We start from the raw sequence: 54,737 nt of genomic DNA, 5'->3' as shown, positions 1-54,737 counted from the left end.
TTGCGGCGAGCGTGATCTGATCAACGCCAAGTTCGGCGATATCTGCGAATTTTATACGATGGGCGAGGGCTTTACCTGGGAAACACAGGACCGCACCCGCGACATCGAAATGGCGCAGGCCGCGTGGGAGAAGTCGAAAGAGCTGATCCGCGATCCGTCAAACACCATGGTCCTGCTGGACGAGATCAACATCGCCATTCGCTATGACTATGTGGATGTGAATGAAGTGGTCAAATTCCTTGTGGAAGAAAAACCCGAGATGACCCACGTGGTTCTGACCGGGCGCAATGCTGCAGACGAACTGATCGAAATCGCCGATCTGGTGACCGAGATGGAGCTGGTCAAACACCCGTTCCGGTCGGGCATCAAGGCACAGCAAGGGGTCGAATTCTAGACCTCTGAGGAGGACAGATGCCCAAGTTCTACATCGCTTATCACGAGCCGCGCGACGTGCCCGATGATAAGAAGGCTGATATGCAGGCTGCATACAAAGCCTGGATTGCCAAATATGCGGATGCATTCGTCATGCCGGAAACGCCGCTCAAGGCGCAATGGACTGTCGATGGGGATGGCGCGCGCGAAGGGTTTAAGCAGCCCATGATGGGGTTTTGCATCATCGAAGCGGCTGATGCAGATGCTGCACTGGCAATTGCCAGTGAAAACTCGTTCCTACAGATGGGCACCATTCATCTGGCAGAAATGATGGAGATGCCGGGCGGCTGACCGCCGGCGTCAACTTTTCCGCCCCATTTCGCGTAAGTCGTCCAGCGTCAGGCTGGGTGTGGAAACCTGAGGATCAAGCACCAGCTCGATCACCGCCAACCTGTCGGCGGCTTTGGCGCGGGCGAAGGCATCCGCGAAATCTGCGCCATTGGTGACGGTTTCGCCATGTCCGCCGTAAGCGCGTGCAAGGGCCGCGAAATCGGGGTTCGCCATGTCGGTGCCAGACACCCGCCCCGGATAAGTGCGTTCCTGATGCATCCGGATGGTGCCGTATCGCCCGTTATTGGCAATGATCGCGATGGGTTTCGCGCCGTGCTGCGCGGCGGTCGACAATTCGTTCAGGGTCATCTGAAACTCACCATCCCCCAACCATGCAACGACGGTGCGGTCGGGATGTTCAAGGCTGGCCGCGACGGCAGCGGGAAAGCCATATCCCATCGACCCGGATGTCGGGGCCAACTGGGTGCCGTGCTGTTTGAAGCTGAAATACCGGTGCAGCCAGGTGGCATAGTTTCCGGCCCCATTGGTGACAATGGCATCTTCCGGCAGGTGTTCAGAGAGCCACAGCATCACCTGTTCCATCTTCACGTCGCCCGGTGTGGCGACGGGTTCCTGAAACGCCTCGTAATCGTGGCGCGCGGATTGGGTCCAGCCGGACCAGACCGGGGCATCCGTTCCATTGGTCTGTACAAGCGCCGCAAGCGCCTCGGGTCCAGTGGCGACCAGCGTCAGATCGGCGTGATAAACGCGCCCCAACTCATCCGGGTCGGGATAGACATGCACGATCCGCTTGGCCGTCGCGGCGGGATCCAGCAGCTCGTATCCACCCGTCACGCTGTCGCCCAAACGCGAACCAAGCACGATCAGCGTATCGGCATCGCGCAGACGCGTGCCCAGCTTCGGGTTCATCCCTACGCCAAGGTCGCCGATATAGTTCGGGTGGCGGTTGTCCATGAAATCCTGCCGCCGGAAGGCGCAGGCGACGGGCAGGTCATGGGCCTTCACGAACCGGGCAAGATCATCGGCAGCCTCTTGTGACCAGCCCGGTCCACCCGCGATCACCAATGGCGCCTTCGCGTCTGCCAGCATCGCGGTGATGGCTTGCGCATCCCCAGCGGTGACATGTCCGTTCGAGCGGGCCATCGCCGGGCGATCGGGCACATCGGCATGGGCGCTCAACATATCCTCGGGCAAGGCAACGACCACCGGGCCGGGGCGGCCCGACCGGGCCATGTGAAAGGCGCGGGCCAGGTATTCGGGCAGGCGTTCGGTCTGATCCACCTCGCAGGCCCATTTGGCAAGCGTGCCGAAAACCGCCCGATAGTCGACTTCTTGAAACGCTTCGCGGTCGCGATGACCACGTGCGATCTGGCCGACAAAAACAACCATCGGTGTGCTGTCCTGCTGGGCCACGTGAATGCCCGATGCTGCGTTGGTCGCCCCGGGTCCGCGTGTGACAAACAACACCCCCGGTTCTCCGGTCAGCTTGCCATGCGCCTCGGCCATCATGGCTGCCCCGCCTTCCTGACGGCAGACGATGTTTTCAATTCCGCTGTCATGCAGCCCGTCCAGCGCCGCCAGAAAGCTTTCACCGGGAACCGAGAACACGCGCCGCACGCCTTCGGTTTTCAGGTGATCAACCAATATCTGTCCGCCATGCCGCATCGTCGCGCCCCTTATTGCCCATTCAACCGTTGACGTAGCCCGACGCGCACCGCACCTTGGCGTGACGCATGAGGAGGTTGATTTGTCTAAACATCGTTTGCTTGGCATGTCCGGGTCATTGCGTAAAGACGCAACGAACCGGTTTCTGATCCGAAACGCCGCACGCCTTTTTGGCGATGCTGAGTTTACCGAGGCTGATTTAGACCTGCCCCTGTTCAATGCCGATGACGAGGACGCGCAGGGTGCCCCCGACAGCGTGATCCGTCTGGCGGGGCAAATTGCGGTGGCCGATGCCGTCATCATCTCGACACCCGAATATAACAGCATGTTGTCGGGCGTATTGAAGAACGCCCTTGATTGGGTCAGTCGCGTGAAACCGTTGCCGTGGACCGACAAGCCGGTCGCCGTGATGTCTGCTGCGGCCGGGCGTGCAGGTGGCGTGCGCGCCCAAAGTTCACTTGTGCTGGCGATGATGCCGTTCCAGCCGCGATTGATCACGGGTCCAGCCGTGGCCGTCGCGGGCAGCCGTCAGGAGTTTGACGAGGATGGGCGCTTGAAAAGTGAACGCTACGAAGCCACGCTGTCGAAACTGATGAACAACCTGCGTGCAGAGGTCGACCGCGGACAGGTCGCGCGCTAAAGGCTGGCCGCGACCCTGAAATCTTCGGGGATTGTCCTGCGCCCTTCCAAGATCAGATCGGCCATCACTTCACCGACCTTCGGACCCATGCCGAAGCCGATTTTGAAACCACCATTGGCGATGAAATGACCGGGCCTGCCGGGATAGGCACCCAGCATCGGCGCGCGGGATTTGGCGCGCGGTCGCACCCCGGCCCAGCGTTCGATCACAGGCGCATCCGCAATGGCCGGACAGGCGGCGCGCGCACGGGCAATGACGTCATCCAGCGCAGCGTCACAGCTTGTCGGGTCGTCGAATTCACGTTCGCTGGTCGACCCGATGGCCACCGTGCCATTGGCATGGGGGATGATGTGCAACGAGTCCGCGAAAAGTTGCGGCATGTCAGCGGCCGCATGTTGCAGCAGCGCACTTTGCCCCTTTACCCCGTTGCCCACCGGCTTGCCCAGTTCCTGCGACAGGGTCAGAAGCCCCTGCCAACCGGTTGCCCAGACCACATGACCTTCCTCATCGCCGTCGCTTACGACCGCGCCCCCTTTGGCCTGCAACGCCCCGGCCAGCGCCTGTGCGGCCAGCCGTGGGTTCATCCGCGCCGTCAGCGTGTCGTGGATCAGGTATCCGGTCGGGCTGTCCGGTGCCCAGTCCGGAAAATCCGAGACGGGGCGAACCTCCCACATGGCCTTCCCCTGCCACAGGGTTGCGGCCTCGGTCTTGCGGTCGTGGGCAAGGGCCAGAAGGCGCTCGTCCGCGATGGGTTGCAAGCGACCCGTGCGGCCATATCCCGAGGGCAGACCAGACACTGCCTCAACCTCGGCCCAATACTCTTCTGCCATGATCAAGCTGTCGAACTGAAAGGCTTTCTTGGCGTTCCAGCGTTCGGGCACATGCGGGGCCAATGCACCAACAAGACCGCCTGAAGACCCGGCCCCAACGCCACCTGGGTCAATGACCCGCACCTTTGCGCCGCGCTTCACGCAGCTCCATGCCACTGACAGGCCGAATATGCCCGCGCCATAAATGGTCACATCCACGATTGCCAAAGCATCGGTCCTTCTTCATGGTCACGCACGTTGGGCCGAGTTCTAGGGCAAGACATGACAAAGAGCCAGATCGCAGACATCACGTGGAAAGACAGCGGCGTGCCGGTGGCAGCGCGGTTTGATGACCCGTATTTTTCGCTGGAAGATGGGCTGGCCGAGACGCGTCACGTGTTCCTAGTGGGCAACCATCTGCCTGCCCGGTTCGTGCCGGGGTTTCATGTCGCCGAACTGGGTTTTGGCACCGGGTTGAACATGTTGGCGACGTTCCTCGCGTGGCGCGCGGAGGGCGCGCCTGCGAATGTCCGATATACTTCGTTCGAGGCGTTTCCGATGACGGCACAAGACATCGCCAAAGCGTTGGACACCTTCCCCGAGGCGAAAACGGTATCCGCACCGTTCCTGTCCGCATGGGCCGAGGGTGCGCGCAGGTTCGATCTGGACGGTTTTTCCGTCGCGGTGGTCGAAGGCGATGCCCGCCAGACACTGACCAATTGGCAAGGCAGGGCTGACGCATGGTTTCTGGATGGTTTCTCGCCTGCGAAAAACCCTGAACTGTGGGGTGAAGAGTTGATGAAACAGGTCGGCGCGCATACCGCCCCCGGAGGCACGTTTGCGACCTACACCGCCGCTGGCTTCGTGCGCAGGGCGCTGTACGCGGCGGGCTTTGACGTGGAACGCACGCCGGGTTTCGGGCGCAAGCGGCATATGAGCCGCGGCACATTGCGCGACTAGGAGCCACGGGATGGAGCAAAACACCCGCGCCGGTATCCTCTTGATGGTGGCAGCCACATTTGTCTTCGCGTTGCAAGACGGGATCTCGCGCCACCTTGCCGACGCCTACAGCGTCTGGATGGTGGTGATGATCCGTTACTGGTTCTTTGCCGCCTTTGTCATCTGGCTGACCCGTCGCAACGGTGGTCTGAGGCAGGCATTGCGACCCGCGCGCCCCTATCTGCAAGTCTTTCGCGGCGCGCTTCTTGCGCTGGAGATTTGCGTGACGGTGTTGTCCTTCGTTTTACTGGGACTGGTGGAAAGCCATGCGATTTTCGCCTGCTACCCGTTGCTGGTGGCGGCGTTCTCGGGCCCGGTTTTGGGGGAAACGGTCGGCTGGCGGCGCTGGGTGGCAATTGGCATCGGTTTCATCGGTATTCTGGTGATCCTTCAGCCGGGCGTCGGAGTGTTCGCGCCCGAAGCGATCGTGCCCCTGATCGGGGCGCTGATGTTCGCACTCTATGGCCTTCTGACCCGGCTGGCTGCGAAAACCGACAGCACTCAGACCAGCTTTTTCTGGACTGGCATCGTCGGCGCGGTCGTCATGACCGCCATTGGCGCGACGTTCTGGGAACCGATGATCGCGCGGGATTGGGGATGGATGGCCCTGCTTTGTGTCACTGGCGTTTTGGGGCACTGGCTGCTGATCAAATGCTACGAGTTTGCCGAAGCCAGCACCGTGCAGCCCTTTGCCTATCTTCAGCTCGTCTTCGTTTCGATCCTTGGCGTGTCCCTTTTTGGCGAAGAGCTTCGAACCAACGTGGTGATCGGTGCGGTCATCGTGGTCGGCGCGGGGATTTTCACCCTGATCCGCAGCCGACGCGCGACCTGACCTATTGCTTAAGCTCTTTCGACAGGGACAGCGGTTCTGTTTTGCCGGTCAGCCGCGCGCGATAGACAGGCAGGCTTTCAGCCACCCGCATCACGTAATTTCGGGTCTCGCGAAACGGAATATGCTCGATCCAGTCGATGATGTCGGTCGAACTGGCCCGCACATCGCCCAGCTGCTCGGACCAGCGCGACGCGCGGGTCGGTCCGGCGTTATAGGCCACGGATACCAGCACCGGATTCATGCCGAAATCCTCAATCAGCTTGGCAAGATATTCAGACCCCAACCTCGTGTTGTATTCCGGATCGGTGATCAGGCGTGATTTCGAATAGGGCATGTCCAACCGCTTCGCCATATCAGACGCCGTGCCGGGCATAAGCTGCATCAACCCGCGTGCGCCCACACCGGACATGACGCCTGGGTCGAATTCGCTTTCGCGCCGCGCGATGGCCAGTTCAAGTGCGCGGGGCACCGTTCTGTTGCCGCGTCCGATATCCGGCGTCGGATAATAGGGGCGCGGGATTGTCAGGCCGACGCGGGCGGCCTGCTTCGCGATCATCACCTGCAAATGCGGTTCATCCACACTTTCAGCCCACGCGCCAAGCTGGCCGATTTCTTCCCGGCTCAGGCTCTCTGCCAAATGCACGGTAAAGCGTTCCGCCCAATACCGTTCGCCCGCAGCTTGCAGCAGGCGCGCGGCCTCCATCACAGATCCGCCCCAAAACCTTGCTTGTTTGAACGGCGGGAAAGGTTCGTTCCCGGTCAAGGTCGGATCCATTGGTATCCCGGCCTTCTCGGCGGCCAGCAGGCCATAGAAGCTGGTCTGATATTCGCCACCCAACTCATAAGCGGCCTTGGCCGCAACGGCGTCGCCCGACGCCTCGTAAGCGCGCCCCAGCCAATATCCCGCACGCCCCAAGCTGATCGGTGTATCCACGGCAACCCGGAAGGCTTGGAAGTGCTCCAGCGCCGTAACGGGGTCGTTCAGTTTGCGCAGGGCCACATAGCCTGCGATCCACTCAAGGTCATTCTGATCCGACCCGCCGCTCAGATGATGAAACGACGCCAGCCGATAGGCTTGCTGCGCCTTGCCTTCGCGCATCGACCAGCGGGCCAGAACGCGGCGCCAACTGGCCCAGCGTTGGGGTTGACCCAAAGACGCCACGCTGTTCGAGCGGGCAAGGATCAGGTCGATCGCGTCCTGATTGCGCCCTTTCGACGCCCGCCACAGAAAACGCTCATAGGCAAGCCCCGGATCGTCCGCCAGCGCAGATGGGACAGCGGCGATCAACGCATCGACACCATCGCTTTTTTTGCGCAGTGCCAGTCGGGCCTTGGCCAATGTCTGCTGGTCCTTGCTGACCAAAGGCAGCATCCGGGTCGCTTCCGTGACGTCCCCACGCCATAAAAGCGTATCGAGCCTGTCCCAATGATAGGGCTTCAGTGTATCGCCAAAGCGCGAAACAAACGCATTATGTTCGTCTTCGTCCAGCGACAGAGTGGTCCATGCCAGAATGATCTGGGCGCCTGCCTCTTCGGCCGCCCCGGTTGCGGTCAGGGCTTCGGCAAGCCGCAAGGCCCCGCGCCCGGTCTGCGGTGGTTCCGGCTTGAAAAAGGCCAGCACCTTCTGGGGATCATAGCGATGCGGGATCGTTTCCTCGGACTGTTCGCGCAGGTATTTCAACCCCGGCCAGTCGGGATGTTTCTCCAGAAAGGCGCGGGTGTCCTCGAAACTGCCTTCGCCACGGCGCAACCGGTGCCATTCGACGATATCGCGCACCAGCGGACCGCCCGAATGCGCGGTGGACAGCGCCGATGACCAATCATCGGATCGCGCGTGTTTAACAGCCTGTTTCAACGCGCTGACCACGTTTGATTCTTGCGCTGACGCACCGGTTTGCATTGCAAACAAGGGCAATAACGACAGGGATATGGCCCCGATTGTGTGTTTTAAGAACCTGCTCATGTGGAAAAACTAGTAATGGCGACCGGATACGCAACACACAAACTTGGCATTTGTGTTGAACCCGGCTAGTTTCCGCCGCGTTTGCGGTCGCGAGTCACTCTGCACCGCCAGAAACCTGAAACAACTAATTTGGAGCGTGTCATGTTCAAAGGATCTCTTCCTGCCCTGGTCACGCCGTTCAAGGACGGCGCAGTGGATTTTGACGCGCTTAAACGCTTGGTCGAATGGCATATCTCCGAAGGCTCGCATGGCTTGGTGCCGGTGGGAACAACCGGGGAAAGCCCAACCTTGAGCCATAAGGAGCACGAGCAGGTCGTCGAGGCCGTCGTGACCGCCGTTGCAGGCCGTGTGCCCGTGATCGCGGGTGCCGGGTCGAACAGCACGGCGGAAAGCCTGCGTCTGGTGAAACATGCCAAGGCGGTCGGGGCGGATGCTGCGCTGGTCGTGACGCCCTATTACAACAAACCGACGCAGGCCGGGATGATCGCGCATTACTCGGTGCTTGCCGAGGTTGGCGTGCCGATCATCATCTACAACATCCCGCCACGTTCGGTGGTCGATATGTCGCCTGCCACCATGGGTGAGCTGGCAAAGCTGGACATGATTGTCGGCGTCAAGGATTCTTCCGCCGATCCGGGCCGGGTTGCCATGCAGCGCATGAGCTGTGGCAAAGATTTCATCCAGCTATGTGCCGAAGACCCGGCGGCGGTTGGTTACAACGCCATGGGCGGGGTCGGTTGTATTTCCGTCACCGCGAATGTGGCACCGAAGCTGTGCAGCCAGGTGCAAGAGGCAACGCTGGCGGGTGATTATGCCAAGGCGCTTGAATTGTCCGACGAACTGATGCCACTGCACCGCGCGATTTTCCTTGAGCCGGGTGTGGCTGGGGCAAAATACGCCATGTCGCGGCTGGGTCTGTGTGACGGAGAATTGCGCCTGCCGATGGTTGAAGTGAGCGATGGCACGAAAGAACAGATTGATGCGGCCCTGCGCCACGCCGGTCTTCTGAACTGATCAAATCAGCCGGGGCGTCCGCGAATTGCGGACGGCCGGGCTGGACAGTGCCCGGACGAACGCCTACATCCGCGTCATGGCCAAGACGAAAGACGACCCCAACTACAAGGTGATCGCCGAAAATCGGCGCGCGCGTTACGACTACGCGATTGAAGAAGATATCGAATGCGGCATCGTTTTGATGGGGTCCGAAGTCAAATCCCTTCGGGAAGGCAGCGCCAACATCGCAGAAAGTTATGCGGCGGTTGAAGACGGCGAGCTTTACCTGACCAACGCCTATATCGCGCCATACAAACAGGCCGTGACCTGGGGGCATCTTGAGCGTCGCAAGCGCAAGTTGTTGGCCTCAAAGCGCGAGATTTCGAAGATGTGGAATGCGACCCAGCGCAAGGGCATGACGCTTGTCCCGTTGGTTATGTATTTCAATCACAAGGGTTTGGTGAAGATCAAGATCGGTATCGCCAAGGGTAAGAAAGCGCATGACAAACGGGCGACCGAGGCCAAGCGTGACTGGGGCCGTCAGAAGCAACGGTTGTTGCGGCACGGGGATTAAGGGGCCTTGCCCCTCTGCGCGCTGCGCATTCACCCCAGGATATTTTTGGCCAGAAGAAGCCCGGATCAGGTTAGACCGAAACCCGAGTAAGGCAAGTAACGTACCGGGGTTCCCGGTTTGATGTCTGCAGCACCGTCCGGCAGTTCGACGAGGCCCGTGGCCCAGCTGAGGCCTGAGATGCGGCCAGAGCCTTCGGACTGAAAAACCTCGACATGATCATCGTCATTGAGACGTGCGCGCAGGTACTCGCGGCGACCGGGCTTTTTCGACTTCGCAAACGCGGCGGGCAGGTTGAAGGCTTGCGGTGTCAGCCAGTTTCCTCCGGCCAGCACCGAAAGGGCGGGGCGCGCGAAAACGAGCGTTGTGACAAGGGCTGCGACTGGGTTGCCGGGCAGGCCGAAGACAGGCGTGTCGTTCCATTGGGCAAGTGCCAGCGGGCGACCCGGTTTGATCGCGATACGCCAGTGGTGCAGCGATCCGGTTTGGTCCAGCAGGGCGGAGACATGATCTTCATCACCCGCAGAGGCCCCGCCGGATGTTAGGATGACATCGGCGCGTGATGCCGCGTCGTCAAAGGCCTGGCGCAACTCGTCCCGATCATCTTTGACGTGGCCAAGGTCCACGGGCGTGTAGCCCCAGTTTTCGACCAGTGACAGCAGCATTGGGCGATTGGCGTCATAGGTGCGGGCAGGGTCCAGCGTGGTGCCGGGCGCGGCTAGCTCGTCGCCCGTGGAAAGGACGCCGACGCGCAGGCGGCAATGCACCTGAGCGTCCGAAAGCCCAAGCGCGGACAAAAGTGCCACATCGGGGGCGCGCATTTTGTGGCCCGCCGGCAGGGCGAGCTTGCCGGCTTTCACGTCTTCTCCGGCGGCACGGGCGTTGGCGCCCGGTTTGATCCCAGCCGGGAAGCTGAGAGTATTGTCGTCGATCTGCACGTCTTCCTGCATGACCACGGTGTCAACGCCGTCTGGCAGCAGTGCGCCTGTCAGGATCCGGATGGCATGGCCCATTGGCACGGTGCCGTTGAACGGTGCCCCGGCGGCGGCGCGGTCATCGACTAGGGGCATCTGGATCACGTCGCCCGCTGGAAGCCCCGCATAGGCAAAACCATAGCCATCAACCGCCGCATTTGCGCCCGGAGGGTTCGCGCGCACCGCAACGTGATCGGTGGCCAGAATGCGGTCGTGCGCCTTGGCCACCGGGACGCGTTCGGTCCCCGTCACCGGGTGCAGTCGATCCCGAAGCGTGGTGAGGGCATCGTCGACCGGTGTCCAGTTCACACCGGGGGGCAGCGCGAAACAGTCATTTGCCAGCCTGGGCGCGTCACGCCGGGTCAGCCCGGTTGCAACTTCGATGAATGCCGCGATCGCCTTCGTGTCATCAAGGTCAAACACCGGCAGATCGAGCGCGGGTAGCGGGGTGTCGCTGGCGACCGCACGGATGGTTTGGTTCTTCGGGGCCAAGAGCGCCTCGCCGGTTGCCGCGCGGTGGGCTTCGATCTTCGGATGGGGCGCGGATTTGAACCCTTCGACCAGCACCAGATCACAGGGCGTCAGACGGGCGATCAGGTCGGTAAGGCGCGGCTCATCCGTCTCCCGCAGCTCGTGCAGGATCGACACCCGCGCGGATGAGGCCAACACCACCTCTTGTCCACCCGCCTCTCGATGCCGATGCGTGTCAGTGCCCGGGCGTTCCAGATCGACGCCGTGATGTGTGTGCTTCAGGGTCGAGACCCGCAGGCCCTTGGCGGTAAAATGCGCCACCAACCGTTCCATTAACCCTGTTTTGCCGGAGTTTTTCCAGCCGGTGATGCCAAAGACTCTCATGGCGCGGTCTCCAGCATATTTTGCGCATGGGCAAGATCTTCGGGCGTGTTCACGTTGAAAAACGGATCATGTGGGTTCGGGTCGAAGATGGCCATTGCGGCCCCATGTTTGTCGGTCCACTGAACGACCTTGCGCAACCCGCCCTGCAGCGCGTTGCGCAAATCGTCGCGCAACGAAACGTCCCACAGCCCGAAGGTCGGTTGTCGCATCGGGCCGCGGTCCGGATCGCGGGTGGCGGCCAGAGCGATCGGGGCTTGTGCGTCGTCGGCAGCTTTCGACAACCGATCAACCAGATCGCGTGGAAAAAAAGGCGTATCTGCTGCGACGGACACCACCTGCTTCGCGCCGTGGCTGGCTGCCCAGTCAAGACCGGCCAACACGCCTGCAAGCGGCCCTGCGAAACCGTCGATGCTGTCTGGCAAAACCGGCAAGGCAAGGTCGTCAAAACGCGCGGGGTCGCCATTGGCATTCAGCGCCAATCCGTCCACTTGTGGCGCCAGGCGGCTGATCACGTGCGACAAGAGCGTGCCATCCCCCAATCGCATCAACCCCTTGTCGCCGCCGCCCATGCGTGTCGCCAACCCGCCTGCAAGGATAATTCCGACCGGTCGCGTCATGCGCCTGCCCCCTTGCGACGGTACTTGCGTTCTTCGTGCGCCACATGCGCCGGGTCCATGTCGCGGATCAGCCGGTCTTCGCCGGACAGGCAGGTGAACCGCTGCCCGCGCATCCGCCCGATCAGGGTCAGGCCAACATCGCGCGCAATTTCTACACCCCATGCGGTAAAGCCAGATCGCGATACAAGAACCGGGATGCCCATTTGCGCGGTCTTGATCACCATCTCGGATGTCAGGCGACCTGTGGTGTAGAGGATCTTGTCCGCCCCGGTTACACTTTCGGACAGCATCCAGCCTGCCACCTTGTCGACGGCGTTGTGGCGGCCCACATCCTCCATATAGACCAGCGGGCGGTCTTCGTGGCACAGGACGGTGCCGTGGATGGCGCCGGCTTCAAGATAGAGCGACGGGGTGCGGTTGATCTTTTGCGCCAGCGCATAAAGCCACGATGTCTTCAGCGGTGCCGGGGGCAGGGTCAAGCCCTCAAGCCCTTCCATCATGTCACCAAACACGGTGCCGACCGCACAGCCCGAGGTGCGCGTTTTGCGGGCCAGCTTATCCTCGTAATCCGTCTCGACCTCGGTGCGCACGACGACAGTGTCGATGTCTTCGTCATAATCGACGCCGGTGATCTGGTCCGCCTCGGACAACATCCCCTGATTGCGCAGGAACCCAAGCGCCAGATAGTCGGGATAATCACCGATGGTCATGGCGGTCACGATCTCGCGCTTGTTCAGGAAGATGGTCAGGGGGCGTTCCTCGACCACCGAAATACGTGCAGGGGCACCTGCCTCATCATGGCCATCGACGACACGCGTCAGGCGGTCAGCCGAAGGGTTTGGCGCGATCAGATAGTCGGAAAGTTTGTCTTGGGTGACCAATTGCAACTCCTGCCATGACGCCGTAAGCGTAATGCGCAACTTAGGACCCGATTATGACTTCGTCCAACCCCAAAAGACACTTCCTGCGAGGGGCGCGTGACGCCTTGCCGTTTGCCTTGGTGATCGTTCCGTTCGCCGCGCTCTTTGGCGTGGTCGCGACCGAAGCCGGGTTGAATGTGGTCGAGGTCATGAGCTTTTCGGTGCTGGTGATCGCGGGGGCTGCGCAATTCACCGCCGTGCAATTGATGACCGAGAATGCGCCTACGATCATTGTGATCCTGACAGCGCTGGCGGTGAACATGCGCATGGCGATGTACAGCGCATCCCTGACCCCGTATCTGGGGCAGGCGCCGATGTGGAAACGTGCGCTGGTGGCCTATTTCATGGTGGATCAGGCCTATGCCCTGTCCCAGATCAAGTTCGAGATGGAGCGCGACCTGACCGTCTCGGAACGTTTCGCCTATTACATCGGAACGGTCGCGCCGCTGGCGCCACTTTGGTACGGCGCAAGCTATGTCGGCGCAGTGGCCGGGACGCAGGTGCCGCCTGAATTTGCGCTCGATTTCGCGTTGCCGATTACGTTCCTTGCGATGATCGCGCCAGCATTGCGTACCTTGGCGCATGTGACGTCGGCGGCGACGTCCGTCGTGCTGGCGCTTTTGCTGGCGTGGATGCCCTATGGCTCCGGGCTTCTGGTCGCCGCCATTGGTGCAATGATTGTCGGGGCACAGGTCGAGCTTCTGATGACAAGAAAGGCGGGACAATGATTGCGAATCACACAACGGTTTGGATCGTGATCGTCGCGCTGGCGATTGGCAGTTTTCTGATCCGGTTCAGCTTTCTGGGTATTGTCGGCGACCGTCCGATGCCCGAATGGTTGCTGCGCCACCTGCGCTATACGCCCGTTGCAGTGTTGCCGGGGCTGGTGGCCCCGCTGGTTCTGTGGCCATCAGCGACCGGTGGGATGACCGATCCCGCCCGACTGGCTGCGGCGCTGATGACGCTGTCCGTTGGGTATTTCAGCCGAAATGTGCTGGCCGCGATCCTGTCCGGCGCGGCCACGCTTTACGGTTTGCTTTACATGTTGGGATAAACGCGCGGGTCAGATGCCGCGCGTCAGAATCTCGCCGTTTTCTTCGGGATCATTGTCATAGAACTTGCGTTCGGTCACGCCGGGCAGGGCGCCGAATTGTTGCATGATCTTCTTCGGAAACATTGATGGCGAGATGGATTGAAACCCCGGCAAGCTGCGCAGGATGGCCCCGACAGACGTCGCGCATTGCGCCTTGGGAACCGCGCCATACCGTTCCACGGCGCGGATGGCCATTTCCGCAACCTGCGGGCTGACGATGATATCCTGCTGCACGACGTGATAGGTGATGCGGGCATGGTAATCGATATAGAAATCGACGGCCTTGTCCGTCATGCCGTAATGCACATCGTGGCGCTCGGGCAGATTTGGATGGTGCCACGTGCCAGCCGGATCAAAGATCAGCCGCTCGGACCCATTGATCAGAAGCGACGAATGCGCGCCCGCCCCGGATTTGTTCGAAACCACGGTGAACAGGGTGATCTTGGTCGGACCACCATGGCGGTATTTCGCACGCGCCACAGCTTCGTCGCTGGCCCAGACATTATCCGCGCCACCACAGGCCGCAAGGGTCAGCAAAAGCGACACCGCCATGATCAGTCGTAACATTGGGAAATCCTAACTACACCGGCACGAAGTGGCTTCAGGCGTTGAACATCGCCAACAGGATCAGAACCACCAGGAAAGCGATAACAGCGCGGGCCGAGAATTTGACGAAACCTTCAAAGGTTTTCTCGTGCGTGCCAGAGTCCATTGTGCCGTGTACGTGATCTTCCATTGTATGTTTCCTGTTCACAAAAAGCGTTGATGTTTCGAATAACCGATTTGAAACCGCCTGTCACGAGCCGGTTTGCGGGTTAGGCATCCGGCGTGACATCTTCCTCTAACTCGGCAGCCAGCCGGAAACCAATGCGATTGGGGGCTTCGCTTTCCACGCGCTTGGGCAAGGCGCGCAGCATAACTGACAATTGGCTAACATGTTGGATAAGCTGCGTTTTCATGCCCTCTCCGTCCGAGCCATAAAAGGTCAGCACGTCAGGGTCGAAATAGCCGATCCCTTCGATCCGAAGCACACCTGCATCACCGCCGGTAAAGCCCATCGCGACCTCGTGCTCGTTGTCCAACTGCTCTTCGAAGTTCTTGATATAAAGGATCAGCCGCTCATACGCCCATTCAGCCGGGCTTTTCTGTTCCAGTGGCGTTTCGGCGACTTTCTTCGGCAAGGGTTTGTCGTCAACGACAACTGGCCCGTCCTCGCTGCATTTGGCGGTATGTGCGCGGGGCGGGTTTGAACGGTTTGTCTGCTTTTTCTTCGCCATCTGGCCTCACAACGATTTACAGTTCACTCAGCCCTTTGTGGCACAAGCATACAATGCCGTCACGTGACGATCACGAGAGCGGTGCGGTCTTGCAACCTAGGGCATAGGCTGGATTGATCTGGGCGTTGGCCCATCGTGGAGGAACAACTGTGAAAATAGGGTTCATCGGTCTGGGGAATGTCGGCGGGAAACTGGCGGGCAGTCTGTTGCGCAACGGTAAAGATTTGACAGTGCTTGACCTTGCCCCTGAAATCGTTGCGGATTTTGTCGCCCGTGGTGCGAAACCGGCGCACAACCCGGCTGCATTGATGGGGGATTGCGACATCGTCATCACATGCCTGCCGTCGCCTGCGGCTTCGGATGCCGTGGTCAGCCAAATGCTGGACCACGTGCGGCCCGGCAAGATCTGGCTGGAAATGTCCACCACGGATGAGGCCGAGGTGAAACGGCTGGGCGCCGAGGTGATCGCGCGCGGTGGCGATGCTGTTGACTGCCCGGTGTCGGGTGGATGTCACCGGGCGGATACGGGCAATATCTCGATTTTTGCGGGTTGTGAGCGGGCGACGTTTGAACGGGTGCTGCCCCTTCTGACCACAATGGGCCGCCGGGTTCTGCATACCGGTCCGCTTGGCTCGGCCTCGGTTTTGAAGGTGATGACCAACTATCTGGCGACCGCCAACCTTCTGACCTGTTGCGAGGCTTTGGTGACGATGAAAGCCGCCGGGCTTGATCTTGCGACCACCTATGAAGCGATCAAAATCTCGTCTGGCACATCCTTCGTACATGAAACGGAAAGTCAGGTGATCCTGAACGGATCGCGCGACATTTCCTTCACCATGGACCTTGTGGAAAAGGATATTGGCTTGTTTCAGGCTATCGCTGACCGGGCCGGCGTGCCGCTGGAAATCTCGCCCCTGATGGTCGAGATATTCAACGACGGCATTGCGCGCTACGGCGAACGGGCGCAGTCAGATGACATTATCCGCAGGTTGGAAGAGGCGACAGGGCTGGACATCACCGCCCCCGGCTTTCCCGCCGAGATGGTGGATGATGAGCCGGAAGAACCGGGATACGAGGTGGTGCCGCGTGGGCGCGGCTAGGCTTTCTGCCACAGCCACGCGCCGTCTTCGCGCCGGGTGCGTGTGACGCGCCCTTCATGCAGCAGATGGTTCAGGTGCCCCACGGCTTCGACCAGTGCCAAGCCGTATTCACCCCCCGAAATCTCGCGCTTGAACAGCGGCGGGAAGCAATCGCCAGCCACGTGGGGATCAGTCAGAAAGGCCTCCAGCCGGTCCAGCGCGTGGTGATGGTTGGAGATCAGCTGACGCATTCGTGTGGGCAAGCCGGTGAAGGGCAGTTTGTGACCCGGTAGGACAAGTTGGTCCGGGGTCGCGTAGTGTGACAGGCGTTCGCAGGCTTCCAGCCATTCCCCGACCGGGTCAGCCTCGGGTTCTGTGGCATAAACCCCCAGATTTGGGCTGATCGTCGCCAGAAGCTGATCGCCTCCGATCACCAGCGCGCCATCCGTCGACCAAAGCGTCGCGTGCTCGGGCGCGTGGCCGTTGCCAATTCGCACATCCCAATCCCGCCCACCAAAGTGAATGCGGCTGCCTTCCTTGATCCGTTTGAAGCCCAGCGGCATGTCGGCCACGATGTCGGCATAGTTGAAGGGTCGTTCGGTCAGCCGCTTTTGGTAAACCTCGGGTGCCATGCCCGCCGCGCGCCAATAGGCCAGGGTTTCGTCGACCGGCACCATTTGCTCATCCAGCAGCAACATGCGTGCGAACAGCCATGCGGTGCGTGTGGTCACAAGCTCGGCCCCTTGTTCGCGCTGGAACCAACCGGCAAGCCCGACATGGTCGGGGTGGTGATGGGTCACGATCACCCGTGCAATGGGCTTTCGGTCAAGGGGTCCGGCCAACAGCTTTTGCCAGATGCCGCGGGTTTTCTTCGAATCAAAACCCGTATCGACAATGGTCCATCCTTCGGGGTCGTCGAAGGCAAAGACGTTGACATGATCCAGCGCCATGGGCAGCGGCAATCGCATCCAAAGGACGCCTTGTGCCACTTCCATAGCATTGCCCTCGCCCGGAGCCTCCGGGAAGGGGAAGTGCAGCGTGCTTGGCGTCGGTTTGTTCACGATGCCAGGTCTTCCGGGCTGAGCGTATACAGCCCCGCCGCCCCGGTGCGGGCTTGTACGAATTGCGCGGTATGTTCCGGCAGCAGGCGGTTGATATAGAAACGCGCAAGCTCCGAGCGTGGGCCCTTGCCGCCCTCTGCAATCGCGGCGCGCAGGTGGTAATGCGACCCCAGCACACGGGCAAAGCCCATAAGAAACGGGACAGCACCGGCAAAGCGGTCTTGCATATCCGATTGCTCGACCATCCATTCGATGGTTTCGCGCAGGTCCTCTGCGGCAGACCAAACGGCTTCGGACATGTTGGGGAAATCGGCGCGCGCGGCTTCAGCCTGCGTTTCGATTTCATCCAACAGGCGGAACGCAGCCTCGCCGCCGTCCATCATCTTGCGACCCACAAGGTCCATCGCCTGAATGCCGTTCGTGCCCTCGTAAATCGCGGTCACGCGCACATCGCGGGAATGCTGGGCCGCGCCGGTTTCCTCGATGAACCCCATGCCGCCATGCACCTGCACACCCATATGGCTGACAAGAATACCCGTTTCGGTGCCATAGGCTTTGACGATTGGGGTCAGAAGCGCGGCGCGCGCTTTCCAGTCCTCGTCGCCTGTCGCGCGGGCCATATCCAGCGCCAGCGCCAGCGACATGGCCATCGACCGGGCGGCGAAAAGCTCGGTCCGCATCTGGGTCAACATGCGTCGCACATCGGCAAAGTCGATGATTGCCCCGGTGCCCGCGTCGCCCAGTGGCGTGCGCCCCTGCTTGCGTTCCATCGCATAGGCCAAGGCTTCCTGATAGGCGCGCTCGCCGACGCCATAGCCCTGCACACCCACACCCATGCGTGCGTTGTTCATCATCGTGAACATGGCGGCCATGCCTTTGTGTGGTTCACCAACCAGCCACCCCTTGGCGCCGTCGAAAGACATAACCGCGGTGGGGCTGCCATGCAGGCCCATCTTGTGTTCCAGACTGACCACGCGCAGGCTGTTTGTCGCGCCGGGATTGCCATCTTCATCCGGGATCAGTTTGGGCACCATGAACAGGCTGATCCCCTTGGTGCCAGGTGCTCCATCCGGCAGACGGGCCAGCACAAGATGGCAGACGTTTCCGGTGATGTCGTTATCCCCCCACGAGATAAAGATCTTCTGCCCGGTGATCGCGTAAGTGCCATCGCCATTATCCTCGGCCTTGGTGGACAGTGCCCCCACATCCGACCCGGCTTGCGGCTCGGTCAGGTTCATCGTACCCGCCCATTCACCGCTGATCAGCTTAGGCAGATACAACTCTTTCAGCGCGTCCGACGCGTGATGCTCCAATGCCTCGATCTGGCCTTGCGTCATCAGGGGGCACAGTTGCAGCGACAGGCAGCTGGCCGACATCATGTCATTCACAGCCGTTTGCAGGGTCAGGGGCAGACCCATGCCGCCATATTCGGGGTCAGCCGCCATGCCGATCCAGCCGCCCTCGGCGACCGCCTTATACCCGTCCGTAAAACCGGGCGAGGTGCGGACAACACCGTTTTCCAGCTTGGCAGGCGTCAGATCGCCGTTGCGGTTCAGGGGGGCCAGAATGTCTTCGCACATCTTCCCGGCCTCGGTCAGGACTGCGATCGCCACATCAGGCGTGGCATCTGCGAACAGCTCGGTTTCGGGCAGTTGGTCATAGCCGATGACATGGTCGAACAGGAACTGAAAATCGTCGGTTGTCGCGCGGTAGGTCATGTGTGTCCTCGGCAAATCTCTTGGCATCTGGGCAATAGGCCCTTAACTGGGCCTTTATTCTTCCTTACTGAAGGTCTGAAGGGTGGCAAAGGAAAACGCAGCGTCATGAGCGCAGAGGGCATGAATACCGAATTCCTGACTGCCGATACGGCAGGTATCGCGCGGGCGGCCACGCTGTTGCGCGCCGGGGCGCTTGTGTCCTTTCCGACCGAGACCGTCTATGGCCTTGGCGCGGATGCCACCAACGACCATGCCGTCGCGCGGATATTCGAAGCCAAGGGCCGCCCTCACTTTAATCCACTCATCGTACATGTGCCTTCGTTGGAGGCCGTTCTGGACATCGCGGAGATGGACGGGGCGGCACAGGATCTGGCGCAGGCGTTTTGGCCGGGGCCATTGACGCTGGTCTTGCCGATCAGGTCTGGCGGACCACTGTCAGCCCTTGTCTCGGCAGGTCTTCCCACAGTTGCCGTGCGCGTGCCGGCACATCCGCTTGCGACCAAGCTGCTTACCGCCGCTGGCGTGCCTGTTGCCGCTCCATCGGCTAACCCTTCGGGGCGGATCAGCCCGTCAACCGCGCAGCATGTGCTTGATGGGCTGTCAGGCCGGATCGAGGCTGTGCTGGATGGCGGCCCGTGTGAGGTTGGGTTGGAAAGCACGATTGTCGGGTTTGACCCCGCTCCCGTTCTTTTGCGCCCCGGTGGCCTGCCGGTTGAAGCGATCGAGGCGGCCCTTGGCGGGCCCATCGCCACCCGTCAGACCAGCGCGGGCATCACGGCTCCCGGCCAGCTTTCATCGCATTACGCGCCGGATGCCGCCCTGAGGCTCAATGCCGAAGCCGCACAGGGCGACGAGCGCCTGCTGGGCTTCGGTCATGTCGAAGCTGATCTGAACCTGTCGCCATCCGGCGATCTGGTCGAAGCGGCGGCAAACCTGTTTCGGTTTCTGCACCAGTTGGATGCGCAGGGGGATGCGCCAATTGCCGTGTCGCCGATTCCCGATCACGGGATGGGTCGGGCAATCAATGATCGTTTGCGCCGGGCAGCGGCCCCTCGGGATTAAGCGTGACCGCCCTCGGTGGACAGAAGCAGGGGGTCAATGCCCAGCTTCGCCAAGGCAGCTTTCCATTTTCCGTCGCAGTCATCCGAGAACACGATGGCCTTTTCCGCGTCGCAGGTCAGCCACGCGTTTTGCTGTATCTCGGCCTCCAACTGCCCCGGCGACCAGCCCGCGTATCCAAGTGCGGGCAGCGAGTTTTCCGGGCCCGCCCCATTGGCCATCGCTTCAAGAATATCGCGAGTCGCGGTCATCGAGAATGCGTCATCAACCTTTAGGGTCGAGGCGTCGTTGTCATATTCCGCCGAATGCAACACAAACCCCCGTCCACCTTCGACAGGACCACCAAAGAAAACATGTTCGGCCTTGGTCGTGGCGCTGGCGTCGATGTCCAGTTGCGCAAGAATATCCCCAAGCGAAACATCAGGCGCGGGTTTGTTAACGATCAGTCCCATCGCGCCCTCGGGCGAATGGGCGCACATGAAAACGACCGAGTGTTCGAACCGCGGATCGCCCATGCCCGGCATCGCGATCAGCAGCTTGCCACTCAGGTCCATCAAGGTGTTGTCGTCTGCGCTCATACCATCAGCAAACCGCTGTGGACCGGGAAAGGCAAGGCACAAAGCGGGGAAATGGTAACGTTCTCTCCCCTAAATGTGATTTCACATTGAAGGTTCCGCGCCTATGTATCGGTGCATGAATATGAAATCCGTTCTTTCTGCCGCCGTTATGGCGTTTGCCGCCATGGTCTCGCCCGCAATCTCAGGCAGTGGGATGCCGCCTGCGCCTGAAGACGTGGTCAAGATCGACGTCCTGCCCGGTTGGCGGGATGCGCAGGGGCACCATATTGCCGCGTTGCGCATTCGGTTGGCAGAGGGTTGGAAAACCTACTGGCGCGCACCCGGCGAGGCTGGGATTCCTCCAAGCCTGAATTGGCAGGGGTCGGGTAATCTGGCTGCCGTGCAATTTCACTGGCCGGTGCCGGAAGTGTTTCGCTCTGGCGGCATGCAGACCATTGGCTATGTACATGAGCTCGTGTTGCCAATGACTCTTGTTCCCAAGACCGTCGGGAAACCCATTGCGCTGACCGGCAAGGTCAATCTGGGCGTTTGTCTGGATGTATGTATGCCGATGGACGCGACGATTTCGATCAACTTGCCCGCGCAGGGCAGTGGGACGAAGGCACCGATCAAGCAGGCGTTGCGCCAGCGACCGGACACGGCGCAGGAGGCTGGATTGCGCCGTGCCGAGTGCAAGGTCGAACCCACGAAGGACGGGTTGCGCGTTACCGTGGGCATCGACATGCCCCGACTTGGACCGAACGAGGTGGTCGTGGTCGAAACCGCCGATCCCTCGGTTTGGGTGTCAACGCGTCAGGCCAAGCGTCAGGGTGGGGCGCTAACCACCGTAGCGGATCTCGTGCCCAGCTCCGGCAAGCCCTTCCTGTTGAATCGCTCCGATTTGCGGTTGACTGTTCTGTCGTCGGGGCGCGGCGTTGATATTCGCGGCTGCACAGGCGGCTGACACCAAAGACCAAATCCGGCGATCAGGCGGCCATTGGTCGCCCCCGACCGCCATCGTGCCGCCTTTCCCGTTGCGAACGCCCTTTCCTGTGCATATACGGATCAACGACGAAGCCCATTGGGCCAGAGAGGTTGGCTGTCGATGATCGACCCGTAACGGGGATCAGACGCAGCATCGTCGATGACAAGGGACAGCCTCTTTGCGCCCAGATTACGCGTGAAAGGATGTCTTTATGACCCGACTGATACTTCTTGCCCTTGGCCTGCTGGCTGGCCCCGCCATCGCCCATCCCGGTCATATCGGAGAGATCGCGGGGCATGGTCATGTTGGCGGTATGATCCTGATCGGACTTGCCGCCGCCATCGGTCTTTGGGCCGCGCTAAGGGGCTCAAAAGAGACCCGGGCAAAACGCGAGGACGACAGCGAAGACGCTGACACTGAAGAACCGCAGGAGGCATAGCCCATGTCGAAGATTGGTGTGATGATCTGCGGGCATGGCTCGCGCAGTCAGGACGCAGTAGATCAGTTTGCAGTGCTGGCCGAAAAACTGCCCGCGCTGCTGCCGAAAGACTGGATGACCGACTATGGGTATCTGGAGTTTGCCAACCCGGTGATCCGCGACGGTTTGGATCGTCTGCGTGACGCGGGATGCGAGCGCATTTTGGCGGTGCCGGGGATGCTGTTTGCCGCAATGCACACCAAGAACGATATTCCGACTGTCCTGAACACCTATGCCAAAAAGCATGGGATCGAGGTCAGCTATGGCCGCGAGTTGGGCGTTGACCCCAAGATGATCGCGGCTGCGGGCGACCGGGTGCGTCAGGCGGTCGATCAGGCCAATGCCGACCATGGCGAGGTGCCGCTGGAAGACACCTGCCTTGTTGTGATTGGCCGCGGTGCCTCGGACCCCGATGCGAACGGCAACGTCGCCAAGGTCGGGCGTCTGTTGCAGGAAGGCATGGGGTTTGGCTGGCTTGAGATCGGCTATTCTGGTGTAACCTTCCCGTTGGTCGAACCCTGTCTGAACCATGTGGTCAAGCTGGGGTATAAACGCGTCGTTGTGTTCCCCTATTTCCTGTTCTCGGGGATTCTGATCGACCGGATCTATGGCTTCACCGACAAGGTCGCCGCCGCCCATCCCGAGATCGAGTTCGTGAAGGCCGGATATCTGAACGACCACCCCAAGGTTCTGGAAACCTTTGCCGAGCGGATCACCGAACAGCTTGGCACCGTTCCCCCACCCAATTGCGGCACCTGTGGCTATCGCACACAGGTTCTGGCGCTGGACAGTGATGAAGATCGCACCATTCCCGTTGAGGAACGTGCCAAGCACCCGGCCTATGCCGATGTGCCGCCGCCCACCTGCGTGATGTGCAAATACCGGGTCGAGGTGCTGGGGTTTGAGGCCGAAGTGGGTGCCATTCAGGAAAGCCACCACCACCATGTCGAAGGGCAGGGCGCGTCTGCGCCGGGGTCTAACGTGGCCGACTGCACCCTGTGCGATACGTTCTGCACCGGGGAATGCCGCCTCTATATGGGACATCACCACCACCATCATCATGATCATCACCACGATCATGCGCATGGCCACGATCATGATCACGGGCACCACCATCATCACGACCATGATCACCACCACCATGATCATGACCACGTGCACGCAGAATACCCCCATGCGAAACACCCGCATGGCCCGGAATCGGCACGCACGAAATGACCACGGATGGCCGCGCCTCAGGCCCCAACGGGGCTGCACCGACACGCCCCGCGCTCAGGTACGAGCGTGATCCGTCCGCGATCTATGCGCAATCCTTCGCGACCCTGCGCAAAGAGGCGCGGCTGGACCGCTTTCCCGGCGGCATGGCGGCGCTTGCGACGCGTGTGATCCATGCCTGCGGTATGGTCGAAGTTGCAGATCGTCTGGCCTTTTCGGCGAATGCTTATGAAGCCGGTCACGCCGCGCTGAAGGCCGGTGCGCCGGTGTTTTGCGATTGCGAGATGGTCGGGGCGGGCATCATCCGTCGCTATCTTCCCGCGCAAAATGACGTGATCGTCACGCTAAACGATCCTTCGGTGCCGGATTTGGCCAAGAAGATAGGCAACACACGCTCGGCCGCTGCGGTCGAACTTTGGCTGGACCGACTTGAAGGCGCAGTCGTCGCGGTGGGAAACGCCCCGACCGCGCTGTTCCACCTTCTGGAACTGATCGACGCGGGTGCGCCGAAACCCGCGGTGATCCTTGGCTTCCCGGTGGGTTTTGTGGGCGCGGCGGAAAGCAAGGCGGAACTCGCGAACAACCCGCGCGGCTGCGAATTTGTTGCCCTGCGCGGACGGCGTGGCGGATCGGCCATCGCATCGGCTGCGGTAAACGCGCTGGCCGCTGGACTACCGGAGGAAAAAGCATGACCACCCCGTGGCTGCACATTGTCGGGATCGGCGAAGATGGGATCGAGGGTCTGACCCCAGCCACCCGCGCCGTCATTGACGCCGCCGAGGTGATTGTTGGCGGCGCGCGCCACCACGATCTCATTGAGGGCGATGCCGAACGTTTGGCCTGGCCTTCACCTTTTGACAGCCTGATCGACGAACTGACCCGGCGCAAAGGCAAACGCGTCGTCGTATTGGCGACGGGCGATCCCCTTTGGTATTCGGTTGGGGCCAAGATCGGGCGCCATATCGACCCGGCCCAGATCGTCTATCACCCGCAGGTCGGTGCATTCCAACTGGCCGCTGCGCGCATGGGCTGGTCGATGGCGGATCTGGAAACCTTGACGGTGCATGGCCGCCCGGTGGAACAGATGATCGCGTTTATCCAGCCCGACCTTCGGTTGCTGGTTCTGACCACCGGTGCAGAAACACCCGGTCAGATTGCCCGTTTCCTGACCGAACGCGGCTTCGGCAAATCGCGCATGACGGTTCTGGCCCATATGGGCGGTGACAACGAAGCGCGGTTCGACGGGGTTGCCGACAGTTGGGATCACGACGTGCCCGAGTTCAACACGCTGGCCGTCGAATGCGTCGCCGCCCCCGATGCGGCGCTTCTGCCGCGCGTGCCGGGGCTGGCGGATGAGCTGTTTCAAAGCGACGGGACCATGACCAAACAAGAGGTCCGCGCGGTCACGCTGGCCAAGCTCATGCCAATGCGCGGCGCACTTTTGTGGGACATCGGCACCGGCTGCGGCTCGGTCGCGATCGAATGGATGCGCGGCGCGCGATATGCCCGGGCTGTTGGGATCGAACCGCGCGCCGACCGCCGTGCCATGGCGGCGGCGAATGCATTGGCGCTGGGCGTGCCGAAGTTTGATCTGGTGGATGGCGAAGTGCCCGCCGCGCTCGATGGTCTGGAAGCCCCGGATGCGATCTTCATCGGTGGCGGTCTGTCGGAACAGGTTTTCGATGCGGCGTGGGCCGCGCTGAAGCCCCTCGGGCGGCTGGTGGCAAATGCCGTCACCATCGAAAGCGAGATGTGCTTGACCGCGTTGCATCAGAAACACGGTGGCCAATTGGTGAAGCTGTCCGTCGAACGGGCCGAACCCTTGGGTCCGCATTCCGGCTGGAAACCCATGCGCCCCGTCACCCAGTGGAGCCTGATCAAAAGATGAGCGGAACACTTTACGGTGTGGGCCTTGGGCCGGGCGATCCCGACCTGATGACGCTTCGCGCTGCACGACTGATAACGGACGCGAAGGTGGTGGCATTTCCGACACTTGAGGGCGGCGATAGTTTTGCCCGGTCCATCGCGTCGCACCTGATAGCGGACGATGCGGACGAGATTGCCATGGACATCCCCATGACCGTCGAACGTGCCCCTGCGCAAAAGGCGTATGATACGGGCGCGGCCAAGATCGCCGCGCGGTTGGAGGCCGGTGACGATGTGGTCGTTCTGTGCGAAGGGGATCCGTTTTTTTATGGCTCGTTCATGTATCTGTTTGCCCGGCTTGCCGACCGGTTCCAGACGGAAATCGTGCCGGGCGTGACCTCGGTCACCGCGTGTGCTGCCCGTGCCCGCAGCCCGCTTGTGGCGCGCAACGAACGCCTGACGATCCTTCCCGGCCCACTTCCCGAGGAAGAATTGCGCGCCCGCATTGAAGGGGCCGAAAGCGTGGCGATCATGAAAGTCGGCCGTCACCTGCCCAAGATACGCGGCGTGATCGAAGCGTTGGGATTGGTCGACAAAGCAACCTATATCGAACGCGCCAGCCTGCCGGAAGAGGTCGTTCTGCCCTTGTCGGACGCCCCTGAAAAAGCCCCTTACTTCTCGATGATCCTGCTTGCGAAAGGAACCGACCCATGGCTGTGACGCCTGTTGTAATTTGCCTGAACGCATCGGGCGAAGCTCTGGCCCACCGGGTCGCGAAACTTCTGGGCGCGCAGGTGCATGGGCGTGAAAGCCGCGTGGAAAAGGCCGATGCGTTTTTCCCCAACGCGTTGGATCACGTGCGGATGCTGTTCGCGGCAGGCACGCCGATCGTCGGTGTCTGCGCCGCGGGCATCTTGATCCGCGCGGTTGCGCCGATCCTTGCCAACAAACTGGCCGAACCGCCCGTCGTGGCCGTGGCCGATGATGGCTCTGCCGTGCTGCCTCTTTTGGGCGGACATCGCGGGGCGAACCGTCTGGCCAGCCAGATTGCCGCCGAGATCGGTGCGACTGCCGCCGTGACCACTGCGGGCGACGTGTCGATGGGCATGGCGTTGGATGAACCACCCGTGGGCTACCGCTTGGCGAACCAGAAGGATGCCAAGGAAGCCATGGCAGAGCTTCTGTCCGGTGCTGGTGTCTCCATCGTGGGCGAGAACATCTTTGACATCGAAGACGCGGGCGGTTCGGTCGAGCTGGTTGTGTCGGAAGCGCCGGTCGAGACCGGCCCGACCCGTCTGGCCTATCACCCGCAACGCTTCGCGCTGGGCGTGGGCTGTGCGCGCAATGCGGACCCCGAAGAGCTGTGGCAGAACGTATCCGCGCAACTGGCTGCTGCCAACATTGCCCCCGAGGCCATCGCTTGCGTTACCTCGCTGGACCTGAAAGCCGACGAGCGTGCGATGAACGATCTGGCCCGCCGTCTGGGCGTGCCCTTCCGTGTGTTCACGGCGGAAGAGTTGGAAGCCGAAACCGCGCGATTGGCGAACCCCTCGGACGTGGTGTTCGAGGAAGTCGGCTGTCACGGCGTGTCGGAAGGTGCCGCTTTGGCCGCTGCCGGACCCGACGCCGAACTGGTCGTCGAGAAGGTCAAAACCGCCAACACCACCTGCGCCATCGCCCGTGCACCCGAACCGATCACCGAGATGCGCGGTCGCAGCCGTGGCAAGCTGTCCATCGTCTCGATCGGGCCGGGCCAGCACACGTGGCGCACGCCGGAAGCCAGCCACCTTCTGCAAGAGGCCGAGGAACTGGTGGGCTACGGTCTTTATATCGACCTAATCGGCCCGCTGGCCGCTGGCAAAACCCGGTCCGACTTCCCGCTGGGGGGCGAGGAAGATCGCTGCCGCTATGCGTTGGAACAGGCAGGCAAAGGCAAGAACGTCGCGCTGGTTTGTTCGGGTGACGCGGGCATCTATGCGATGGGTGCTCTGGTGTATGAACTTCTGGACCGCTCGGAAGACGAGAAAGGGGTGACCGATGCAGCGCGTCGGGTCGAGGTTGTCTCCACCCCCGGCGTGTCCGCGCTGCAGGGTGCAGCCGCGCGGGCCGGGGCGCCGTTGGGTCATGATTTCTGCGCCATTTCGCTGTCGGATCTGCTGACCCACCGCGAGGATATCGTGAAGCGTCTGCATGCCGCTGCCGAGGGCGATTTCGTGATCGCCTTCTATAACCCCGTGTCGATGAAGCGCCGCACCCTGCTGGCCGAGGCGCGGGATATCCTTTTGAAACATCGCCCGGCGGATACGCCCGTGATGCTGGCGTCCAACCTTGGCCGCCCGACCGAGAACATCCGCTATCGCTGTCTGGACGAGTTGCAGGTGGACGAGGTCGATATGCTGACCGTGGTTCTGGTCGGCTCGTCGAACTCGCGTCTGGCGCAATTGGGCGAAGGCCCGCGTATGTTTACCCCGCGCGGCTATGCCCGCCGCATTGATGGAGATCTGTCATGACCGTCTATTTCATCGGTGCCGGCCCCGGCGATCCCGAGCTTCTGACCCTGAAGGCGCAGCGCGTGATCGGCGAATGCCCGGTCTGCCTTTATGCAGGATCACTGGTCCCGCCACAGGTTGTCGCCTGTGCGCCCGAAGGGGCGAAGGTGATGGACACTGCGGCGATGACGTTGGATGACACCCATGCGGAAATCAAAGCGGCGCACGCGCGCGGGCAGGACGTGGCGCGTGTGCATTCGGGCGATCCGTCGCTGTATGGCGCGATTGCCGAACAGATCCGCCGCTTGAACGCAGACGGCATCGACTATCAGGTCATCCCCGGCGTGCCTGCCTATGCCGCTGCCGCCGCCGCATTGGGTCAGGAACTGACCATCCCGGAAATCGCGCAGTCCATCGTTCTGACGCGGATGTCGATGCAGTCGACCTCGATGCCCGAAGGCGAAACGTTGGAGAACTTCGCCAAGACGGGCGCGACGCTGGCCATCCACCTTGCCGTCCGCAACATGCGCGAGATTGAGCGTGTGCTGACACCGTACTATGGCGCGGATTGTCCCGTGGTCGTCGCCTATCGCGTTGGCTGGCCGGACGAGATGTTCATTCGCGGCACCATCGCCGACATTCGTAAGAAAGTTCGCGCCGAGAAGATCACCCGCACCGCGCTGATCCTTGTCGGCCCTGCGCTGGATCGCGGTCGGGATTTCAAGGATTCAGCGCTCTATGATCCGGCCAAGCCGCATGTGCTTCGTCCGGTGGTCGGTGTCGATTTGGTCGAAGATCACAATAACTGATCCATTCGGCGCTTTGGGGCGTATATTTCGGTGACGCCAACAAGCACGAGGTGATGGTATGAGCGCAAATGAAACGGCCCTGCTGTTGTTTCGCGACGACTTGCGGCTGTCGGATCACCCCGCCCTGACCGCCGCGGTGCAGGCAGGACATCGCGTGACCTGCGCGTTCATTCTGGACCCGGGCGCGCCATACCGGCCCGGCGGTGCGCGGAAATGGTGGCTGCATCACGCGCTGGCCGCATTGTCGAAACAGTTGGCAGAGCTGGGTGGGCAATTGGTTCTGCGCCATGGCACCACCGCCGACGAACTGGCCCGACTGCGCGAAGAAACCGGCGCGGGGCATGTCTATTGGAGCAGACGATACACCCCCGATGAGGTGGCCGCCGACACCGCGTTGAAGGCCGATCTGACCGCGCAGGGCTGCACGGTGCACAGCCATCCCGGGCGCTATTTGTTGGAGCCTTGGCGGGTCGCGACCAAATCCGGCACGCCGTTCAAGGTGTTCACACCGTTCTGGCGGGCGAGCCGCGCGGAAATCCGCGCCGCCGGTCTGGGCGATCCGTTGCCGGTGCCGAAGACCATCACTTTCGGCGCTGGCCTCAAGTCCGCGTCGCTTGATGATTTCGCCCTTCTGCCGACCTCTCCCAACTGGGCCGAGGGTTTCGCACCGCTTTGGCAACCTGGCGAGGGTGGCGCGATGGCCCGGTTGCACGAATTTCTGGACGAAGGCGCGCAAGGCTATGCCAACGGGCGTGATTTCCCGGCCATGCCGCACACCTCGCGCCTGTCGCCTTACCTGCAATCCGGCAATATCAGCCCCCGACAGGTCTGGGCCGCGCTGGACCGGGCCGAACATCTGGGCCAGATGTCTGGGCGTGACGCCGAGAAGTTCCGCGCCGAACTGGGTTGGCGCGACTTCGCGGCCTATCTTCTGTTTCACAATCGCGACTTTGAATACACCGAGTTCCAGCCCAAATTCCGCGCCTTTCCATGGCGATATGACCAGAACGACCTGAGCGCATGGCAGCGCGGCCAGACGGGCTATCCCATCGTCGATGCCGGGATGCGCGAGCTTTGGCAGACCGGATACATGCACAACCGGGTGCGCATGGTGGTCGCGTCGTTTCTGGTCAAGCACTTGCGGATCGACTGGCGCGCCGGGCGCGACTGGTTCTGGGATACGCTGGTGGATGCGGATCTGGCATCAAACGCGGCCAGCTGGCAGTGGGTGGCGGGCTGCGGTGCGGATGCCGCCCCCTATTTCCGCGTGTTCAACCCGATGACGCAGGCCGATAAGTTTGACCCGGACGGGGATTACATCCGCAGATACGTGCCCGAGATCGCGAAGCTGCCCGACAAATATCTGGCCGCACCGTGGACCGCCCCCGCCGAGGTGCTTGCCAAGGCGGGTGCCACGATGGGCAAGACCTATCCCAACCCCATGGTGGACCACGCCGTCGCCCGCAAGGCGGCGTTGGACGCATTCGAGGGGCTGACATCCGATCCAGACTGACCGTATGGGCCAACCCCGCTCCGAAAAGCTTTACTTGACCGTTACACTTTCCATGCCATCATATGTGCGGCTGGGAGGTGGAACATGCTGGAATTTTTGCCAAAAGAGGTGCGCGAGGGGCTGGAAGCTGCGCGTAAGAAAGACCTCAAGAAGAAAAGCAGACTTCGGATTCGCGTCAATGAAGAGGTGTTTCCGGTGCTGGATTTCTGGGATGGCGGTTTCACCCTTGATGCCGAACGTGCCCCCCACCTGCGCGGGCTTGTCGACCTCTATGACGGGTCACGCCACCTGTATCAGTGCCTGATCGTCGCATCCGAGGAAGAGGACGGGCAGATGAAATACGAGTTCAAATGGCGGGCAGAGGCGCATGACAAAGCCCCCCTCGACTTTGCGCGGGAAGAAAACGCCCCGGTCGCTTTGATCGAAGAGCAAATCCAGACGATGTAATCGCCAGAATCAGGGCCTGATCTCAACCGGCGTCCCGACAGGGGTGACGGACCACAATTCCTCGATCTCGGTATTGGACAGCGCAATGCAGCCATTGGTCCAATCCATCATGATCGGTTCGGGTCTTGTCCGCCTGTTTGGTTGGCCGTGGATGAAGATGTCTCCGCCCGGATCAACTCCGTCAGCTTGGGCGCGCGCGCGGTCTTCGGGCAAGGGATAGTTGATGCCCAGCGACAGGTGAAACGCGCTTTGCTCGTTGCGGCGATCTATCTTGAACAGACCTTCCGGGGTCTTGCCGTCCCCTTCCAACACCTTGTCACCTTCGGGCGCGAAGCCCAGCGCGATGTCATAGGTTCGCACGGGCGTTTCGTCTTGGAGCACCACCATCCGCCGTTCTGATTTCTCGATCACGATCCGGTCGATCTGGCCGATGATCGGCTCTAGCGTCGCGGGTGGCGCTGGCGGTGTATAGCGATCCCAAAGGACGAATCCCACCAACCCGAACAGGGCCAAAAGTGAAAGCCGTGAAAAGAACTGAGCCAATCCATTCATGTTGCGCATGTGTGCCAAGCGCGTCATGGGATCAAGGAAGAACCGGCAGCGGAATTCGCCTTGGGCGGTTCTCTGCCGGTTCAAATGCTATTGTAGGTCGCTGAAAGCCCGCTTCATGCGTGCCACGGCCTCTTCGACGCGCGCACCTTGTGTGGCAAGGTTGAAACGCTGGAACCCGTCGCCGCCGGTGCCGAATGCAGGGCCGGGGCTGACCGCGATCTTCGCGTCATCACGAATGCGCGCCGTGACCTCCTCGTGCGACATGCCGGTGCCAGCGAAGTTGACCCACGCCAGATAGGTCGCTTGCAGCGGCATGGATGAAACACCCGGAATGCTGTTGATGCCTTCGTCGAACAGGGCTTTGTTGCGGGCCAGATGGGCGATCTGTTCATCCACCCAGGCAGCGCCTTCTGGCGAATAAGCGGCGGTGATCATCGCAACGGCCACCATGCCGGGGGCATAATCCAGTTTGTTAAGCTGTTTGTGCATCTCGGCCCTGAGCCGGTTGTCGGGGATGATTATGTTGCCGGTGCGCTGCCCGGCGATGTTAAAGGTTTTTGACGAAGCGGTCAGAGTCACCACCCGCGACTGTGCATCAGGTGCGGCGACGGCCATCGGAACGAACGTGTTGCCGGGATAGACAAGGTCGTGGTGAATCTCATCTGACACCAGCAACAACCCGTTGCGGTCGGCAAAATCAGCGACGGCGCGCAGTTCATCTTCCGTCCAGACCCGGCCGGAAGGGTTCTGTGGCGAACACCAGATAAGGATCTTTTCGTTGCCCGTCAGGCGCGCCTGCGCGTCGTCCAGATCCAGCTCGTACTGGTCCCCGTTCAGGGCAAGTGGGCATTCCACCACTTGTCGATTGTTCTTCCGAATCTTAATGGCAAACTCGTGATAGACGGGCGTGAAAATCACGACCCCGTCCCCCGGTTCGCTCCAGACATTCAGGCACAGGGCGATTGCGTTGCCCAAGCCTTGGCTGGTCAACACCCATTGGGGGTCCACATCCCAGTTATGCCGGGTCTTCATCCACCACGCGACGGCGTCCAGATACGCGGGATATTCCCATGAATAGCCAAAGACACCATGGTCCGCGGCGCGTTTTATGGCGTCAATCACACAGGGCGCCGTGGGATAGTCGCTGTCAGCGGTCCACATCGCCAGCCCGTCTTCGGGCGACACGCCAAACAGCTTTTCCATCTTGTCCCATTTGGACGAGTTGGTGCCATGTCGGTCGATGATCTTGTCGAAATCCATGGGGTCTCCTTTCTGAGGGCACGGTAGCGGTTTGGGCGGCAGGCGCAAGACGGGTTGCATCTTAAATCGCGAACGGGGTCCGGGCCTTGTGGCACGCACCCATTGCGCAACGGCCACCCATGGCCTAAATCCACCGCATGAGCATAAAACCGATCCTTATCCACCCCGATCCGCGCCTTAAGAAGGTTGCCGAAGCTGTGCCCGACCTGTCGGACGAGCTGCGCCAGTTGGCGGATGACATGTTGGAAACCATGTATGACGCGCCGGGCATCGGACTGGCCGCGCCGCAGGTCGGCGTTCTGACGCGGTTGATCGTGATGGATTGCGTGCGCGATGAAAACGAACCGCCGCAACCGATCATGATGTTCAACCCCGAGGTCATCTTGTCCTCGGACGATCTGAACACCTATGAAGAGGGGTGCCTGTCGATCCCCGAGCAATATGCCGAGGTGACGCGCCCGAAAGAGGTCTCGGTGCGTTGGCTCGACCGTGACGGCAATCTGCAGGAACGGGATTTTGACGGGCTGTGGGCGACCTGCGTGCAGCACGAGATCGACCACCTGAATGGCAAGCTGTTCATTGATTACCTGAAACCGTTGAAACGGCAGATGATCACCCGCAAAATGCAGAAGCTGAAACGCGAGCTGGCGCGGACGTGACCCATCGCCCGTTTCTGAGGTACCCCCATAAATGCCTGCGCACTGCTGCCGAGCCTGTTGCGGCCGTCACCGATGAAACACGCGCCATCTGGGCCGAGATGATCGAGGCGATGGATGCCATGCCCGGTGTCGGTCTGGCCGCGCCGCAGCTTGGCATCATGCAGCGGTTGGCGGTGGTGGATGCGTCGGATGAACGTGGTAAGGCGGTCCGGATGGCCAACCCGGAAATCCTGCACAGCTCGATTGAATTTCGCGAGCACGAGGAGGCCAGCCCGAACCTGCCCGGCGTGTCTGCCGTGATCAGCCGCCCGCGTGCGGTGACGGTTCGATTTCTTAATGAAGACGGTGCAGAGCAGGAACAGGATTTCGTCGGCATCTGGGCCACGTCGGTTCAGCACCAGATCGACCATCTGAACGGGCGGATGTATTTCGACAACCTGTCAAAGGTAAAGCGGGATATGCTGATCAAGAAGGCAAGGAAACTGGCGCGATGAGGCTTGTGTTCATGGGCTCGCCCGATTTTTCGGTCCCGGTGCTGGAGGCGCTGGTTGATGCGGGGCACGAGGTTGCCGCCGTCTATTGCCAGCCGCCCCGCCCCGCCGGTCGCGGCAAGAAGGATCGCCCCGGCCCAGTTCACGCCCGCGCAGAAGCCCTTGGGTTGGAGGTGCGACACCCGAAATCGTTGAAGGGTGCAGATGAACAAGCGGGTTTTGCCGCATTGAACGCTGATGTGGCGGTCGTTGTGGCCTACGGGCTTATCCTGCCGCAAGCGGTGCTTGATGCGCCCGAACAGGGCTGCCTGAACATCCACGCGTCCCTTTTGCCGCGTTGGCGCGGGGCCGCGCCCATCCATCGCGCGATCATGGCCGGAGATCGGGAAACCGGTGTTTGCATCATGCAGATGGAGGCCGGTTTGGATACTGGCCCTGTGCTGCTGCGTGAGGCCACGCCAATCGGTCAGGAGGAAACAACCGCTCAGTTGCATGACCGCCTGTCCACCATGGGCGCGCGTCTGATCGTTCAGGCGCTGGACCACTTGCCTGACCTGTCGCCCGTGCCGCAGCCCGACGATGGCGTCACCTATGCCCACAAGATCGACAAGGCCGAGGCCCGGATCGACTGGACCCGTCCGGCGGTCGAGGTTGATCGCCTGATCCGTGGCTTGTCACCCTTTCCCGGCGCGAAATGCGACATCAGGGGCGAGCAGGTGAAGCTGCTGGCCTCGCGCCTTGCCAGCGGGAACGGTTCGCCCGGTCAGGTTCTGGACGGGTTCACGATTGCCTGTGGCGACGGAGCTGTCGAAATCCTGCGCGCCCAGCGACCCGGCAAGCGTGCGATGGATGCCACAGAGTTCCTGCGGGGTTATGATTTGCCCGACCGGGTTAACTAACCCTTACATTCCGGGGCGCAGAGCCCCATATTCCAAACATGCCTGTTATCATGCTGATCATTTTCGGAGCCGCCGCCGGGTTCTTGGCGACACGGTTCATGGATTTGCGCACGGATGTGCCGACCACGATTGCCATCGGTGTTGCCGGAGCACTGATCGGCGGGTTCGTCCTGCGATTCATCGCGATGATCGGGGGGCTGGTCTTTGGCTTCGTTGGCGCGGTCGTGGGCGCGATGTTCCTGATCTGGATTTGGCAGCGGTATAGCAGCCGAAAATAGCCCGAAACGCAGCCAGATTGCGAAGCGGTTTCGCTGCGAAACACCTTATTTTACGGCGTTTTCTTAATCATTGGTTAACCAATCGTCACCAATCTGATGGGTATGACACCCCGGCTTTTCATCTGCATTTTGGCGATGCTGCTTGCTACCGGCGATCTTGCCAGCGCGGGCGCGTGGCCGCGCGAGAAGGGTGAGGCGTTTGTGTCCGGGCAGGTGCGTCAGGACGCTGACACGCTGGATGATGCACCGGTGGTCAGCGTCTATGGTGAATACGGGCTGACGGATCGTTGGACCGTTGGCGGCAAGCTGGACTATGCGCTTGCCACAAGGGACGTCACGCAGATGAAAGCCTTTGCACGATGGCATGTGCCGGATAGCGACGGAATTTGGGAAAGGGCGCTTAGCCTTGCGATTGAAGGGACTGCGGATGATCCAAATGTCTCGCCTTCTGTTCATTTGGGTCGGGGGATCGACACCGCGATTGGCCCCGGCTGGATGGATGTCGAGCTGACGGCGACACTGTCGATCCAGAATGCGCAGGTTAACTACGGTCTGTTTGCGTTGGTTGGTGTGAAACCAAATCCGCGATTGATGACCATGGTGGCGCTGGACGTCAGTACGATGGATTCGGGGGCGCAGGTCAACCTTACTCCTTCGGTTGCGTGGGAATACAAACAGGGCAAGCACGTTCAGCTTGAATGGACATATGGCTTGGATGGTGCCGTAAAGCACGAAGTTGCAGCGGGGATCTGGCTTGAGTTCTAAACGCTGTCAGCCTTTGAACGGTTCCATCCCTGCGCGGGCCAATTCATCGGCACGTTCGTTTTCGGGGTGGCCTGCATGGCCCTTGACCCATTTCCACGTCACCTGGTGACGCGCCTGGGCGGCATCCAGCCGTTGCCAAAGCTCGACGTTTTTCACGGGTTTCTTTGATGACGTGCGCCAGCCGTTCCGCTTCCAGCCATGGATCCAGCCGGTCACGCCGTTCTTCACATATGCGCTGTCGGTCACAACCGTGATCGCACAGGGTTTGCCAAGGGTTTCCAGCGCCATGATGGCAGCCATCAACTCCATCTGGTTGTTGGTGGTCTCGGCCGCGCCGCCCTTCAATTCGCGTTCTTTGATCACCGCGCCATTTTCATGGGCTTGCAGCAAAGCCCCCCAACCGCCGGGGCCGGGATTGCCCGAACACGCGCCGTCGGTAAATGCGAAAAACTCAGCCATGCGAAACCTCAACCATGCGCCAGCACCACCATCCAGTCTGAAATCGAACCTTCCAACCCACGCCCCGAACCATGGGTGCGTGACAGAGGAGTGAATCCGCTTTCCGTCAATGCCGCCTCAAGTTCGTCCGGCTGATAATAGGTATAGAACCGCTCCAGCCGGTCGCGGCCCTCGCCTTTACCCAGTTTCATACCAATGTGAAAGAGCCCACCGGGCCGAAGCGCCGTGTGCAAGCGGGCCAGCGTGGGTTTGAAGTCCGAGCGGGGCAGGTGCAGCAAGCTGAAATTGGCCCATATCCCGTCATATAGATTGGTTGTGTCGATCTCTGAAAACAGTGCCTGTCGGGCCGGAACACCGTTTGCACGGGCGCGAGCGACCATTGCGGCTGATCCATCGACGGCATCGACAGTATGACCGGCGGCCTGCATTGCGACAGCGGACAGGCCGGGACCACAACCCAGATCAAGCACATGGGACTTCGCGGGCAAGTGCTTCAGAAATGCCCGCAGGCCAGGGGACGACTTTTCGGCCACGCGCTTTTCATAAGCGTCGGCCTCGGCGTCATAGACAGAAAGCGTCTTCTTGTCCTCGGTCATGCGGGTTCGCGCAGGACGCGGGGCACCTTGAATTCGACATTCTCTTGTGCGGTTTCCACCCGTTCAACGGTCACACCGTAACGGTCGCGGAAGGCGTCGATGACTTCGTCCACCAAGACTTGCGGCGCGGACGCTCCGGCGGTCAGACCGACCGAATGGATACCTTCGATGGCGCGCCAGTCAATCTCGTCCGCGCGCTGCACCAGCATCGCATAGCGGCAGCCATTGGCGCGGGCGACTTCGACCAGGCGGCGCGAGTTCGAGCTGTTGGGTGCCCCGATCACCAAAAGCGCGTCGACCTTCGGCGCGACCGCTTTCACCGCCTCTTGCCGGTTGGTTGTCGCATAGCAGATATCTTCCTTGTGCGGACCAATGATCTGCGGGAAACGGGCGCGGAGCGCGGCAACGATGCCCGCCGTGTCATCGACCGACAAGGTCGTTTGGGTGATATAGGCCAGCCGTTCGGGATCGCGCGGAGTCAGGGTGGCGACATCCTCGGCGGTTTCGACCAGAAGCACCTCGCCCTCGGGCAACTGGCCCATTGTGCCGATGGTTTCGGGGTGGCCCGCGTGGCCGATCATCACCATTTGCAGCCCGTTCTGGTGGTGCCGCTCGGCCTCGATATGCACCTTGGACACAAGCGGGCAGGTGGCATCGACAAACACCATCTCGCGGCGGCTGGCTTCGGCAGGCACGGCCTTGGCAACCCCATGGGCCGAAAAGATGACCGGGCGATCATCGGGCACTTCGTCCAGTTCTTCTACGAACACGGCACCTTTGGCGCGCAGCCCGTCGACGACGAACTTGTTATGCACGATCTCGTGGCGCACATAAATCGGTGGCCCCCATTTCTCGATTGCCATTTCGACGATCTTGATGGCGCGATCCACGCCCGCGCAAAACCCGTTCGGCGCGGCAAGGTAAAGTGTAAGAGCAGGCTTGGTCATGGCATCCTCCGATGCAGGGAGGGGTACGCATTTTACACGGCAAGGTCCAGTCGGAAGCGTGCCCGACGCGGGAATGTAAAAGGCCGGGATCCTGCCCCGGCCTTCAAACTTCACTCAGATTGCTGATCTATTCCTCGGACCGATCGGGGCGGTCAAACTCGCGAGGCGGGCGTCCGATCACGTCTTTCAGCTCTTCCAGCTCGATGAAATTGTCGGCCTGTCGGCGCAGTTCATCAGCGATCATCGGGGGTTGGCTGCGGATGGTCGACACGACGGAAACGCGAACGCCCTGACGCTGCAATGACTCGATCAGCGGGCGGAAGTCGCCATCACCTGAAAAGAGAACCGCGTGGTCGATATGCGGCGCAAGCTCCAGCGCATCGACGGTCAGCTCGATATCCATGTTGCCCTTGACCTTTCGCCGACCCATCGAGTCGGTGTATTCCTTGGCTGGCTTGGTCACCATCGAGAAGCCGTTGTAATTCAGCCAGTCCACCAGTGGGCGGATCGGTGAATATTCCTCGTTTTCCAGAAGGGCTGTGTAGTAGAACGCACGCAAGAGCTTGCCCCGGCGCATGAATTCCTGGCGAAGTAGTTTGTAGTCGATGTCAAAACCCAGCGATTTGGCGGCCGCGTAAAGGTTTGAACCATCAATGAACAGCGCAAGCCGTTCGTCCCGGTAGAACATAATAATTCCTTTCCAATTCGCTTCGCCGAACAATTCCGTGAGTGGTAATGAAGAAATCAATCAACGAAGAAACATATTTGCAATCTAGGGAAACAACACGGTGCCGCAAGCAATTAATTCACATGTAACCTGTCCAAAAGTGCTGGTTTCATTAGGAGGTAACGCTACGTCAAGGCAGCGAGAGTCGGCAGAAATCATACACGATGCGGTTGAACACCTGGCAGCACAGGGTTTTAGAATCACCAGAAGCAGTCGGTATTATAGCACGCCTTGCTTTCCGGCAGGTGCCGGTCCCGACTTTGTGAATGCGGCGGTTGGGATCGACACGGATGTTTCGCCGGAAGACCTGTTGTCTGCCTTGCATCGGGTCGAGGCGTCGTTTGGCCGAGAGCGGCCTTCGCGCTGGGCGCCGCGCACGTTGGATTTGGATCTGATCGCTTATGGCACCCAGATTTTGCCGGACAAATCCGTGCTGTCACACTGGATGAACTTGCCGTTGGCAGACCAGAAGGTATTGGCCCCCGAGCAGTTGATCCTGCCGCATCCGCGGATGCAGGACCGCGCGTTTGTGCTGATTCCCTTGGCCGACATCGCGCCCGATTGGCGACACCCGGTGACCGGCAGGACAGTGCAAGAGATGGTCGACGACCTGCCCGATGAAGAAAAAAAGGGCGTTTCACCCTATGAGTTCCCGTGATGCAGGCCTGTTTTTGCTTGTAACCGGCTGGCATCGGCCCTAGATAGGCGTTTCACATCCCCTTGCAAGGAATGGAGATTGATCATGGCCCGCGTGACGGTTGAAGATTGCGTAGACAAAGTCCCGAACAGGTTTGAGCTTGTAATGCTCGCCTCGCATCGTGCCCGCGAAATTTCGGCCGGTGGCCAGATCACCGTCGACCGCGACAATGACAAGAACCCTGTCGTTGCGCTGCGCGAGATTGCGGATGAAACGCAAACCGCCGACGAGTTGCGTGAGCGTATGATCGAAAGCCATCAGACCCAGATTGAGGTCGATGAGCCGGAAGAAGACAGCATGGCCCTGCTGATGGGGGCTGAAGCTGCTGACAAGCCAGCCGAGGACGATCTGTCCGAAGAAAAACTTCTGCGTGCACTGATGGAAGCGCAAGGCCAAGGCTAACGGATCTAAGATCCCCGCGGGGTGGCGGACCGGATGAACGACCTTCCAGATCTTGACCTCGATCTTGATGGGCTGATCGAACGGATCCGCCGTTATAACCCCAAATCCAATCACGAACTGATCCGCGCGGCGTATGAATACGGCGCGCGGATGCATGACGGCCAGACCCGCCATTCCGGCGAGCCTTATTTTACCCATCCTTTTGCGGTTGCCGAAATCTTGGCGGATATGCAGTTGGATGATGCCACGATCATCACCGCGCTTTTGCATGACACGATCGAAGATACCCGGTCGACCTATTCCGAAGTGTCCAGGATCTTCGGGGTGGAGGTGGCAGAGCTGGTCGATGGCGTGACCAAGCTGACCAATCTTCAGCTCAGCTCGTCCGAGACCAAGCAGGCCGAGAACTTCCGCAAGCTGTTCATGGCGATGTCCAAGGACATGCGTGTCATTCTGGTCAAGCTGGCCGACCGGCTGCACAACATGCGCACGATCCGCGCCATGCGGCCTGAAAAACAGGTTCAGAAGTCGCGCGAAACCATGGATATCTATGCGCCGCTGGCGGGTCGCATGGGGATGCAGTGGATGCGTGAGGAACTGGAAGACCTCGCCTTTCATGTTCTGAACCCCGAGGGTCGGAACTCGATCATGCGGCGGTTCCTGCGGCTTCAGAAGGAAAGCGGCGACGTGATCGAGAAGATCACCGGCGATATCCGGCTGGAACTGAACAAGGCGGGGATCACCGCCGATGTGTTCGGGCGCGCCAAGAAGCCGTTTTCGATCTGGCGCAAGATGGAGGAAAAGAACCAGAGCTTCTCGCGTCTGTCGGACACGTATGGTTTTCGGATCATCACCGATAACGAGGCGGATTGTTACCGCGTTCTGGGGGTGATCCATCAACGGTGGCGGGCCATTCCGGGGCGGTTCAAGGATTATATCAGCCAGCCGAAATCAAACGGATATCGGTCGATTCACACGACCGTGTCGGGTCGCGATGGCAAACGGGTCGAGGTTCAGATCCGCACCCATGCCATGCATGATGTGGCCGAAGCCGGGGTTGCCGCGCATTGGTCATACAAGGACGGTGTGCGCGCCGAAAACCCGTTTGCGGTCGATCCTGCCAAGTGGATATCCTCGCTGACCGAGCGGTTTGAGGCGGCGGAGGACCATGACGAATTCCTCGAGCATGTGAAACTTGAAATGTATCAGGACCAGGTGTTCTGTTTCACCCCGAAGGGTGAGGTCGTGAAGCTGCCGCGTGGGGCCACACCGCTGGATTTTGCTTATGCGATCCATACGCGGATCGGGGACAGCTGCGTCGGGGCCAAGGTTGATGGCATTCGGGTGCCGCTGTGGACGCGCATCAAGAACGGCCAGTCGGTCGAGATCATGACCGCCGAGGGTCAAAGCCCGCAGGCCACATGGATTGACATCGTGGTGACGGGCCGCGCCAAGGCCGCCATTCGAAAAAGCCTGCGCAGCGTCGATCGTGAACGCTTTGTGCGATTGGGGCGCGAGCTGGCCCGTGTGGCGTTCGAACATGTTGGCCGCAAAGCGACCGACAAGGCGCTTGCAACCGCGGCCAAACAAATGCGTTTGGGCAATGTTGACGAGTTGCTTGCGAGATTGGGGTCAGCCGAGTTGCAGGCGCGCGACGTCATCGCGGCACTTTATCCGGAAAGTGTTGAGGCGGAAGCCGAGGTTGACGGCGATTCCGTGGTGGTTGGTCTTGAAACCGGGCAGGATTTTGCCCGCGCGCAATGTTGCCAGCCCGTGCCCGGCGAACGTATCGTCGGGATCACCTATCGGGGCAAGGGCGTGATGGTGCACACCATTGATTGCGACGCCCTGGCCGAACTGGCGGAAGACAGTTCCCGCTGGGTCGACCTGCACTGGCATTCCGGGCAGCATCCGGCAATTCATACGGTCAGCATCAACATGACCATATCGAACGATGCCGGGGTTCTGGGGCGCATTTGCTCGCTGATCGGCGAACAGAAGGCCAATATCTCGGACCTGAAGTTTCTGGACAGAAAACCTGATTTCTACCGCCTACTTGTTGATGTAGATTTGCGCGATATTGAACATCTGCATGCCATTATGCTGACATTAGAAGCAGATAGTGATGTCGCCGATGTTCACCGACACAGGGACATCGCCCGCAAACCATAACCCGCCAATTTCGGCCGAAAGGGACCATCCGTGTTCAAAAGAAATCCGCGCTCATACCTGCGTATCATTGCGGAATTCTTCTATCCACGGGGCGGATGGTATCGGGCATCGCAATACGTGATCCACCGTATCCGACGTCTGCCAGATCCGGCGCACCGGATTTCGCGCGGGATTGCTGCGGGTGTCTTTGCCTCGTTCACGCCATTTTTCGGGCTGCACTTCCTGACCGCGGCCTGCTTGTCGTGGATCATCCGCGGCAACGTGTTGGCGTCGTTGCTGGCGACCTTCGTCGGCAATCCGATAACCTTCCCGCTGATTGCCGAGCTATCGGTGAATTTGGGCAACGCCATTCTGGGCCAGCCCTCAAGCGTGCATTTGCCCGAGATTGCCGCTCAGTTCGCAGCGGCCACGTCTGATTTCTGGATGAATATGAAAGCGCCATTTACCGATCACGTTGTTGATTGGTCGCGGATGTCCGAGTTCTTTCACCGCGTTTTCCTGCCCTATCTGGTGGGGTGCATCATTCCCGGCATCGTGGCGGGCACGCTTGGATATGCGCTGTCAAATCCCGTGATTCATGCGTATCAGCGCCGTCGCATCAAAAAGTTGAAAGAGCGATATGAGAAACGTCTGAAAGCCGGGCGAGACAAGGCTGGCGAAGCGCGGGAAAAACCGTAAGACTTGGCGCGCTGACAGTTGCATTGAACAGAGGGGCGCGACATGGCCAACCAGATGAAAAAACTGCGCTTGGGCGTGAATATCGATCACGTGGCGACGGTGCGAAATGCACGGGGGTCGGCCTATCCTGACCCGGTGCGTGCCGCCCTTTTGGCCGAGCAGGCCGGGGCCGATGGCATCACCGCGCATCTGCGGGAAGATCGGCGGCACATTCTGGACGATGATATCGACCGGCTTATGGCCGAGCTGTCGGTGCCCTTGAATTTCGAATGCGCCGCAACGGATGAGATGCTGGACATCGCGCTGCGCCACAAACCCCATGCGGTGTGCCTTGTGCCGGAGAAGCGTGAAGAACTGACCACCGAAGGCGGGCTTGAGGTCGCGCGGCAGGACAACAAACTTGCTGAATACATCGCGCCGCTGCGGGAGGCCGGGTGTCGTGTGTCGCTGTTCATCGCCGCGGACCCGGTGCAGATCGAAGCGTCAGCGCGGGTGGGGGCGGCGGTGGTCGAGTTGCACACCGGTGCCTATTGCGATCTGCATGCCGAAGGCCGGTTTGACGAGCGTGATGCAGAGCTTGCGCGTCTGCGTGACGGGGCGGCGCTGGCGCATTCGCTGGGGCTTGAGGTGCATGCGGGTCACGGCCTGACCTATGACACCGTGAAACCCATCGCCGCGATGCAAGAAGTGGTCGAGCTGAACATCGGGCATTTCCTGATTGGCGAGGCGATCTTTCGCGGCCTGCCCGACGCAATGGCCGAAATGCGCGACCTGATGGACGAGGCGCGGGGATGAACGGGTTCGAGCTTGCGATCGTGTGGGTCGGCTGGGTGTTGGCGGGGGCCTCGCCGGGGCCAGCGACACTGGGAATTGCGGCAACCTCGATGTCCGAAGGCCGGCAGCAAGGGCTTGCCTTTGCCGCCGGGATCCTCGCCGGGGGCGCCTTTTGGGGGATTGCCGCCGCCCTTGGTATGGGCGCGCTTATGCTGACCTATGCTTGGCTGTTCACCACCGTCAAATACGCCGGGGCTGCATATCTGCTGTATCTGGCCATCAAATCTCTCAGATCCGCATTTTCTGATGGGGCGATTGCCGATGGTGCCGTTGCCAAAGGGACCAGTCTGGCCGCCTTCAAGAAGGGTGCGTTGGTTCACCTGACAAACCCAAAAGCGATATTGTCCTGGGGCGCGGTCTTTTCGATCGTTTTGCCCCCCTCTGCGCCCGGATCGCACATCGCTGGGATGTTTGTCTTTCTGTACACCGGCGGAATGCTTGTCTTCATCGGATATGCATATTTGTTCTCGACCCCCAAAGCTGTTGCCGTCTACCGCGACGCGCGTCGCTGGTTTGAACTTGCATTTGCGGCCCTGTTTGGTGCGGCCAGCGTGAAAATCCTGACGGTGCGTGCGGAATGATCCTTGGCATCGGCACCGACCTTGCAAATATCGAGCGCATTCAGGGAACGCTGGAACGCTTCGGGGACCGGTTCCGCAATCGCGTGTTCACCGAGATCGAGCTTGCCAAAGCCGCGCGGCGCAAGGATGAGGCCGGCACGCTGGCCAAACGCTGGGCGGCGAAAGAGGCGTGCTCCAAGGCCTTGGGCACGGGGCTTGCAATGGGAATAAGCTGGCGTGATATGGCGGTCAGCAATCTGCGCACGGGTCAGCCCGTGATGGCCGTCACCGGCTGGGCCGCCGACCGGCTTGCCGAAATGACCCCGGACGGGCACGAGGCCATCATACATGTTACCCTGACAGACGATCACCCATGGGCGCAGGCTTTTGTGGTCATCGAAGCGCGACCTGTCGAAAAGCAGCCGGCATAGCGCGTTGATGCCCCTCAAAACTTGACACTTCCCGCGCATCCGCCCATATCGCCACACATCCCCAATGGGCTGGCAACGATCAGTTCGATGAAAGAGGCAGACGTTGAACATGGCTGAAAAGAAACAAGACGGAATCCTGGAAACGATCAAGACGATCTTCTGGGCACTGATTATCGCAGGGGTGTTCCGCACACTGTTCTTCCAGCCCTTCTGGATCCCCACCGGATCAATGAAGGACACATTGCTGATTGGCGATTTTCTGTTCGTGAACAAGATGGCCTATGGCTATTCGCGCCATTCCTGTCCGTTCTCGTCCTGCCCGATTTCGGGTCGGCTGCTGGGGTCCGAGCCCGAGCGCGGCGATGTCGTGGTGTTTCGCCACCCGTCGCTGGGCACGGATTACGTGAAACGCCTGATTGGATTGCCGGGGGACAAGATCCAGATCAAGAACGGCATCCTGTTCATAAATGGGGAAGAAGCCAAGCAGGTGCCCGACGGCACGTTCGAGGAAATCAAGCAAGCGCAGGGGCGTTTTGCGACCTTCCCGCAATGTACCAACAGCCCGGTCGGGCAGGGTGGTACTTGCATCAAGGAAAAGGCGGTCGAGACGCTGCCAAATGGTGTCACCCACTCGGTGCTGAACGTCCGCAACACGCGTTTGGACAACACCAACGTGTTCACCGTGCCGGATGGCGAATATTTCTTCATGGGTGACAACCGCGACAACTCGACCGACAGCCGCGTCAGTCCGAATGCTGGTGGTGTTGGGTTCGTGCCTGCAGAATACCTGCTGGGCCGTGCCGACCGCATCATGTTCTCGGCTGCGGGCAAGCGCCTGTTTTATTTCTGGACGTGGCGGTCTGACCGGTTCTTCAAGGCGATCGAGTGAAGCTGTCCAGCGATCTTCAAGCCTTTCAAGGCCGTATCGGGCACGCGTTCAAAGATCCCGAACTGCTGATCCGCGCGCTGACTCACGGGTCGTTCTCATCGGCCACGCGCCCTGACAACCAACGGCTGGAGTTCTTGGGCGACCGGGTGCTTGGTCTTGTGATGTCCGAAAAGCTTTTGCGCGACGACCCTGATGCCCCTGAAGGGACGCTTGCCCCGCGCTATAACGCGCTGGTACGCAAGGAAACCTGTGCAGATGTGGCCCGACAGGTTGATATGGGCGCGGTGCTGAAACTGGGCCGGTCCGAGATGAAGACCGGCGGGCGGCGCAAACAAGCGTTGCTTGGGGACGCGATGGAAGCGGTGATTGCCGCGGTCTATCTGGACGCGGGGCTTGATCAGGCGCGCAAGATGATCCTGACGCTGTGGGGCGAGCGGATCGACAAGGTCGAAGAGGACGCGCGCGACCCCAAGACGGCGTTGCAGGAATGGGCGCAAGCGCGCAAGATGGCCCCGCCGACCTATGTCGAAACCGCGCGTGAAGGGCCGGATCATGCACCGGTGTTCACGATAAAGGCCGAACTGGCGAACGGGCGGTCCGCCGACGCCACCGCGCCGTCAAAACGCGCCGCCGAACAAGCGGCTGCCCGCACCCTGCTGAAGCAGTTGGAGAGCAAGACATGACAGACCAACCGCAACGCGCCGGGTTCGTCGCCCTGATCGGGGAACCCAATGCGGGCAAATCGACGCTGACCAACCAGATGGTCGGGGCCAAGGTTTCGATTGTCACGCACAAGGTGCAGACGACGCGGGCGCGCATTCGCGGTGTGGCGATTGAGGGCGACACGCAGATCGTGTTCGTGGACACGCCCGGCCTGTTTCAACCGCGCCGCCGTCTTGACCGGGCGATGGTCGCCGCCGCGTGGGGTGGGGCTGCTGACGCCGACATCACCGTGCTTCTGGTCGAAGCCCATCGTGGTGTGACCGAGGGTGTCCAGCGCATTCTCGACGGTCTGGAAGAGATCGGCAAAGGCCGCACGGTTGCCCTTGCCATCAACAAGATCGACAAGGTGAAAGCCGAAGTGCTGTTGGCCTTGGCGAAGGATTTGAACGACCGGTATGACTTTGCCGAGACCTTCATGATCTCGGCTGAAAAGGGCCACGGGGTTCAGGCCCTGCGCGAATGGCTGGCCGAACAACTGCCCGAAGGACCATGGCTATACCCCGAGGATCAGATCGCCGATCTGCCCATGCGGATGATTGCCGCCGAAATGACGCGCGAGAAGCTGACCCTGCGTCTGCATCAGGAACTGCCCTATCAGCTGACCGTGGAAACCGAGAGCTGGGAAGAGCGCAAGGATGGCTCGGCCCGCGTGGATCAGGTGATCTATGTCGCGCGTGACGGCCACAAAGGCATCATTCTGGGCAAGAAGGGCGAGACCATCAAAGCCGTCAGCCAATCCGCCCGCGCCGAATTGGAAGAGTTCATGGGGCGCAAGATCCACCTGTTCCTGCAAGTGAAGGTGCGCCCGAACTGGCTGGACGAAAAAGAGCGCTATTCCGAGATGGGGCTTGATTTCAAGGATGGCAACGTTTGACCCGGCTGACCGCGGATCTGTGGGTTGCGGCCTATCTGACGCGGTTGCGCCTGTCTGACATCCCGGCCTTTATCACCCGGAAGGGCGATGCAACGGCAGGCGCTGTTCTGGTCAAGATGAATACACTGGACGGGCGGGCTGTGGCGTATCAACGCAGCTTTGACCTGATGACCGGGGACCGGTGCTGGGTTGCTTTGGCTGATGGCGACGAAAGTGATGTCGACGCGGCGCTGGAACGGCAGAAAAGTTTCGATCCTGACCTGTGGGTCATCGAGGTCGAAGATCGCAACGGGCGGCATCTGTTGGACGAGCCGGGTTTGTCGGATTGATCCCATTGCCAACAGCGCCGTGCCCGCTAGTCTGACCGCAGGAGGGTGACAGGCATGGATTGGCGGGATCAGGGTGCGCTTCTGTCCGTGCGAAAGCATGGTGAAACCTCGGTGATCATTGATGTTTTCACGGAATCGCACGGGCGTCATGCGGGCGTGGTCCGGGGCGGGACAAGCCGAAAAATTGCGCCCATCCTGCAACCGGGCGCGCAATTGGATGTCGCGTGGCGGGCGCGGCTGGACGAGCATATTGGCAGTTACTCCGTTGAACCTTTGCGCAGTCGAGCAACGGTCCTATCTGATCGTACCGCGCTGGCTGGACTGAACGCGATCACTTCGCTTTTGACGTTTTCCTTGCCAGAGCGTGAGCCACATCCGCAGCTTTATCACCGCACACAGGCGATGCTGGACCTTCTGGGCGTGAACGAGGCGTGGCCGACGGCCTATCTGAAATGGGAACTGGCATTGTTGGATGACCTTGGCTTCGGGCTGGATCTGTCAGCCTGTGCCGTGACCGGGTCGATGGAAGATCTGGCTTATGTATCCCCCAAAACCGGGCGCGCCGTATCGGCGGAAGCCGCGGGGGAGTGGGCCGATCGCCTGTTGCCCTTGCCCCCGGATTTGTTGGGGGTTGGCAGCGGTGTGCACGACAACGTCCTTGCCGGGCTTCAAACAACAGGGTTTTTCCTGACCCGTTGGTTGGCGCATGCTCTGGGCGACAAACCCTTACCGGAAGCCCGCGCACGCCTGATTGATCGCCTGAAGCGCGAGGCGCAGCGGGGTTAGCCAAGGTTCGTCAGCGCTGGGCCAGGAACACCATCTGGCGACCGGCTTCGTTCGACATGATCAGCATGTCACCCTGAGCCTCGATCTGGCGCATCTCGGTAAGCGCGGTGAAAAAGCGGCTTTCCTCGCTCAATGCTTCGCAGGCCATGCGCGTTGCGGCTATGGGGCCGATTTCGAACCATGGATAGGGGGCTTTCTGCTCGCTTGAATAGCGGTTGCAGGGGGCTTGTCCAACAATCTGTCCCTGCGTCGGAAACGAGATCGTCGCATCTGCGTCAAAGGGCTTTCGATCAATTTCAAGCAACTTCCACACGGCTTTGCGGTCGGCATAGCCTGAAATCGTTTCATCCTTGCATCCCATCAGCGTTAGGGACGCGAGCGCGGCGGTGACGAGCAATGACTGTTTCATGCGTGCAACTTACGCCCGAAGCGTCGAATTGCCAACGCGATTAAGCGTCACGCAGGGCAAGAATAGCGGCCATCAGGGTGGACATAGCGTTCTTGTTGCCCGTGGCATCCGTGGCGGACAGCGTGTTCATTCCCACAAATGAACTGTAGATGATCCGCGCGAAATCAGGATTTGTCAGGTCCAGTTCACGAAGGATGTCGCCAAGCAACGCCATCCGTTTTTGGTCGACACGATACACAGCTTCTGACGCCAAAGGGCTGCCATACGCCCACGCACGGATTGCGGTTTCGACCAGCTCTTCCCCGGTTTGCAGGTCGGTTGAGGCGGCCATGTCACCGAGCTGATACAGCCGCCTGACGGGGTCGTCGCCTTCCGAAAGCGCTTGCGTGATCGCGGCAATCGCATCGTCTTCCCACGTGGCAAGAAGCCGCTTGTGGAAATCAGGCACATCTTTGAAATGCCAGTAGAATGACCCTTTTGTCGTTCCCAGATCGCGGGCAATGGGTTCTGCTTTCAAAGCCTGCGGCCCCTTGGACGTCAGGGCAGCAAGCCCTGCCTTGATCCAGTCATCAGCCCTGAGGCGCGGTTTCTTTGTCGGCATTGTCCGATCTCCGGGCTTCCATACGCACGAGTATGGTCATGTGAGTCGCGCCCAGAGCATACGCGAGCGTATGGTCAACCGCAACCCGAAGTCACACACCGGCATCAGGTGTTAGCCCAGCAACCGGCGCGCGATGACCTGTGCCTGAATTTCGGCGGCACCTTCGAAGATGTTCAGGATGCGAGCATCACACAACACGCGGCTGATTTGATACTCCAATGCGAACCCGTTGCCGCCGTGGATCTGCAGCGCATTGTCTGCGCAGGCCCACGCAACGCGGGCGCCCAGCAATTTTGCCATGCCGGCCTCAAGGTCACAACGCTGATCGTGGTCTTTTTCCCACGCCGAGAAATAGGTGAGCTGCCGCGCCACCATGATCTCGACCGCCATCATAGCCAGCTTGTTGGCAACGCGTGGGAAGTTGATCAGCGATTTGCCAAACTGTTTGCGGTCTTCGGCATACTGCATGCCGATCTCCAGCGCGTTTTGCGCCACGCCAATGGCGCGGGCGGCAGTTTGGATGCGCGCGGCCTCGAAGGTTTTCATCAACTGCTTGAAGCCCTGGCCTTCTTCCCCGCCCAGCAGGTTTTCGCCCTTGACCTTGAACCCGTCAAAGCCCAACTCGAACTCTTTCATGCCGCGATAACCCAGTACCTCGATCTCGCCCCCAGTCATACCTTCGGTCGGGAAGGGGTTTGCGTCATCGCCGGGGGTTTTCTCTGCCAGGAACATCGACAATCCGCGGTGGTCGGTCGAGGTTGGGTCGGTGCGTGCCAGCAGCGTCATCACATGGGTGCGGGCGGCATGGGTGATCCAGGTCTTATTGCCCGTCACCTCGTAATCACCATCCGCGTTTTTCACCGCGCGGGTGCGCAAGCTGCCAAGGTCGGACCCAGTGTTGGGTTCGGTAAACACGGCCGTTGGCAGAATTTCGGCGGACGAGATTTTGGGCAGCCAATGTTCCTTCTGCGCGTCGGTGCCTCCGGCAAGGATCAATTCGGCGGCGATCTCGGACCGGGTGCCCAGCGAGCCGACACCGATATAGCCACGGCTGAGTTCTTCCGACACCACCACCATCGACGCTTTCGACAGGCCCATGCCACCGTATTCTTCGGGGATGGTCAGCCCGAAAACCCCCATCTCGGCCAGTTCCTCAAGGATCTCCATCGGGATATAGTCATCCTTCAGGTGCCATTCATGTGCATTCGGGACCACCCGGTCATCGGCATAGCGGCGGAAGGTCTCGCGGATCATCTCAAGCTCTTCATCCAGACCGGTGGCGCCAAAGGTGGCGTGGCCTGCATTGTCGCGCATCAACTCGACTAGACGCGTGCGGGCGGATTGGCTGTTGCCATGGGCGACAAGCGTGTTGATCGCGTCGGTTTCCAAGGCCGCACCGTCCACGCCCATATCCGACAGGCGCGCCATTTCGTTCTGGCTCATCATGATCCCGCCCTTGATCTGCGCCAGATATTCACCGAAGGCGATTTGCAGGATCAGCTTCTCCATCTCGCCCAGTTGCCCGGCATCGTTCAGGCGACCGGCCCAGGCGTTCATCTGGCGCAGGCTTTCGGTATATGTGGCAAGCCATGACAGCGCGTGGGCCGCGGCTTGATGTTCTTCCAGTTTCGCTCCGGAAATCCGATCCCCTTCCCTCACCGTGGCACGCACCGATGACTTGGCGTCCTCAAACACGGTTTCAACCGGTGCCAGCGCATCGGCGGTAAGGGTCAAAAGATTGTCGATCAGAGCGCCTGTCATCACTGTCTCCTGTCACAGTCTGTGCCGAGATTCGGCCGGGTCTTTCGCATTTGCAGAGAAATAATCCCTTTGCAGGTGCAGCGCAATAAAAATACACGGGAAACAGCAAAAACGAACAAAAATGACGCGATGATTTACCTGCTGCGCCGTCGGTTGGGCTTCGTTAGAAGGGATGGCAAGCACATATCGTTACGGGGCTATCTTGGGAATACTGACCGAATTACCGCAGCTCACGCTGCTTCTGGCTGCTGTTGTTGCCGTGTTTGCCGGATTCGTAAAAGGGGCCGTGGGGTTCGGTATGCCCCTGATCATGATTTCCGGCTTGGCCACGTTGCTTCCGGCAGAGCAAGCCTTGGCGGCGCTGATCGTGCCGACGGTGGTGACGAACGGATACCAGGCCTTTCGACAAGGCCTGATGGCCGCGTGGCAGGCTGTTACCAAGTTCCGTGTCTTTCTGATTGCCCTTTTGGTTTGCCTGGTGCTTAGCGCGCAGCTTGTGACCGTGCTGTCGCAATCAACCCTGTTCATTCTGATCGGCGTGCCGGTCGTGGCGTTTTGCGTGATGCAGCTGAGCGGGTGGAAACCGAACCTGCGGTCCGAACATCGCAGGCGTGGCGAAACCCTGATCGGCGCGTTCGCAGGGCTTTCCGGCGGGTTGTCCGGCGTTTGGGGCCCGCCGACCATCGCATACCTGACCGCGATTGATACGCCTAAGGCCGAACAGATGCGGGTGCAGGGGGTGATCTATGGGGTTGGCGCCGTGGCTCTTTTTGCGGCGCATCTGAAATCCGGCGTCCTGAATGCGCAAACTTTGCCGATGTCGATCTTGATGCTGCTTCCCGCGCTGATCGGAATGGCACTGGGAGGTGTTTTGCATGACCGGATGCCGCAGGCCACGTTCAAGCGGGTCACATTGATCGTCTTGACGGTTGCGGGGTTGAACCTGATCCGACGTGGGCTATGGGGCTAGGCTGCAAATGAAAACGCGCCCCGAAGATCGAGGCGCGTTTGTTAGCGTTCTGTGTTGCTGATCAGCCGATGGCGACGGCTTTTACATCATCGTCGATGTCGCCCTCATACTGAACGAAGTTCTTGGCGAACATATCGACCAGTTTCTGAGCTTGCGCGTCATAAGCGGTTGCGTCCTGCCATGTGCGACGCGGGTTCAGCAGCAGGTCGGGCACCCCTTCCACGGTGACGGGAACTTCGAAGCCGAAATGGTCGTCCTTGCGGAACTCGGAATTCGCAAGCGATCCGTCCAGCGCGGCGGTCAGCAGGGCGCGCGTGGCGCGGATTGGCATGCGCGACCCGGTGCCATAAGCGCCACCGGTCCAGCCGGTGTTGACCAGCCAGCAGGTGGCACCGTGCTTGGCGATCTTGTCCCGCAGCAATGCCCCATATTCGGCCGGACGGCGCGGCATGAAGGGCGCACCGAAACAGGTCGAGAAGGTGGGTTCCGGTTCGGTCACACCCTTTTCGGTGCCCGCCACTTTTGACGTGAAACCCGAAAGGAAGTGATACATCGCCTGCGCCGGGGTCAGCCGCGCGATCGGGGGCAATACGCCGAACGCATCGCAGGTCAGCATGATGATGTTCTTCGGATGCCCGCCCACCGCCGTTTTGGACGCATTCGCGATGTAGTGCAGCGGATAGGCGCAGCGCATGTTTGCGGTCAGGCTGTCATCCTCGAAATCCAGTTTCTTGGTTTCTTCGTCATAGACCATGTTTTCAATGACGGTCGCGAACTTGGTGGTGGTCGCATAGATTTCCGGCTCGGCCTCTGCCGACAGGTTGATGGTCTTGGCATAGCAGCCGCCTTCGAAGTTGAAGGTGCCGGTGTCCGACCAGCCATGTTCATCATCGCCGATCAGCGTGCGTTCGGGGTCTGCGGACAGGGTGGTCTTGCCGGTGCCCGACAGGCCGAAGAAGATCGCCGTGTCGACCGGATTGCCAGTGGCGTGGTTGGCCGAGCAGTGCATCGGCATCACGCCTTTTTCCGGCAGGATGTAGTTGAGAAGCGTAAAGACGGACTTCTTGTTCTCGCCCGCATATTCGGTGCCGCCGATCAGGATGATCTTACGGTCGAAGTTCAGCGCGATCACGGTTTCCGACCGGCATCCATGCCGTTTTGCGTCAGCTTTGAAAGAGGGGCAGTTGATGATGGTGAATTCGGGGTCGAACTCATCCAGCTCATCTCGATCCGGGCGGCGCAGCATGTGGCGGATGAACAGGCTGTGCCATGCCATTTCGGTCACAAGGCGCACATCCAGCCTGTAAGCCGGGTCCGCCCCCCCGAACAGGTCCTGAACATAGTAGTCCTTGCCCTTCATATGCTCCAACATGTCGTCATACAGAACATCAAACTTGGCAGCGTCCATCGGCGGGTTGTTTTCCCACCAGATATGCGGCTCGACACTAGGGGTTTTGACGACAAATTTGTCCTTGGGAGAGCGGCCGGTATGTTTGCCGGTCGTAACCAGGAACGCGCCGCCCTGACCCAGACACCCTTCGCCACGCTCAAGCGCGGCTTCGATCAGCGCAGGCTCCATCAAGTTGTAATAGACATTGCCCAGCCCCTTGATGCCTTGATCTTCCAAGCGGCGTTCTGGGTTTACCCGTCCAGTGGTCATATTTTGCTCCTGTCACCGGTCCGTCATCCACCGGCGTGTATAGGGTTCACATGAGACCGCGTAGCATCCACCACGCGCGCCAACCCTCATGTGAACGAGGGCCGGTAATCGCGCTATAGCATGGTGACTTTCGAATGGAACAGGTCGCTTTGGCGCAGTTAGCGCAACCAAGCGCCTGTTTGCGCAATCATGTTGCGCGCCGGAGCATCGAAATGTGCGGTAAATTCGCCAGCATTTTGATCAATTCATACGGCAGATATGCGCCTGCCCATGCGATTCGCAGTTACATATTGATTCGCATGACCGAAAACAGGACAATGGCGCAAAACAAAATAACAATGAGCAGTGTAAGGAGACCCCTATGTCGAGAATCGCTTTGGTGGACGATGACAGGAACATCCTGACTTCCGTCGCGATCACTCTCGAGGCCGAGGGCTTCGAAGTTGAAACCTATAATGACGGTCAAAGCGCGCTGGATGCGTTCATGCAGCGGCTGCCGGATATGGCCGTTCTGGATATCAAGATGCCCCGGATGGATGGCATGGACCTGTTGCAGCGACTGCGACAAAAGACCAAGACCATGCCGGTGATTTTCCTGACCTCGAAAGATGACGAGATTGACGAGGTTCTGGGCCTGCGCATGGGGGCGGACGATTATGTGACCAAGCCCTTTAGCCAGCGGCTACTGGTGGAGCGCATCCGCGCCCTTCTGCGTCGGCAGGAGGTGATCGCCAAGGATGACGCGGGCGAGGTGGAAGAAAGCAAATCGCTGGTGCGCGGCGAGTTGACGATGGATCCCTTGCGCCACGCCGTGACGTGGAAGGGCAAGGATGTGTCGCTGACCGTGACCGAGTTTTTGTTGCTTCAGGCGTTGGCTCAGCGTCCGGGGTTTGTCAAAAGCCGGGATCAGTTGATGGATGTCGCCTATGACGATCAGGTCTATGTCGATGACCGCACCATCGACAGCCACATCAAACGGCTGCGCAAGAAGATGCGGACCGCAGATGACGATTTCTCGGCGATCGAAACGCTGTATGGCATCGGTTACCGTTATAACGAGGAATAACGCCACGTGCGTTGGACAAGATGGTGACAAAGGTGAAGGACACCAAAGCCACAACCCGAAGCGATCTTGTTCTGGGTGAAGACTGGGTCTCGCCAAGTGGCGAGATGGATTTCGAATTGCGCGACAAGCGGGCGCAGCGCGGGCTGATTTCGATCAACCGATCACCCTTGGCGCGCAAGATCATCACGTTCAATTTGCTTGGGCTTGTCGTGCTGGTGGCGGGGGTTCTTTATCTGAACCCGTTTCGCGACAGCTTGCTGATCCAACGCGAACGCGGTCTTGTCGTCGAGGCGGAATTGATCGCGGATGTGTTCGAAGCGCAGCTTGAGCAGGCTATCGAGAACCAGGTGACCACATCACCCGAGCAATCGGATTTAACCGCGCCCGAAGGCGAGGTGGTGCCGGAAGTCGTTGTCCCTGCCGCGCCTGATTTTGCCGAGACGTTGTCCGACTTGCAGCTTCCGGTCGGGCTGGAAGTGTTTGTTTTTGATGCGAGCGAGTCGCTTTTGGCACGATCTGTCGGTGTTCCGCCGGCCGTGCCAACGCCGGTTGACGGGTTGGGGCGTCAGGTTGGGTCGACCATTATCACCGATCTTCTGAACGCCGTGTGGGAAGGCGTCTCCGGTATCGTCGCGAAAGGTGATGGTCAGTCCCTGCCTCTGGACACCGAGGTGATGGCGCGGACGCTGTATCCTGGCGCCATGAACGGCGCGACCCGGGTGTCGAACGGTGTTGATGAGAATGGTGGGACGGTGTTCTCGGTCGCGACGCCCATCTTGCAAAACGGCGTTCCGGCTGGTGTGGTCGCCATCACCAGCGCGACTGGTGAGCTGGATTTGCTGGTTCGGGCAGAGCGTGAACAATTGTTGCAGATGTTTGTCATCGCGATTCTCGTCTCCATCGGTCTGAGCCTTGTGTTGGCCTCGACCATTGCGAACCCGCTGTCAGATCTTGCTGCCGCCGCCGAACTGGGGCGCGACAAGGATACCAACAGCGTGCGCACCGGGCGGGTCCGCATCCCCGATCTGACCGCGCGCCCAGACGAGATTGGCCGC

At 60.5% G+C, this 54,737-nt stretch carries 63 protein-coding genes (2 of these 63 cut by a window edge); 41 read left to right on the top strand and 22 right to left on the bottom strand.

The window, feature by feature from the left end; genetic code table 11:
- Window positions 1-394, top strand: the 3' portion of a protein-coding gene (gene cobO / locus J3R80_RS13325; RefSeq protein ID WP_275394276.1) for a cob(I)yrinic acid a,c-diamide adenosyltransferase. Its footprint begins 215 nt before the window's first position; only the last 394 of its 609 coding nucleotides appear in the window; the start codon falls outside the window, past its left edge; it ends in the stop codon at window positions 392-394.
- A 17-nt stretch (window positions 395-411) separates the two neighbouring features.
- Complete coding sequence (locus tag J3R80_RS13320; protein ID WP_275394275.1) at window positions 412-723, top strand: YciI family protein; 312 nt, start codon at window positions 412-414, stop codon at window positions 721-723.
- Between the two features lie 9 nt (window positions 724-732).
- Here the strand turns inward: J3R80_RS13320 and J3R80_RS13315 are convergent, their stop codons facing one another.
- Entirely contained in the window at window positions 733-2,388 is a 1,656-nt protein-coding gene (locus J3R80_RS13315) for a thiamine pyrophosphate-binding protein (RefSeq protein WP_275394274.1), read from the bottom strand.
- An 82-nt stretch (window positions 2,389-2,470) separates the two neighbouring features.
- On the opposite strand from J3R80_RS13315, the gene J3R80_RS13310 reads away from it, so the two are divergent.
- Window positions 2,471-3,028: an NAD(P)H-dependent oxidoreductase gene (locus J3R80_RS13310; protein WP_275394273.1), complete on the top strand. Its 558-nt coding sequence runs from the start codon at window positions 2,471-2,473 to the stop codon at window positions 3,026-3,028.
- Here J3R80_RS13310 and J3R80_RS13305 read toward each other — a convergent pair.
- The gene (locus J3R80_RS13305; RefSeq protein ID WP_275394272.1) at window positions 3,025-4,065 is read right to left on the bottom strand and encodes an FAD-dependent oxidoreductase; all 1,041 of its coding nucleotides are present in this window, start codon (window positions 4,063-4,065) and stop codon (window positions 3,025-3,027) included. The genes J3R80_RS13310 and J3R80_RS13305 overlap by 4 nt on opposite strands.
- Before the next feature lie 54 nt (window positions 4,066-4,119).
- Here J3R80_RS13305 and mnmD point away from each other — a divergent pair, with 54 nt between their 5' ends.
- Both mnmD and J3R80_RS13295 read left to right on the top strand, forming a co-directional pair.
- On the top strand, window positions 4,120-4,797 hold the full coding sequence (gene mnmD / locus J3R80_RS13300) for a tRNA (5-methylaminomethyl-2-thiouridine)(34)-methyltransferase MnmD (RefSeq protein WP_275394271.1): 678 nt from the start codon (window positions 4,120-4,122) through the stop codon (window positions 4,795-4,797).
- A gap of 10 nt (window positions 4,798-4,807) precedes the next feature.
- On the top strand, window positions 4,808-5,668 hold the full coding sequence (locus tag J3R80_RS13295; RefSeq protein WP_275394270.1) for a DMT family transporter: 861 nt from the start codon (window positions 4,808-4,810) through the stop codon (window positions 5,666-5,668).
- A gap of 1 nt (window position 5,669) precedes the next feature.
- Here J3R80_RS13295 and J3R80_RS13290 read toward each other — a convergent pair whose 3' ends face one another.
- Window positions 5,670-7,631, bottom strand: a complete 1,962-nt coding sequence (locus tag J3R80_RS13290; RefSeq protein WP_275394269.1) for a lytic transglycosylase domain-containing protein — start codon at window positions 7,629-7,631, stop codon at window positions 5,670-5,672.
- Between the two features lie 141 nt (window positions 7,632-7,772).
- On the opposite strand from J3R80_RS13290, the gene dapA reads away from it, so the two are divergent.
- Entirely contained in the window at window positions 7,773-8,645 is an 873-nt protein-coding gene (gene dapA / locus J3R80_RS13285; protein ID WP_275394268.1) for a 4-hydroxy-tetrahydrodipicolinate synthase, read from the top strand.
- A gap of 76 nt (window positions 8,646-8,721) precedes the next feature.
- Window positions 8,722-9,198 (top strand): SsrA-binding protein SmpB, encoded by a 477-nt coding sequence (gene smpB, locus J3R80_RS13280; RefSeq protein WP_275394267.1) that lies wholly within the window; start codon window positions 8,722-8,724, stop codon window positions 9,196-9,198.
- Window positions 9,199-9,263: 65 nt separating this feature from the next.
- Here smpB and J3R80_RS13275 read toward each other — a convergent pair whose 3' ends face one another.
- Genes J3R80_RS13275 through J3R80_RS13265 form a run of 3 tightly spaced genes read right to left on the bottom strand, consistent with a single transcriptional unit; the run spans window position 9,264 to window position 12,522 of the window.
- Window positions 9,264-11,024, bottom strand: a complete 1,761-nt coding sequence (locus tag J3R80_RS13275; RefSeq protein WP_275394266.1) for a bifunctional molybdopterin-guanine dinucleotide biosynthesis adaptor protein MobB/molybdopterin molybdotransferase MoeA — start codon at window positions 11,022-11,024, stop codon at window positions 9,264-9,266.
- The gene (mobA, locus tag J3R80_RS13270) at window positions 11,021-11,641 is read right to left on the bottom strand and encodes a molybdenum cofactor guanylyltransferase MobA (RefSeq protein WP_275394265.1); all 621 of its coding nucleotides are present in this window, start codon (window positions 11,639-11,641) and stop codon (window positions 11,021-11,023) included. The genes J3R80_RS13275 and mobA overlap by 4 nt, the downstream gene beginning before the upstream one ends.
- Window positions 11,638-12,522, bottom strand: a complete 885-nt coding sequence (locus J3R80_RS13265) for a formate dehydrogenase accessory sulfurtransferase FdhD (protein WP_275394264.1) — start codon at window positions 12,520-12,522, stop codon at window positions 11,638-11,640. Before J3R80_RS13265 ends, mobA begins: the two co-directional genes overlap by 4 nt.
- A 53-nt stretch (window positions 12,523-12,575) precedes the next feature.
- Between J3R80_RS13265 and J3R80_RS13260 the strand changes: the two genes are divergently transcribed.
- Together J3R80_RS13260 and J3R80_RS13255 are read left to right on the top strand one after the other, a co-directional pair.
- A complete protein-coding gene (locus J3R80_RS13260; protein ID WP_275394263.1) occupies window positions 12,576-13,289 on the top strand; it encodes an AzlC family ABC transporter permease in 714 nt (237 codons plus the stop codon).
- On the top strand, window positions 13,286-13,615 hold the full coding sequence (locus J3R80_RS13255; RefSeq protein ID WP_275394262.1) for an AzlD domain-containing protein: 330 nt from the start codon (window positions 13,286-13,288) through the stop codon (window positions 13,613-13,615). The genes J3R80_RS13260 and J3R80_RS13255 overlap by 4 nt, the downstream gene beginning before the upstream one ends.
- A gap of 9 nt (window positions 13,616-13,624) precedes the next feature.
- On the opposite strand, the gene J3R80_RS13250 is transcribed toward J3R80_RS13255, so the two are convergent.
- From J3R80_RS13250 to J3R80_RS13240, 3 genes are all read right to left on the bottom strand, one after another.
- Entirely contained in the window at window positions 13,625-14,221 is a 597-nt protein-coding gene (locus tag J3R80_RS13250) for a hypothetical protein (protein WP_275394261.1), read from the bottom strand.
- A gap of 34 nt (window positions 14,222-14,255) precedes the next feature.
- The gene (locus J3R80_RS13245; protein WP_275394260.1) at window positions 14,256-14,390 is read right to left on the bottom strand and encodes an aa3-type cytochrome c oxidase subunit IV; all 135 of its coding nucleotides are present in this window, start codon (window positions 14,388-14,390) and stop codon (window positions 14,256-14,258) included.
- A gap of 79 nt (window positions 14,391-14,469) precedes the next feature.
- On the bottom strand, window positions 14,470-14,931 hold the full coding sequence (locus tag J3R80_RS13240) for a DUF6173 family protein (RefSeq protein WP_275394259.1): 462 nt from the start codon (window positions 14,929-14,931) through the stop codon (window positions 14,470-14,472).
- A 149-nt stretch (window positions 14,932-15,080) separates the two neighbouring features.
- Here J3R80_RS13240 and J3R80_RS13235 point away from each other — a divergent pair, with 149 nt between their 5' ends.
- On the top strand, window positions 15,081-16,031 hold the full coding sequence (locus J3R80_RS13235; RefSeq protein WP_275394258.1) for an NAD(P)-dependent oxidoreductase: 951 nt from the start codon (window positions 15,081-15,083) through the stop codon (window positions 16,029-16,031).
- Here the strand turns inward: J3R80_RS13235 and J3R80_RS13230 are convergent.
- Window positions 16,028-17,005 (bottom strand): MBL fold metallo-hydrolase, encoded by a 978-nt coding sequence (locus J3R80_RS13230; protein ID WP_275394358.1) that lies wholly within the window; start codon window positions 17,003-17,005, stop codon window positions 16,028-16,030. The two genes, J3R80_RS13235 and J3R80_RS13230, sit on opposite strands and share 4 nt — an antisense overlap.
- 62 nt (window positions 17,006-17,067) lie before the next feature.
- Window positions 17,068-18,789, bottom strand: coding sequence for an acyl-CoA dehydrogenase (locus J3R80_RS13225; protein ID WP_275394257.1), 1,722 nt, complete (start codon window positions 18,787-18,789; stop codon window positions 17,068-17,070).
- Between the two features lie 105 nt (window positions 18,790-18,894).
- Here J3R80_RS13225 and J3R80_RS13220 point away from each other — a divergent pair, with 105 nt between their 5' ends.
- Window positions 18,895-19,851, top strand: coding sequence for an L-threonylcarbamoyladenylate synthase (locus J3R80_RS13220; RefSeq protein ID WP_275394256.1), 957 nt, complete (start codon window positions 18,895-18,897; stop codon window positions 19,849-19,851).
- Here J3R80_RS13220 and J3R80_RS13215 read toward each other — a convergent pair.
- Window positions 19,848-20,426 (bottom strand): YqgE/AlgH family protein, encoded by a 579-nt coding sequence (locus tag J3R80_RS13215; protein ID WP_275394255.1) that lies wholly within the window; start codon window positions 20,424-20,426, stop codon window positions 19,848-19,850. The genes J3R80_RS13220 and J3R80_RS13215 overlap by 4 nt on opposite strands.
- A 121-nt stretch (window positions 20,427-20,547) precedes the next feature.
- Between J3R80_RS13215 and J3R80_RS13210 the strand changes: the two genes are divergently transcribed.
- The 10 genes from J3R80_RS13210 to J3R80_RS13165 all read left to right on the top strand — a co-directional run bounded on the left by J3R80_RS13210 (window position 20,548) and on the right by J3R80_RS13165 (window position 30,207).
- Window positions 20,548-21,369: a protein-disulfide reductase DsbD domain-containing protein gene (locus tag J3R80_RS13210; RefSeq protein WP_275394254.1), complete on the top strand. Its 822-nt coding sequence runs from the start codon at window positions 20,548-20,550 to the stop codon at window positions 21,367-21,369.
- 232 nt (window positions 21,370-21,601) lie between these two features.
- Complete coding sequence (locus J3R80_RS13205) at window positions 21,602-21,829, top strand: DUF6732 family protein (RefSeq protein WP_275394253.1); 228 nt, start codon at window positions 21,602-21,604, stop codon at window positions 21,827-21,829.
- Between the two features lie 3 nt (window positions 21,830-21,832).
- Window positions 21,833-23,086: a sirohydrochlorin chelatase gene (locus tag J3R80_RS13200; protein WP_275394252.1), complete on the top strand. Its 1,254-nt coding sequence runs from the start codon at window positions 21,833-21,835 to the stop codon at window positions 23,084-23,086.
- The gene (locus tag J3R80_RS13195; RefSeq protein WP_275394251.1) at window positions 23,083-23,775 is read left to right on the top strand and encodes a precorrin-8X methylmutase; all 693 of its coding nucleotides are present in this window, start codon (window positions 23,083-23,085) and stop codon (window positions 23,773-23,775) included. Before J3R80_RS13200 ends, J3R80_RS13195 begins: the two co-directional genes overlap by 4 nt.
- Complete coding sequence (gene cbiE / locus J3R80_RS13190) at window positions 23,772-24,971, top strand: precorrin-6y C5,15-methyltransferase (decarboxylating) subunit CbiE (RefSeq protein WP_275394250.1); 1,200 nt, start codon at window positions 23,772-23,774, stop codon at window positions 24,969-24,971. Before J3R80_RS13195 ends, cbiE begins: the two co-directional genes overlap by 4 nt.
- Entirely contained in the window at window positions 24,968-25,669 is a 702-nt protein-coding gene (gene cobI, locus J3R80_RS13185; protein ID WP_275394249.1) for a precorrin-2 C(20)-methyltransferase, read from the top strand. The genes cbiE and cobI overlap by 4 nt, the downstream gene beginning before the upstream one ends.
- Window positions 25,660-27,459 (top strand): precorrin-3B C(17)-methyltransferase, encoded by a 1,800-nt coding sequence (gene cobJ / locus J3R80_RS13180; protein WP_275394248.1) that lies wholly within the window; start codon window positions 25,660-25,662, stop codon window positions 27,457-27,459. Before cobI ends, cobJ begins: the two co-directional genes overlap by 10 nt.
- Entirely contained in the window at window positions 27,456-28,247 is a 792-nt protein-coding gene (cobM, locus tag J3R80_RS13175) for a precorrin-4 C(11)-methyltransferase (RefSeq protein ID WP_275394247.1), read from the top strand. Before cobJ ends, cobM begins: the two co-directional genes overlap by 4 nt.
- A 58-nt stretch (window positions 28,248-28,305) precedes the next feature.
- Window positions 28,306-29,760: a deoxyribodipyrimidine photo-lyase gene (locus tag J3R80_RS13170; RefSeq protein ID WP_275394246.1), complete on the top strand. Its 1,455-nt coding sequence runs from the start codon at window positions 28,306-28,308 to the stop codon at window positions 29,758-29,760.
- A gap of 84 nt (window positions 29,761-29,844) precedes the next feature.
- Window positions 29,845-30,207, top strand: coding sequence for a hypothetical protein (locus tag J3R80_RS13165; RefSeq protein WP_275394245.1), 363 nt, complete (start codon window positions 29,845-29,847; stop codon window positions 30,205-30,207).
- A gap of 9 nt (window positions 30,208-30,216) precedes the next feature.
- Here the strand turns inward: J3R80_RS13165 and J3R80_RS13160 are convergent, their stop codons facing one another.
- Together J3R80_RS13160 and J3R80_RS13155 are read right to left on the bottom strand one after the other, a co-directional pair.
- Entirely contained in the window at window positions 30,217-30,759 is a 543-nt protein-coding gene (locus tag J3R80_RS13160) for a L,D-transpeptidase family protein (RefSeq protein ID WP_275394244.1), read from the bottom strand.
- 87 nt (window positions 30,760-30,846) lie between these two features.
- Entirely contained in the window at window positions 30,847-32,019 is a 1,173-nt protein-coding gene (locus J3R80_RS13155) for a MalY/PatB family protein (protein WP_275394243.1), read from the bottom strand.
- A gap of 137 nt (window positions 32,020-32,156) precedes the next feature.
- Between J3R80_RS13155 and def (J3R80_RS13150) the strand changes: the two genes are divergently transcribed.
- The 5 genes from def (J3R80_RS13150) (at window position 32,157) to J3R80_RS13130 (ending at window position 35,111) form a co-directional block, all read left to right on the top strand.
- On the top strand, window positions 32,157-32,678 hold the full coding sequence (gene def, locus J3R80_RS13150) for a peptide deformylase (RefSeq protein ID WP_275394242.1): 522 nt from the start codon (window positions 32,157-32,159) through the stop codon (window positions 32,676-32,678).
- The gene (def, locus tag J3R80_RS13145) at window positions 32,675-33,172 is read left to right on the top strand and encodes a peptide deformylase (RefSeq protein ID WP_275394241.1); all 498 of its coding nucleotides are present in this window, start codon (window positions 32,675-32,677) and stop codon (window positions 33,170-33,172) included. The genes def (J3R80_RS13150) and def (J3R80_RS13145) overlap by 4 nt, the downstream gene beginning before the upstream one ends.
- Window positions 33,169-34,068: a methionyl-tRNA formyltransferase gene (gene fmt / locus J3R80_RS13140; RefSeq protein ID WP_275394240.1), complete on the top strand. Its 900-nt coding sequence runs from the start codon at window positions 33,169-33,171 to the stop codon at window positions 34,066-34,068. The genes def (J3R80_RS13145) and fmt overlap by 4 nt, the downstream gene beginning before the upstream one ends.
- 38 nt (window positions 34,069-34,106) lie before the next feature.
- Window positions 34,107-34,346, top strand: coding sequence for a GlsB/YeaQ/YmgE family stress response membrane protein (locus J3R80_RS13135; protein WP_275394239.1), 240 nt, complete (start codon window positions 34,107-34,109; stop codon window positions 34,344-34,346).
- Between the two features lie 102 nt (window positions 34,347-34,448).
- Complete coding sequence (locus tag J3R80_RS13130) at window positions 34,449-35,111, top strand: hypothetical protein (protein WP_275394238.1); 663 nt, start codon at window positions 34,449-34,451, stop codon at window positions 35,109-35,111.
- Window positions 35,112-35,117: 6 nt separating this feature from the next.
- Here the strand turns inward: J3R80_RS13130 and rnhA are convergent, their stop codons facing one another.
- From rnhA to J3R80_RS13110, 4 genes are all read right to left on the bottom strand, one after another.
- Window positions 35,118-35,570, bottom strand: coding sequence for a ribonuclease HI (gene rnhA / locus J3R80_RS13125; protein ID WP_275394237.1), 453 nt, complete (start codon window positions 35,568-35,570; stop codon window positions 35,118-35,120).
- Window positions 35,571-35,578: 8 nt separating this feature from the next.
- Window positions 35,579-36,166, bottom strand: coding sequence for a class I SAM-dependent methyltransferase (locus tag J3R80_RS13120; protein ID WP_275394236.1), 588 nt, complete (start codon window positions 36,164-36,166; stop codon window positions 35,579-35,581).
- On the bottom strand, window positions 36,163-37,113 hold the full coding sequence (gene ispH / locus J3R80_RS13115; RefSeq protein WP_275394235.1) for a 4-hydroxy-3-methylbut-2-enyl diphosphate reductase: 951 nt from the start codon (window positions 37,111-37,113) through the stop codon (window positions 36,163-36,165). The genes J3R80_RS13120 and ispH overlap by 4 nt, the downstream gene beginning before the upstream one ends.
- A gap of 127 nt (window positions 37,114-37,240) precedes the next feature.
- Window positions 37,241-37,801 (bottom strand): NYN domain-containing protein, encoded by a 561-nt coding sequence (locus tag J3R80_RS13110; protein WP_275394234.1) that lies wholly within the window; start codon window positions 37,799-37,801, stop codon window positions 37,241-37,243.
- Window positions 37,802-37,901: 100 nt separating this feature from the next.
- Here J3R80_RS13110 and folK point away from each other — a divergent pair, with 100 nt between their 5' ends.
- The 12 genes from folK to recO all read left to right on the top strand — a co-directional run bounded on the left by folK (window position 37,902) and on the right by recO (window position 47,215).
- Complete coding sequence (gene folK / locus J3R80_RS13105; RefSeq protein WP_343075827.1) at window positions 37,902-38,498, top strand: 2-amino-4-hydroxy-6-hydroxymethyldihydropteridine diphosphokinase; 597 nt, start codon at window positions 37,902-37,904, stop codon at window positions 38,496-38,498.
- 84 nt (window positions 38,499-38,582) lie between these two features.
- Window positions 38,583-38,939 (top strand): DNA-directed RNA polymerase subunit omega, encoded by a 357-nt coding sequence (rpoZ, locus tag J3R80_RS13100; protein WP_091428052.1) that lies wholly within the window; start codon window positions 38,583-38,585, stop codon window positions 38,937-38,939.
- Window positions 38,940-38,972: 33 nt separating this feature from the next.
- Window positions 38,973-41,111, top strand: a complete 2,139-nt coding sequence (locus J3R80_RS13095) for a bifunctional (p)ppGpp synthetase/guanosine-3',5'-bis(diphosphate) 3'-pyrophosphohydrolase (RefSeq protein WP_275394232.1) — start codon at window positions 38,973-38,975, stop codon at window positions 41,109-41,111.
- 30 nt (window positions 41,112-41,141) lie between these two features.
- Window positions 41,142-41,789 (top strand): DUF2062 domain-containing protein, encoded by a 648-nt coding sequence (locus J3R80_RS13090; protein WP_275394230.1) that lies wholly within the window; start codon window positions 41,142-41,144, stop codon window positions 41,787-41,789.
- Window positions 41,790-41,831: 42 nt separating this feature from the next.
- Window positions 41,832-42,584 carry a pyridoxine 5'-phosphate synthase gene (locus J3R80_RS13085; protein ID WP_275394229.1) on the top strand — a complete coding sequence of 251 codons (753 nt, stop codon included), beginning with the start codon at window positions 41,832-41,834 and terminating at the stop codon, window positions 42,582-42,584.
- On the top strand, window positions 42,581-43,204 hold the full coding sequence (locus J3R80_RS13080) for a LysE family translocator (RefSeq protein ID WP_275394228.1): 624 nt from the start codon (window positions 42,581-42,583) through the stop codon (window positions 43,202-43,204). The genes J3R80_RS13085 and J3R80_RS13080 overlap by 4 nt, the downstream gene beginning before the upstream one ends.
- The gene (gene acpS / locus J3R80_RS13075; protein ID WP_275394227.1) at window positions 43,201-43,614 is read left to right on the top strand and encodes a holo-ACP synthase; all 414 of its coding nucleotides are present in this window, start codon (window positions 43,201-43,203) and stop codon (window positions 43,612-43,614) included. The genes J3R80_RS13080 and acpS overlap by 4 nt, the downstream gene beginning before the upstream one ends.
- 109 nt (window positions 43,615-43,723) lie before the next feature.
- Window positions 43,724-44,503 carry a signal peptidase I gene (gene lepB / locus J3R80_RS13070; RefSeq protein ID WP_275394226.1) on the top strand — a complete coding sequence of 260 codons (780 nt, stop codon included), beginning with the start codon at window positions 43,724-43,726 and terminating at the stop codon, window positions 44,501-44,503.
- On the top strand, window positions 44,500-45,186 hold the full coding sequence (rnc, locus tag J3R80_RS13065) for a ribonuclease III (RefSeq protein ID WP_275394225.1): 687 nt from the start codon (window positions 44,500-44,502) through the stop codon (window positions 45,184-45,186). The genes lepB and rnc overlap by 4 nt, the downstream gene beginning before the upstream one ends.
- Entirely contained in the window at window positions 45,183-46,100 is a 918-nt protein-coding gene (era, locus tag J3R80_RS13060) for a GTPase Era (protein ID WP_275394224.1), read from the top strand. Before rnc ends, era begins: the two co-directional genes overlap by 4 nt.
- A complete protein-coding gene (locus J3R80_RS13055) occupies window positions 46,097-46,429 on the top strand; it encodes a DUF1491 family protein (RefSeq protein ID WP_275394223.1) in 333 nt (110 codons plus the stop codon). Before era ends, J3R80_RS13055 begins: the two co-directional genes overlap by 4 nt.
- 54 nt (window positions 46,430-46,483) lie before the next feature.
- Window positions 46,484-47,215, top strand: coding sequence for a DNA repair protein RecO (gene recO, locus J3R80_RS13050; protein WP_275394222.1), 732 nt, complete (start codon window positions 46,484-46,486; stop codon window positions 47,213-47,215).
- Between the two features lie 10 nt (window positions 47,216-47,225).
- Here recO and J3R80_RS13045 read toward each other — a convergent pair whose 3' ends face one another.
- From J3R80_RS13045 to J3R80_RS13035, 3 genes are all read right to left on the bottom strand, one after another.
- The gene (locus J3R80_RS13045) at window positions 47,226-47,624 is read right to left on the bottom strand and encodes an META domain-containing protein (RefSeq protein ID WP_275394220.1); all 399 of its coding nucleotides are present in this window, start codon (window positions 47,622-47,624) and stop codon (window positions 47,226-47,228) included.
- Window positions 47,625-47,664: 40 nt separating this feature from the next.
- The gene (locus J3R80_RS13040) at window positions 47,665-48,225 is read right to left on the bottom strand and encodes a TetR/AcrR family transcriptional regulator (RefSeq protein WP_275394219.1); all 561 of its coding nucleotides are present in this window, start codon (window positions 48,223-48,225) and stop codon (window positions 47,665-47,667) included.
- 111 nt (window positions 48,226-48,336) lie between these two features.
- A complete protein-coding gene (locus tag J3R80_RS13035; RefSeq protein ID WP_275394218.1) occupies window positions 48,337-49,986 on the bottom strand; it encodes an acyl-CoA dehydrogenase family protein in 1,650 nt (549 codons plus the stop codon).
- A 202-nt stretch (window positions 49,987-50,188) separates the two neighbouring features.
- Between J3R80_RS13035 and J3R80_RS13030 the strand changes: the two genes are divergently transcribed.
- The gene (locus J3R80_RS13030) at window positions 50,189-50,956 is read left to right on the top strand and encodes a sulfite exporter TauE/SafE family protein (RefSeq protein WP_275394217.1); all 768 of its coding nucleotides are present in this window, start codon (window positions 50,189-50,191) and stop codon (window positions 50,954-50,956) included.
- A gap of 61 nt (window positions 50,957-51,017) precedes the next feature.
- On the opposite strand, the gene J3R80_RS13025 is transcribed toward J3R80_RS13030, so the two are convergent.
- Window positions 51,018-52,616: a phosphoenolpyruvate carboxykinase gene (locus J3R80_RS13025; protein WP_275394216.1), complete on the bottom strand. Its 1,599-nt coding sequence runs from the start codon at window positions 52,614-52,616 to the stop codon at window positions 51,018-51,020.
- Between the two features lie 361 nt (window positions 52,617-52,977).
- Here J3R80_RS13025 and J3R80_RS13020 point away from each other — a divergent pair, with 361 nt between their 5' ends.
- Complete coding sequence (locus J3R80_RS13020) at window positions 52,978-53,682, top strand: response regulator transcription factor (RefSeq protein WP_275394215.1); 705 nt, start codon at window positions 52,978-52,980, stop codon at window positions 53,680-53,682.
- 20 nt (window positions 53,683-53,702) lie between these two features.
- Window positions 53,703-54,737, top strand: partial view of a sensor histidine kinase gene (locus tag J3R80_RS13015; protein ID WP_275394356.1) — the 5' portion only. Its footprint extends 744 nt past the window's final position; only the first 1,035 of its 1,779 coding nucleotides appear in the window; the start codon lies at window positions 53,703-53,705; its stop codon lies beyond the right edge, outside the window.

It is taken from the genome of Aliiroseovarius sp. Z3 (genome assembly GCF_029105185.1).
GTDB lineage: Bacteria > Pseudomonadota > Alphaproteobacteria > Rhodobacterales > Rhodobacteraceae > Aliiroseovarius.
The sequence above is the reverse complement of the archived record's forward strand: the minus strand, read 5'-3'. Positions and strand labels throughout refer to the sequence as shown.

Coding starts and splice junctions, on each gene's coding strand:
- ispH (WP_275394235.1), bottom strand. CDS start 37,113: ATGACCAAGCCTGCTCTTACACTTTACCTTGCCGCGCCGAACGGGTTT.
- J3R80_RS13220 (WP_275394256.1), top strand. CDS start 18,895: ATGAGCGCAGAGGGCATGAATACCGAATTCCTGACTGCCGATACGGCA.
- J3R80_RS13035 (WP_275394218.1), bottom strand. CDS start 49,986: ATGACAGGCGCTCTGATCGACAATCTTTTGACCCTTACCGCCGATGCG.
- J3R80_RS13025 (WP_275394216.1), bottom strand. CDS start 52,616: ATGACCACTGGACGGGTAAACCCAGAACGCCGCTTGGAAGATCAAGGC.
- def (WP_275394242.1), top strand. CDS start 32,157: ATGAGCATAAAACCGATCCTTATCCACCCCGATCCGCGCCTTAAGAAG.
- J3R80_RS13230 (WP_275394358.1), bottom strand. CDS start 17,005: ATGGAAGTGGCACAAGGCGTCCTTTGGATGCGATTGCCGCTGCCCATG.
- J3R80_RS13215 (WP_275394255.1), bottom strand. CDS start 20,426: ATGAGCGCAGACGACAACACCTTGATGGACCTGAGTGGCAAGCTGCTG.
- cbiE (WP_275394250.1), top strand. CDS start 23,772: ATGACCACCCCGTGGCTGCACATTGTCGGGATCGGCGAAGATGGGATC.
- J3R80_RS13260 (WP_275394263.1), top strand. CDS start 12,576: ATGACTTCGTCCAACCCCAAAAGACACTTCCTGCGAGGGGCGCGTGAC.
- J3R80_RS13225 (WP_275394257.1), bottom strand. CDS start 18,789: ATGACCTACCGCGCGACAACCGACGATTTTCAGTTCCTGTTCGACCAT.
- J3R80_RS13130 (WP_275394238.1), top strand. CDS start 34,449: ATGACACCCCGGCTTTTCATCTGCATTTTGGCGATGCTGCTTGCTACC.
- mnmD (WP_275394271.1), top strand. CDS start 4,120: ATGACAAAGAGCCAGATCGCAGACATCACGTGGAAAGACAGCGGCGTG.
- J3R80_RS13320 (WP_275394275.1), top strand. CDS start 412: ATGCCCAAGTTCTACATCGCTTATCACGAGCCGCGCGACGTGCCCGAT.
- J3R80_RS13095 (WP_275394232.1), top strand. CDS start 38,973: ATGAACGACCTTCCAGATCTTGACCTCGATCTTGATGGGCTGATCGAA.
- J3R80_RS13020 (WP_275394215.1), top strand. CDS start 52,978: ATGTCGAGAATCGCTTTGGTGGACGATGACAGGAACATCCTGACTTCC.
- cobM (WP_275394247.1), top strand. CDS start 27,456: ATGACCGTCTATTTCATCGGTGCCGGCCCCGGCGATCCCGAGCTTCTG.
- J3R80_RS13160 (WP_275394244.1), bottom strand. CDS start 30,759: ATGAATGGATTGGCTCAGTTCTTTTCACGGCTTTCACTTTTGGCCCTG.
- smpB (WP_275394267.1), top strand. CDS start 8,722: ATGGCCAAGACGAAAGACGACCCCAACTACAAGGTGATCGCCGAAAAT.
- J3R80_RS13200 (WP_275394252.1), top strand. CDS start 21,833: ATGTCGAAGATTGGTGTGATGATCTGCGGGCATGGCTCGCGCAGTCAG.
- J3R80_RS13290 (WP_275394269.1), bottom strand. CDS start 7,631: ATGAGCAGGTTCTTAAAACACACAATCGGGGCCATATCCCTGTCGTTA.
- J3R80_RS13250 (WP_275394261.1), bottom strand. CDS start 14,221: ATGTTACGACTGATCATGGCGGTGTCGCTTTTGCTGACCCTTGCGGCC.
- J3R80_RS13275 (WP_275394266.1), bottom strand. CDS start 11,024: ATGAGAGTCTTTGGCATCACCGGCTGGAAAAACTCCGGCAAAACAGGG.
- J3R80_RS13170 (WP_275394246.1), top strand. CDS start 28,306: ATGAGCGCAAATGAAACGGCCCTGCTGTTGTTTCGCGACGACTTGCGG.
- J3R80_RS13155 (WP_275394243.1), bottom strand. CDS start 32,019: ATGGATTTCGACAAGATCATCGACCGACATGGCACCAACTCGTCCAAA.
- J3R80_RS13165 (WP_275394245.1), top strand. CDS start 29,845: ATGCTGGAATTTTTGCCAAAAGAGGTGCGCGAGGGGCTGGAAGCTGCG.
- J3R80_RS13040 (WP_275394219.1), bottom strand. CDS start 48,225: ATGCCGACAAAGAAACCGCGCCTCAGGGCTGATGACTGGATCAAGGCA.
- J3R80_RS13255 (WP_275394262.1), top strand. CDS start 13,286: ATGATTGCGAATCACACAACGGTTTGGATCGTGATCGTCGCGCTGGCG.
- J3R80_RS13080 (WP_275394228.1), top strand. CDS start 42,581: ATGAACGGGTTCGAGCTTGCGATCGTGTGGGTCGGCTGGGTGTTGGCG.
- era (WP_275394224.1), top strand. CDS start 45,183: ATGACAGACCAACCGCAACGCGCCGGGTTCGTCGCCCTGATCGGGGAA.
- J3R80_RS13295 (WP_275394270.1), top strand. CDS start 4,808: ATGGAGCAAAACACCCGCGCCGGTATCCTCTTGATGGTGGCAGCCACA.
- J3R80_RS13210 (WP_275394254.1), top strand. CDS start 20,548: ATGAAATCCGTTCTTTCTGCCGCCGTTATGGCGTTTGCCGCCATGGTC.
- mobA (WP_275394265.1), bottom strand. CDS start 11,641: ATGACGCGACCGGTCGGAATTATCCTTGCAGGCGGGTTGGCGACACGC.
- J3R80_RS13045 (WP_275394220.1), bottom strand. CDS start 47,624: ATGAAACAGTCATTGCTCGTCACCGCCGCGCTCGCGTCCCTAACGCTG.
- J3R80_RS13120 (WP_275394236.1), bottom strand. CDS start 36,166: ATGACCGAGGACAAGAAGACGCTTTCTGTCTATGACGCCGAGGCCGAC.
- fmt (WP_275394240.1), top strand. CDS start 33,169: ATGAGGCTTGTGTTCATGGGCTCGCCCGATTTTTCGGTCCCGGTGCTG.
- J3R80_RS13245 (WP_275394260.1), bottom strand. CDS start 14,390: ATGGAAGATCACGTACACGGCACAATGGACTCTGGCACGCACGAGAAA.
- rnhA (WP_275394237.1), bottom strand. CDS start 35,570: ATGGCTGAGTTTTTCGCATTTACCGACGGCGCGTGTTCGGGCAATCCC.
- recO (WP_275394222.1), top strand. CDS start 46,484: ATGGATTGGCGGGATCAGGGTGCGCTTCTGTCCGTGCGAAAGCATGGT.
- J3R80_RS13315 (WP_275394274.1), bottom strand. CDS start 2,388: ATGCGGCATGGCGGACAGATATTGGTTGATCACCTGAAAACCGAAGGC.
- cobI (WP_275394249.1), top strand. CDS start 24,968: ATGAGCGGAACACTTTACGGTGTGGGCCTTGGGCCGGGCGATCCCGAC.
- rpoZ (WP_091428052.1), top strand. CDS start 38,583: ATGGCCCGCGTGACGGTTGAAGATTGCGTAGACAAAGTCCCGAACAGG.
- dapA (WP_275394268.1), top strand. CDS start 7,773: ATGTTCAAAGGATCTCTTCCTGCCCTGGTCACGCCGTTCAAGGACGGC.
- acpS (WP_275394227.1), top strand. CDS start 43,201: ATGATCCTTGGCATCGGCACCGACCTTGCAAATATCGAGCGCATTCAG.
- J3R80_RS13135 (WP_275394239.1), top strand. CDS start 34,107: ATGCCTGTTATCATGCTGATCATTTTCGGAGCCGCCGCCGGGTTCTTG.
- J3R80_RS13240 (WP_275394259.1), bottom strand. CDS start 14,931: ATGGCGAAGAAAAAGCAGACAAACCGTTCAAACCCGCCCCGCGCACAT.
- J3R80_RS13085 (WP_275394229.1), top strand. CDS start 41,832: ATGGCCAACCAGATGAAAAAACTGCGCTTGGGCGTGAATATCGATCAC.
- lepB (WP_275394226.1), top strand. CDS start 43,724: ATGGCTGAAAAGAAACAAGACGGAATCCTGGAAACGATCAAGACGATC.
- J3R80_RS13110 (WP_275394234.1), bottom strand. CDS start 37,801: ATGTTCTACCGGGACGAACGGCTTGCGCTGTTCATTGATGGTTCAAAC.
- cobJ (WP_275394248.1), top strand. CDS start 25,660: ATGGCTGTGACGCCTGTTGTAATTTGCCTGAACGCATCGGGCGAAGCT.
- J3R80_RS13195 (WP_275394251.1), top strand. CDS start 23,083: ATGACCACGGATGGCCGCGCCTCAGGCCCCAACGGGGCTGCACCGACA.
- J3R80_RS13205 (WP_275394253.1), top strand. CDS start 21,602: ATGACCCGACTGATACTTCTTGCCCTTGGCCTGCTGGCTGGCCCCGCC.